Source organism: Actinacidiphila sp. bgisy167 (genome assembly GCF_057707665.1).
This window is the reverse complement of sequence record NZ_JBYIQP010000031.1, coordinates 1-57671: the sequence shown is the minus strand read 5'-3', so window position 1 is coordinate 57671 and position 57671 is coordinate 1. Positions and strand designations below refer to the sequence as shown.

Here is a 57671-nt window from a genome sequence, read left to right as displayed (position 1 = left end):
GGTGTGGAACCAGCCGTCCGGCTCCAGAACTTCGACCGTCTTGTCGGGCAGCCCGTGGTAGCCCTCCATGATGCCGGGGCCGCGCAGCAGGATCTCCCCGTCCTCGGCGATGCGGACTTCGGTGCCGGGCAGCGGCTTGCCGACCGTGCCGGTCCGGTAGGCCTCGCCGGGGTTGACGAAACTGGCGGCGCTGGACTCGGTCAGGCCGTAGCCCTCCAGGATGTGGATGCCGGCGCCCGAGAAGAAGTAGCCGATCTCCGGGGAGAGGGCGGCGGAGCCGGAGACACAGGCGCGCAGTCTGCCGCCGAAGGCGTCGCGGAGCTTGGCGTACACCAGGCGGTCGGCGACCGCGTGCTGGGCGGACAGGCCGAAGGGGGCGCTCGCCTTGCCGGTGCGACGGCGGTTGTCCTGGGTGACCTTGGCGTACTCGCGGGCGACCTCGGCGGCCCACTTGAAGATCCGGTACTTGGCCGCACCGCCGGCGCGGGCCTTGGCGGCGACGCCGTTGTAGACCTTCTCGAAGATGCGCGGGACGGCGGCCATGTAGGTGGGCTGCACGACCGGCAGATTCTCGATGATCTTGTCGACGCGGCCGTCGACCGCGGTCACATGGCCGATGGTGATGTGCCCGGCGAGGAGCACCTTGCCGAAGACGTGCGCCAGCGGCAGCCAGAGGTACTGGATGTCGTCGGCCTGCAGCAGGCCGTTCGCCTGGATCGCCCTGGCCATGTACGCCCAGCAGTCGTGCGGCAGCCGCACGCCCTTGGGGCGGCCGGTCGTGCCGGACGTGTAGATGAGGGTGGCGAGCTGGTCCTTGGTGATCTCGCCCACGGCCTTGCGGACGGCCTCGGAGTTCTTCTCCAGGTAGACCTTGCCGCGCTGCTCCAACTGGGTCAGCGTCAGCGCCCAGCCGTCGTCCCCGACGTCGGCGCCTTCGGCGTCGACGACCACGACGTGGGCCAGGTCGGGCAGTTCGGCGCGGCGCCCGGCGACCTTGGCCAGTTGAGCGGCGTTCTCGGCGATCAGCACCCGGCTGCCGGAGTCGGCCAGGATGAAGGCCGTCTCGTCGGCGTTGGTCGTCGGGTAGACGGTGGTGGTCGCCGCACCGGCGCAGAGCACCCCGAGGTCGGCCAGGATCCACTCGACCCGGGTGGTGGAGGCGATCGCCACCCGCTCCTCTGGGCGTACGCCGAGGTCCATCAGGCCCGCGGCGACGGCGTGCACCCGCTCCGCGGCCTGCCGCCAGGTGAGCGACCGCCATGACTCGGCGCCCCCGTCCGCCGACGCCACCGGGAAGCGGTAGGCCTCGGCATCCGGCGTCTGCTCGACGCGCTCCAGGAACAGGTTCGCCACGGAGGGCGGCCGGTTCTCGATCAAAGTCTGCGTGTCGGTCACGACAACCTCCGGAGGCCCGCCTCTTTGCTGGGTGACTCGTGAGTAACCACCGAGTGGTGATCAGGGTAGGGAATCGACGCCCGCTTGGTAAGAGGCCGTAGCCGCGCGATGCGACCGCCACCACCTCATGTATGGCGAATACACATAACGGCGGGCTCCCGGAATCCGGGGAGCCCGCCTTCCGGTTACGGCTCCGGTCACCCACCGGCGGCCCACCGGGAGCCCGACGCTCAACCGCCGATCGGCAGACCGCCGATCATGTTCTTGTTCCCCCCAGCCCTTCCCGCGCCGCCGAGCAGCTCGCCCGTCTTGCCGGTGACCGCCTTCAGTCCGGTCCTGGCGACCTCGTCCTTGGCGTCCAGGATCTTCATCGGCCCGTTGCCGAGCGGGAGGGCCTCCTTGGCGAAGGCGGGGGACGCGGCGGCCCCGGCGGCGCCCAGCGCGATCACGGAACCGGCGACGACGGCCGCGGCCTTCGAGTACTTCACTTCACATTCCCCTTCCGCAGCGGCGCCTTTCGCCGCTGTCACAAGGAGTAACGTCGTGGACTCCCCGACAGAAACCGCGCGGGGCGGGGTTTTTGCCAATCACCCGAATGCCGTACCGCCGATACGAAAGGGCGCTTGCCCGATGATCGGACAAGCGCCCTTTCCGCGCGCCGCGCCAGGCCGTGCCGCCGGCCCGCGCACCCCGGCTTCCTCTGCCGCTACTTCTTCTTGGCCGCGCTCTCGTCGCTGGAGAGCACCGCGATGAAGGCCTCCTGCGGCACCTCCACGGAGCCGACCATCTTCATCCGCTTCTTGCCTTCCTTCTGCTTCTCCAGCAGCTTCCGCTTGCGGGAGATGTCGCCGCCGTAGCACTTGGCGAGGACGTCCTTGCGGATGGCGCGGATGGTCTCGCGGGCGATGACCCGCGAACCGATGGCGGCCTGCACCGGCACCTCGAAGCTCTGCCGCGGGATCAGCTCACGCAGCTTCGCCACCAGGCGCACGCCGTAGGCGTAGGCGTTGTCCTTGTGCGTGATCGCGGAGAACGCGTCGACCTTGTCGCCGTGCAGCAGGATGTCCACCTTGACCAGGCTGGAGGACTGCTCGCCGGTGGGCTCGTAGTCCAGCGACGCGTAGCCGCGCGTCTTGGACTTCAGCTGGTCGAAGAAGTCGAAGACGATCTCGGCGAGCGGCAGGGTGTAGCGGATCTCCACCCGGTCCTCGGAGAGGTAGTCCATGCCGAGCAGGGAACCGCGCCGGGTCTGGCAGAGCTCCATGATCGCGCCGATGAACTCCGTGGGCGCCAGGATCGTCGCCCGGACCACCGGCTCGTATACCTCGTCGATCTTGCCCTCGGGGAACTCGCTGGGGTTGGTGACGACGTGCTCCTTGCCGTCCTCCATCACCACCCGGTAGACCACGTTCGGCGCGGTCGCGATCAGGTCCAGCCCGAACTCGCGCTCCAGCCGCTCGCGGATCACGTCCAGGTGCAGCAGGCCGAGGAAGCCGACGCGGAAGCCGAATCCGAGGGCCGCCGAGGTCTCCGGCTCGTAGACCAGGGCCGCGTCGTTGAGCTGCAGCTTGTCCAGCGCGTCCCGCAGCTCCGGGTAGTCGGAGCCGTCCAGCGGATACAGGCCCGAGAACACCATGGGCTTGGGGTCCTTGTAGCCGCCCAGCGGCTCGGTGGCGCCCTTGGCCTGCTGGGTGATCGTGTCACCCACCTTGGACTGGCGGACGTCCTTCACACCCGTGATCAGGTAGCCCACCTCACCCACGCCGAGGCCGTCGGCCGGCAGCATCTCGGGCGAGTTGGTGCCGATCTCCAGCAGCTCGTGGGTCGCGCCGGTGGACATCATCTTGATCCGCTCGCGCTTGCTGAGCTGGCCGTCGACGACCCGGACGTAGGTGACGACACCGCGGTAGGAGTCGTACACCGAGTCGAAGATCATCGCGCGGGCGGGCGCGTCGGCGACGCCGACCGGGGCCGGGACGGTCTCCACCACGCGGTCCAGCAGCGCCTCGACGCCGAGGCCGGTCTTGGCCGAGACCCTGAGGACGTCCGAGGGGTCGCAGCCGATGAGGTTGGCCAGCTCCTCGGAGAACTTCTCGGGCTGCGCCGCCGGCAGGTCGATCTTGTTCAGCACCGGGACGATGGTGAGGTCGTTCTCCATCGCCAGGTAGAGGTTGGCCAGGGTCTGCGCCTCGATGCCCTGGGCGGCGTCGACCAGCAGGATCGTGCCCTCGCAGGCCGCGAGCGAACGGGAGACCTCATAGGTGAAGTCCACGTGCCCCGGGGTGTCGATCATGTTCAGGATGTGGGTCCTCCCCTGGCCGGCGCCCTCGGTGGGCGCCCAGGGCAGCCTGACGGCCTGGGACTTGATCGTGATGCCGCGCTCGCGCTCGATGTCCATCCGGTCGAGGTATTGGGCGCGCATCTGCCGCTGATCCACCACACCGGTGAGCTGGAGCATCCGGTCGGCAAGGGTCGACTTGCCGTGGTCGATGTGCGCGATGATGCAGAAATTGCGGATCAGCGCCGGGTCGGTACGGCTGGGCTCCGGCACGTTCGAAGGGGTCGCGGGCACGCAGGGTCCTGTCTCTTGAGGCGCCTGTCGCCTCTGGTCGGATCGATACGTATGGCTCCCATAGTCCCATGGCCGCGGCCCACGGCCGTGCCGGGCGGTGCGGGACGGGCCAAGACACCCCCCGCCGGCCACCGGTTTGGGCGGCACGCGGGCCGACTGCTAGCCTGGGCAGTCGCGTCTCGTGCCCTCTACCCGAGGCGCGGACCCCATCAGTCAAACCTGAAAAGGCTCTTTCGTGGCGAACATCAAGTCCCAGATCAAGCGCAACAAGACCAACGAGAAGGCGCGCCTGCGCAACAAGGCCGTCAAGTCCGAGCTCAAGACCGCCATCCGTCGCACCCGTGAGGCCGTGGCCGCCGGCGACGTCGAGAAGGCGACCGAGGCCGCGCGCCTCGCCTCCAAGAAGCTCGACAAGGCCGTGAGCAAGGGCGTCATCCACAAGAACCAGGCCGCCAACAAGAAGTCGGCGCTGGCGCTCAAGGTGGCCGGCCTCCAGGGCTGAACCTTCCCGTAGCGGTACCCGTCGGCGAGGACACAGCGGTCCCTCTCACCCGCTCCTCTATCGACATCCTTGATCTTCCGGCCGCACGCGGCCTGCGTTCGCCACGCGGGTGCGGCCTTCGAAGGGCCCCGTACCTCCCGGTGCGGGGCCCTTCGGCGTCTTCCGTGTGGCGGCGGGAGCCGTGGCTCAGCGGGCGCGTGCGGCCCGCGCGACGGCGACGACCGCCTTCTCCAGGGCATAGGCCGGGTCCGCGCTGCCGCCCTTGACCGCGGCGTCGGCCTCGGCGACCGCGCGCAGCGCGGCGGAGACGCCGTCACCGGACCAGCCGCGCATCTGCTGGCGGACGCGGTCGATCTTCCACGGCGGCATGCCCAGCTCCCGGGCCAGATCCCCCGGCCGCGCTCCGCGCGGGGCCGAGGCCAGCTTGCCGATGGCCCGCACGCCGGAGGCCAGGGCGAAGGTGATGCCGGGCAGCGGCTGGCCGACCGCGATGGCCCAGCGCAGCCGCTCCAGTGCCTCGGCGGCGCGGCCGGTCACCGCCAGGTCCGCGACCTCGAAGCCGGTGGCCTCGGCCCGTCCCGTGTAGTAACGCGCGACCACGGCCGCGTCGATCGCGCCCTCCACATCGGCGACGAGCTGGGCGCAGGCGCTCGCCAGCTCCCGCAGGTCGCTGCCGATGGCGTCCACCAGGGCCTGGCATGCCTCAGGGGTCGCGGCCCGGCCCAGCGTGCGGAACTCCTGACGTACGAAGGCCAGCCGGTCGGCGGGCTTGGTCATCTTCGGGCAGGCCACCTCGCGTGCGCCGGCCTTTCGCGCCGCGTCCAGCAGGCCCTTGCCCTTGGCGCCGCCCGCGTGCAGCAGGACGAGCGTGATCTCCTCCGCGGGGGCGTCCAGGTAGCTCTTGACGTCCTTGACGGTGTCCGCGGACAGATCCTGCGCGTTCCGTACGACCAGGACCTTGCGCTCGGCGAAGAGCGAAGGGCTGGTGAGCTCCGCCAGGGTGCCCGGCTGGAGGGCGTCCGGCGTGAGATCGCGCACATCGGTGTCGGCGTCGGCGGCGCGCGCCGCCTGCACGATTTCCCGTACCGCGCGGTCGAGGAGCAGGTCCTCCTGGCCCACCGCGAGCGTCACGGGGGCGAGTGGGCTGTCTGTCGTACTGTTCCTGGCCATCGCGGTCCAGCATCCCACGCGGGTCCGACACAATGTCCCGGTGACCGACGTCAGACATGTGCTCGTCCTCCCCGATCGCGATGCCGCAGAGGAGGCCGCCGACGAAGCCGCCGAGCGCTTCGACCTGCCCCACCGTCCCCAACTCGTCCGTGACGCCCTCGCCGGCGAGGACGACGCCGACGACGCCCAGTGGCTCGTCGTCATCGACGACGAGGACGAGGAACTGGACCCCACCGCCCTGAACGCCTTGGCGGAGGAGTTCGAGGGCTGGCTGGAGGAGGACTAGGCCGTGCCGCTGCGCGTTCCCGCCCAGCGCCGCCGCCCGCAGGAGGGAGGGGCGGAGCTCCCCGGGACGGCCGGGGCGCTCCCGGCCGTCCCGTTCAACCAGCGAGTACGCCTGCTGGTCGAGGCCGTCGACCAGCCCGACGAGCTCGCCCTGGCCCAGGGGCTGATGGAGGCGCGGGGCTGGGCGGTGCGCCGGGCCGGCCGTGAAGACGCACCGGCCACGGCGCGCGGCGGCCGCGTCGCGCTCGTCGTCGAGGTGCGCCTCAACGGCTCCCCCCGCTGGCGGGCCGAGAGGGCGGCGTGCGGGGCCGTGGAACGGCTGGCCAGGACCCACCAGCTGGGCGTGTGGGTCCGCGACGCTGCGTTGCTGCTCCGGCCGCCGGACGACCCGCGGACCGAGTACCGCGTGATCCGACGGTCAGGCGCGGGCGGCGGACGGCGCGAGCGGCTCGCCCGGCTGCGGGCCGCCCTCGGCGGGCGCGGCGCTCACCGGCTGCTGCGGCTGCCGGCCGGGCTGACCCGGGAGGCCGTCGAGCGGGAGCTCTCGGAACGCCCGCTGGGCGGCTCCGCGTTCGCCGCCGAGGTCCACGAACTGCGGCCCGCGCCGCCCGAGACGGCCGAGGCGGCGGCCGGACCGCGCCGTACGCCGTCGCGGGTGCGCGCGCTGCCCGCCCTGGTCTTCGCCGCGGCTGCGCTGCCGGCCTGGGCGGCCACCGGGGCGGGGACCGGGCTGCTGTGGTGGTCGCTGACCGCGGCGGGCCTGATCTGCGCGCCGGGCGTGTACTACGCCCTGCGCGACTCGTGGTTCTCACGCAACGCGGTCTGGCTCGTGCCGCTCGCCCTGCCCCTCGGGTGGTCCCTGGTGACCTGGCTCGGCCGGCTGATGCAGTCCGCCTACCTCGAACGGTTCGGCATCCCCTCCGGTTCGGTCCGCTCCGCCGGAGGCCTGTGGCCGTACGCGGCCGCCGCCGAACCGCTGGGGCTCGCGCTGGGGTTCGTCCTGTTCGCCACGGCGGTCGCCGGGTGGCTGCGGCACGTGCACATCGCCAAGGGCGACAACCGCCTCGCCCTGGTCACCGTCACCGTGCTCCTGTCCGCTGCCTTCGCGGCCACCGCGCTCCTCGCCGGCGCACGCGACGCCGACCACGCCGCCCGGGACGCGGCGACCGCCGCTGCCCGGGGGCAGGCGCCGAAGGGGTACTTCGGGGTGCGCGGCGCCCTGATGTGCGTGGTGCCCGTCGGCGAGGTTCCCGTGCCCGTGGAGAACGGCCCGGTGCTGTCCTTCGGCGCCTCGGGGGACTGGATCTGGCTGTGGGACCCGGACCGTGCCCAGGCCCTGTCCGTGCGTCGGGACGACGTGCGGTTGCTGCCCGCGCCCGAGGTCAGCGGGAGTCGCCGAACAGGATGCGGTAGATGATCAGGAGGACGAGCGCCCCGCCTATGGCCGCGCCCCATGTGGGCAGGTCGTAGAAGTCCTTGCTGACGGGGTGGTCGAGGAACTTCGCCGAGATCCAGCCGCCGACCACCGCACCCGCGATGCCGATCAGCGTCGTCCCGAGCAGTCCGCCCGGGTCCCTCCCCGGCAGCAGCAGCTTCGCGACGGCGCCCGCGACCAGGCCCAGGACGATCCAGCCGATGATGGTCATGCCGTCACCCTGCCACGGCCACGGTCCCCTCATGCGCGCCGGGACGAAGCCATGGACAAGCCGTGACACGGCGGTTGCACTTCCCGGCGGACTGCCGGTGCCGGGCATGCGGAGGCCCGCGGCGCGAAAACGGGGTGCGTCCGCCTCGGCGGTTGCCCAGGACGTGCGCGTCACGGTCCGAACCAGGAGGCCCCGTGGTGCGCCGCGCGCTCGCCCCGGCCCTTTCCCGCCGCCCGGCTACACCGGTACGTCGGCGTCGCCGTCGCGGCCCTCGGCTCGCACCACGGCCGGCACGGGAGCGTGCGGCCTGGCGCATGCCGCTGTGGCCGGCGGCGCCGCTGCTGCTGATCGTCGTGCCGGCGTACGGACTGACCCAGCAGACGGCGAAGGACCTGGTGATCACCGGTGCGATCGTCGTGGCCTCGCTCGCCTGACGGCTCTGCTGCCTCCGGCCCCGGCGGAGCACCCACTGGGTGATCGCGGTGCAGGATGAGGACAAGGACCTCGGGAACGTCTGAGCCGCCCGCCCCGGCCTCCCCGGGTCCCGCTCCGGCTGTGTCCGACGCTGGTGGCGGCACGTGTTCTCCGCCGCCCCCGGACGGCCCGCTCCGTGGCGGGCGACGGACCCGCCACGGCGGCCCGCAGCCCCGCCTCGTCGCCCAGGACGGCCACGGGTCCGTCCCGGTCGGTGCGCAGGACGGTCGAGCCGTGGGCGCGCAGCGCGGCGAGGGTGCGCGGCGACGGATGGCCGTAAGGGTTGCCCGCACCACAGCTCACCAGCGCCAGCCGGGGACGGATCCGGTCCAGGAGCGCCGGCTCCTGGTAGGCGGAGCCGTGGTGGGCGACCTTCAGGACGTCGACCCGCGAAAGGTCGGGGGCGGCCGCGAGGAGGGCGCGCTGGGCCGCGGGCTCCAGGTCGCCGAGGAGGAGGACGGTGAGGCCTGCCGTGCGGACGAGCAGGGTGACACTGGCGTCGTTGGGGTTGGCGCCGTCCAGGGCGGCGCCGTCGGCACCCGCCGGAAGCGGGGGCGCCGCGGGCCACAGCACCCGCCAGTCCAGTGAGCCCAGGCGGCGGCGCTCCCCGGGCGCCGCGCGCAGCACGGGGACGCGGGCGGCCGCGGCCTGGCGGCGTACGAACGCGGCCTGGTCGGGGGGATCGTCGAGGGTGGTGGTCTCGATCGCGCCCACGGAGCGGCCCCGCAGCACCCCGGGCAGTCCGGCGACATGGTCGGCGTGGAAGTGGGTGAGGACGAGCAGGGGCACCGTGGTGATCCGGAGGGAGCGCAGGCAGCGGTCGACGAGGCGGGGCTCCGGGCCGGTGTCCACCACGACGGCGGCGCCGTCGCCCGCCGAGAGCACCAGCGCGTCGCCCTGGCCCACGTCGCAGGCCACCAGCCGCCAGGCTGGTGGCGGCCAGCCGGTCACCGAGCGGGGCAGCGGCGCCGGACGCACGACGGCCAGCACGAGCAGCAGTGCCGCGGCGGCGCACAGCAAGGGTCGACGCAAAAGGCGGCGCCCTGCCACTACCACCGCCACGGTGACGGCTGCCAGCAGCAGGGCGCCCGCCCATGTGCCGGGCCAGTCGATCGTCGCCCCGGGCAGGGCGGCACCGCGCCGGGCCACCGCCGCGATCCAGCCGGCCGGCCAGGCCGCGACCCAGGCCAGGGCCTTGGCGGCGGGCATCGCGAACGGCGCCGCGGCCAGGGCGGCGAAGCCGAGGACGGTGGCGGGGCCCACGGCGAGTTCCGCCAGCAGGTTGCAGGGGACCGCGACCAGGCTGACGTGGGCGGCCAGCACCGCCACCACGGGGGCGCACACCGCCTGTGCGGCGGCCGCCGCTGCGAGGACCTCCGCAAGACGCGGCGGCACCCGCCGGCGCCGCAAGGCGGCGCTCCAGCGCGGCGCGAGAACGAGCAGCGCGCCGGTGGCCAGCGCGGACAGCGCGAAGCCGTACGAGCGGGCCAGCCAGGGGTCGTAGAGGAGCAGCAGCAGGGCCGCCCCGCACAGCGCGGGCAGCAGGCTGCGGCGGCGGCCCGTGCCGATGGCCAGGAGGGTGATCAGCCCGCAGGCGGCCGCGCGCAGCACGCTGGGGTCGGGTCGGCACACCACGACGAAGGCCGCGGTGAGTGCTCCTCCGAGCACGGCCGTGACGCGCAGCGGGAGGGCCAGTCTCGGCGCCAGGCCGCCCCGCTCGGCCCGCAGGGCGAGACCGGGCGGGCCGATCAGCAGGATCAGCACCAGGGAGAGATTGGAACCGCTGACCGCGGTCAGATGGGTCAGGTCGGTGGCCTCGAACGCCTCGTGCAGATCGACCGGGATACGGGAGGTGTCCCCGACGACCAGACCGGGCAGCAGGGCCCGGGCGTCGGGCGGCAGGCCCGCGGTGGCCTCGCGGAGCCCCTCGCGGAGCCCGCCGGCCACCCGCTGCGCGCGGCCCGGCGGCCCGACGACGCGGGGAGGGCCCCGGACTGACAGCACCGCGGCGATCCGGTCGCCCGGGCCGGCCGCCGGGGCGAGCCGCGCCTGCGCGTCGACACGGGTGCCGGGCAGCAAGGCGAGCCAGCTGCGCGCGGGTTGGCGGGCGATGAGCAGGACCGGCGTACGGACGTGGGCCGTTGTGCCCATCGCCGCCACGCGCACGGCCTCGGCCTCCACCAGCACCGCCTCCGGGGCCGCGGCGGCCCCTCGTACCTGCGGGCGGATCAGCCGGGGATCGGCGGTCAGTCGCAACTCGACTCGGACGTCGGCGTGTTCAGCAGCCAGGGCGGGCAGGGGGCCGCGGTGCAGGTCCGCGGCATGCAGCCCCGCCACGGCCGCCGACGCCATCGCGCAGAACGCCACGGTGGCCGCTGTCGCCCACCGGCGTGCCAGCGCCGCCAGCGCCGCCGGAACGGCCGCCGTGCACGCCCACGCCACAGCTCCCCCCGGCGCGGCGAGGGCGACACCCGCGGCGAGCCAGGCGGCGAGGACCGGTACGACCAGACGCAGATCCGGTGGGCCTTCCTGGCGCGGGTTCGACGCGCCCCTGGGGGACAGGGCGGCCGCGTGCACCGCCGGACGCGCCGTGGACGGCGGCCCACTCACGGGGTGACCAGCGGCTTGAGATCGGAGAACCGGCGGTCCCCGATGCCGTTGACATCCCGCAGTTGCTCCACGGAGGTGAACCCGCCGTGCCGCCCGCGGTAGTCGATGATGTGCCGGGCGAGCACCGGTCCCACACCGGGCAGGGCGTCCAACTGCTCGGGGGTTGCGGAGTTGAGACTGACCGGACCGCTCGCGGCGGTGGTCCCCCCGGCCCCGGCGGCGGGCGGTGGGGCGGGGCGGCCGACGACGATCTGCTCCCCGTCGGCCAGCAGACGGGCCAGATTCAGGGTGCCGGTGTCCGTGCCGGGCAGCGCTCCCCCGGCGGCGTCCACCGCGTCCGCAACGCGGGATCCCGTGGGCAGTCGGCGCAGCCCCGGCTTCCGGACCTTGCCCGCGACGTCCACGACCAGCACTGCCGGGGCCCCCGGCGCGGGACTGGGCGTCCGCGGCTCGGCCGCGGCGGAGCTCGTGGCGGCGGGCACTTCGGCGGCGGCCGGCAGCGCCCCGGTGACAGGGGGCACGGCGATCGTCCGCGGCCGGCCGGTCCAGTAGTGGTGCACCGCGAACACCAGGGCGACGAGGAGCACGACCGCGAGGGCGACCGCGGTCTTCGCCTCGATACCGCAGCGGACCGAGAACCAGGTGGGAAGGCGTTCGGTGAGGGCGAGGCGCCAGGCACCCGCGACGCGGCGCGCCGGCGGATCCGGCACGGCCCGTCGCCCAGGAGCCACCGTCGCCGAAGCCACCGCTGTAGCCGTCGGAGCCGCCGCAGCCCTTGCAGCCGGTCGCTCCGGCACCCCGGAAGGTTCCGGCGCCTCCCGTCGCGGGCGCTGACCCGGCCGTCCCGGCGGCTCCGGACGCCCTGGTCGTTCCAGCGGCGCCGGTCGTCCCGGAGGCTCGGGAACACCCCCTCGCGCGGGACGCGTAGGCGGACGCTCGAAGAGCGCGGCGGCGCGTTCCCGGATCGCTACGGGGCCCGGTACGGGGGCGGTTGCGCCGACGGTGGCAGACGGATGCCTGCGGTGGCGCGGAGTTGCGGTCGTCGATCCCATGTCAGGGACGGTAGGAGGTTCGCCGTCCGCAAGATGATCTTGGCCAAGTCCTGTGGACTACTCGCCCGTTGTGGATATCTCCGTCACCCGAAAGACGTCAGAGCGGGGAGACGACCGCCCCCAGCAATCCAGGCCCCGTGTGGGCGCCGATCACCGCGCCGACCTCGCTGACGATGAGGGTCTTGAGCCCGGGGACCCGCGCGCGCAGACGCTCCGCGAGAGCGGAGGCGCGATCGGCGGCGGCCAGGTGGTGGACGGCGATGTCCACCTGCCGGGTACCCGCCCGCTCGACGACGATCTCCTCCAGCCGCGCCAGGGCCTTGGAGGCCGTGCGGACCTTCTCCAGCAGCTGGATCCGACCCTCGTCCAGCTGCAGCAGCGGCTTCACCGCGAGCGCCGAGCCGAGCAACGCCTGGGCGGCGCCGATGCGGCCGCCCCGGCGCAGGTAGTCGAGGGTGTCCACGTAGAAGTACGCCGACGTGTCCGACGCGCGCTTCTCCGCGGCCGCCACGATCTCGTCCGCGGAACCGCCCGCCTCCGCCGCCTCCGCGGCGCTGAGCACCGGGAACCCGAGGGCCATGGCGACCATGGCGGTGTCCACCACGCGCACCGGCACCGGCGCGTCCGCACCCGCGAGCAGCGCGGCGTCGTAGGTGCCGGAGAACTCCGCCGACAGGTGCAGGGAGACGATCTCGGTGGCGCCCGACTGGGCCACCGCCCGGTAGGCGGCGGCGAATTCCTCGGGGCTCGGCCGTGACGTGGTGACGGGCTTGCGTCGTTGCAGGGCGCGGGCCACCGCCGGCGCCGACACCTCGGTGCCCTCTTCCAGCGCCTCGTCGCCGATCACCACCGTCAGGGGCACCACGGTGATCCGGTGCCGGCTCAAAGCCTCCTGCGGCAGGTAGGCCGTGGAATCGGTGACGATAGCGACATGGGACGACATGTGCGGGAGGTTACCCGCGCCAAAGGCCCGGCGACAGTACGGCCCGGCCGAGCCCGACCCGGGGGTGCGTCCCCGCGCCCGTGGCGGCCGTGACGCGTCCCCGCCGCGCGCGACCCGTCACAACGACTTGGGCGGCTGCCCGGCACCGGGCTCCGAGGTCCGCCGGCGCCACGTCCCCGGCCGGATGTTCGGTTCCACTGCCGCGTCCGGGGCAGGCCCTGGGCCCGGACCCGGCTCCGGGAGCGACGCGGGCGCCCAGTGCCGCAAGGCCCCTGCCTCCAGGTCGATGTCACGGCCCAGGGCCGCGAGGTCGTCGTCGGCGAAGTGGCGGGCACGGTCCTGGGCGGCCCAGCGCAGCGAGTCCGCGGAGTGGGTGATGCGCCGCGTGCGCTCCTCGAGTTCGCCGATCCGGGCGGCGATGCGGGCGCGGTCGGGCTCGCGCTCGAGCAGCCTCAGCTCCGCGTCGAGCTCCTGGGCGTGGGCGCGCAGCCGTCCGAGCAGGGCGACGGCCTCACTCAACGACGGGTCGACGGCGGCCTGTCCCTCCAGCGCCTCCCCCGTGCTCGTGACGGACGTACGCAGCGCCAGGCGCAGCTCGGCGAGCTTGCCGGCCGGCCCGGGCCGGCTGTAGCGGCGGGCCTTCAGACCGGTCTCCTCGACGACGCGACGGGCCTCGATGCTGGTGCGCTCCACCCCCCGCTTGACCGCCCGGACGGTCTTGACCGTGGCGACGACACCGAGCGTCACGAGGGAGGCGAAGAGCAGAAGGATCACGGCGACGGCGACATCCACGGCGGCTCCTCTGACAGCTCGGTCCCGGTCCGTCCGACCGGCCCCATCTCATGGATCAGCTGTATGCCCACCGTAAACGGACGGGGGCGGGCGAGGGTTCCGGGAGAACCCCTGCCCGCCCCTGGACCGCCGTCGGCGACCGCGCCCGGGCCCGGCGGGCGGAGCGGCGTCAGGCCGTCACACGGTCCCGCAATCGGCCCACCGGGTAGCCGTCCGCCACGCCGCCTGCGCCAGGCCGCCGCACCGCGAGGCCGTCACACCGCCGCACCACCGCGCCGCCACACCGCCGCACCGTCACACCGCCGCACCGTCACACCGCCGCACCACCGCACCACCGCGCCGCCGCACCGTCACGCGGGAACGATGTTCACCAGCTTCGGCGCCCGCACGATCACCTTGCGGACCCCCGCGCCGCCCAGCGCCGCCACGACCGCCGGGTCGGCCAGGGCCTGGGCTTCCAGGTCGGCGTCGGAGATCGTCGGCGACACCTCCAGGCGAGCCTTGATCTTGCCCTTGATCTGGACGACGCATGTGACGGTCTCGTCCACCACGTACGCCGGGTCGGCCACCGGCAGGTCCTCGTGCGCCAGTGACTGCTCGTGCCCCAGCCGCCGCCACAGCTCTTCGGCGATGTGCGGGGCCAGCGGCGCGATCAGCAGGACCAGGGACTCGGCCACCGAGCGCGACACCGGGCCGCCCGCCTTGGTCAGGTGGTTGTTCAGCTCCGTGATCTTGGCGATCGCGGTGTTGAAACGCAGACCCTCCAAGTCCTGGCGGACACCGTCGATCGCCTTGTGCAGGGCGCGCAGGGTCTCCTCGTCCGGCGCGTCGTCGGTCACCGTGACCTCGCCGGTCGCCTCGTCCACGACATTGCGCCACAGCCGTTGCAGCAGCCGGTACTGGCCGACGACGGCGCGGGTGTCCCACGGGCGGGAGACGTCCAGCGGGCCCATCGCCATCTCGTACAGGCGCAGGGTGTCGGCGCCGTACTCGGCGGCGATCTCGTCCGGGGTGACGGCGTTCTTCAGGGACTTGCCCATCTTGCCCAGCTCGCGCTTGACCTGCTCGCCGCCGTACCAGAAGGCGCCGTCCCTCTCCTCGACCTCGGCCGCCGGGACGGGGAAGCCGCGGCTGTCCCGGTACACGTAGGCCTGGATCATGCCCTGGTTGAACAGCTTGTGGAACGGCTCCGCGGACGAAACGTGCCCCAGGTCGAACAGCACCTTGGACCAGAAGCGCGCGTACAGCAGGTGCAGCACCGCGTGCTCGGCACCGCCGACGTACAGGTCGACGCCGCCGTGCGGCTGCCCCTCGCGCGGGCCCATCCAGTACCGCTCGATCTCGGGGTCGACCAGCTTGCGGTCGTTGTGCGGGTCCAGGTAGCGCAGCTCGTACCAGCAGGAGCCAGCCCAGTTGGGCATGGTGTTGGTCTCGCGGCGGTAGCGGCGCACGCCCTGGCCGTCGCCCAGGTCCAGCTCGACGTGGACCCACTCGTCGTTGCGGGACAGCGGGGTCTCGGGCTCGGTGTCCGCGTCGTCCGGGTCGAAGGTGCGCGGGGAGTAGTCCTCGACCTCCGGCAGCTCCAGCGGCAGCATCGACTCGGGCAGGGGGTGAGCCACGCCGTCCTCGTCGTAGACGATCGGGAAGGGCTCGCCCCAGTACCGCTGGCGGCTGAACAGCCAGTCGCGCAGGCGGTAGTTGATGGTTCCCTCGCCGATGCCGCGCTGCTCCAGGTACGCGATGACCTTGCGCTTGGCGTCGGCGACCTCCAGGCCGTTCAGGTCGATCTCGTCGTTGGCGGAGTTGATCGCCGGGCCCTGGCCGGTGTAGGCCTCGCCCTCCCAGCCCTCGGGCGGCTGGACGGTGCGGACGATGGGCAGGTCGAAGACGGTGGCGAACTCCCAGTCGCGCTCGTCCTGGCCGGGGACGGCCATGATGGCGCCGGTGCCGTAACCCATCAGGACGTAGTCGGCGACGAAGACGGGGATGCGGGTCCCGGTCAGCGGGTTCACCGCGTACGCGCCGCTGAAGACGCCGGTCTTGTTCTTGCCCTCGGTCTGCCGCTCGACGTCCGACTTCGCCTGGGCCTGCTTGCGGTACTCCGCGACGGCCTCGGCCGGAGTGGCCGCGCCGCCGGTCCAGGCGTCCTTGGTGCCCTCCGGCCAGGTGGCCGGCACCATGGTGTCGACCAGCGGGTGCTCGGGGGCCAGCACCATGTAGGTGGCGCCGAACAGGGTGTCCGGGCGGGTGGTGAAGACGGTGATCGGGGTGGCCTCCCGGCCATCGTGGACCTCGACCGCGAAGTCGACCTTGGCGCCCTCGGAGCGGCCGATCCAGTTGCGCTGCTGCAGCTTGATCGCCTCGGGCCAGTCCAGCGCGTCCAGATCGGTCAGCAGGCGGTCCGCGTAGGCGGTGATGCGCATCATCCACTGGCGCAGCTTGGCCTTGAAGACGGGGAAGTTCCCGCGCTCGGAGCGGCCGTCGGCCGTGACCTCCTCGTTGGCCAGCACGGTGCCGAGGCCGGGGCACCAGTTGACCGGGGACTCCGAGGCGTACGCCAGGCGGTATCCGCCCAGCACGTCGTCGCACTCGGCCGGGGTCAGCTCGGCCCAGGGGCGGCCGTCCGGGGTCGCCCGCTCACCCTTCTCGAACTGCTCGACCAGCTCCGCGATCGGGCGGGCGCGGTCGGCCTGCTCGTCGTACCAGGAGTTGAAGATCTGCAGGAAGATCCACTGCGTCCACTTGTAGTAGTCCGGGTCGATCGTGGCGAAGGACCGGCGCGGGTCGTGGCCCAGACCCAGCCGGCGCAGCTGGGCCCGCATGTTCTCCATGTTGGCCTCGGTGGACACCCGCGGGTGGGTGCCGGTCTGCACCGCGTACTGCTCGGCGGGCAGGCCGAAGGCGTCGAAGCCCAGGGTGTGCAGCACGTTGTGCCCGGTCATCCGCTGGAAGCGCGCGAAGACGTCGGTGGCGATGTAGCCCAGGGGGTGGCCGACGTGCAGTCCCGCACCCGAGGGGTACGGGAACATGTCCATGATGAATTTCTTGGACTTGACCAGCTCGCCGTCCCCGGCCAGGTCACCCGTGGGATTGGGCGCGGCGAAGGTCTGCTCCTGCTCCCAGAAGTCCTGCCAGCGGCTCTCGATGTCCGCGGCCAGGGCGGCCGTGTAGCGGTGGGGCGCAGCCGCCTCCGCGGCGGGGGTGGTCTCGCTCATCGTCCTTCGTACTCCATCGCTGTCATGACGGCCTGCGGCCCGGCCGCCGTACGGACGTCTGCCTGTGGAACCGCGGAGCCGCGGAACTGGGGAACTGCGGAACTGCGGAAACGAAAAAGCCCCTCGCACAGGAGGGGCGCCGCGCTGACATCGAACCTGGTCAGCGCGGCTTGCTAAGCAGAAGGCGTACGGCACGCATGGGCTCAGGTTACCCCAGAGCGGGATGGACCCGCACCGAGGTTCTCCCGGCGCGGGCCCGCGCGTGGACACCCGCGACGACCGGCGCGGACGGGAGGCGCCGCCGATCCGGCGGTCCTCGTGGTACGCGAGGGTCCGGCCGCCCAGGAGTGCGATGGAGGCGACCTGGACGCAGCCCGAGCGAACCGACGCCAACGCCTGCTCACCCAGGGGATCCACCGCGGTCACGGTGGCGCCGGCCACCCCGACATCGCCGGCACGCCCGTCCCTCCGCACCTGGACCCGGCAGCGCGGCGCGCGGGGGCCCCCTGTCCCGCTCTCGCGCTGGGCGTCGAGGACGGGCGGCACCACTGACCCCGGCCGCGCGGGGCCCCACCATCGTGAGGACCGGGCCCACAGCACACGCCGCCCACGCACCCGATCCGCCGCGGCGCAACGCGAAAGAGCCCGTCCGATCGGACGGGCTCTCATCACACTGCGGAAGTGGAGCTACGGGGATTCGAACCCCGGACCTCTTGCATGCCATGCAAGCGCTCTACCAACTGAGCTATAGCCCCGCGGTGCCGTTCTCCCGGGTTCCCCCGGCGACCTGGGATACATTACACGGCCCCCGGGCCGGTTCGCCAAATCGCTTCCTGCAGGTGCGCGCAGGGGCGCCCGGTAGGGTCGGCTGACCCACGTGCCGGAAGACAGACTGGAGAAGCCGCAGTGACCGCGACGCAGCCGATCGCCGACACCATGGCGCGCGGCCCCCGGGTCCGGCGGGCCACTGTGACGGCCGCTCTGGTGTGCCTGGTGTCCTTCGCGGCGTTCTGGGCCGCCCAGCGCGCGGCGCACGTGTCGCTGATCGACCTCACCGTCTACCGGGCCGAGGGCTGGTCGGTGCGCAACGGGGGCGACCTGTACGCGATGCGGGTCACCCACGCTCAGCTGCCCAACACCTACCCGCCGTTCGCGGCGCTGCTCTTCACGTCCCTGACCCTGCTCGGCCCGGGTGCCGCCCGGATCGCGGCGACCGCCGCCAACCTGGGCCTGCTGGTCGTCCTGGCCCATCTGTCGCTCCGGCTGGCCGGGCTGCCGCGGCGGCTGCCCCCGGCGGCCGCCGCGTTGGGCGTCGCGGCGGCCGCGGTGTGGTGCGAGCCGGTCTGGACGACACTGCGGTACGGGCAGATCAATCTGCTGCTCGCGGTGCTCGTGCTGGGCGACCTCACCCGGCGCCGGAGCAGGGCCGCAGGTGTCGGCATCGGCGTCGCGGCGGGGATCAAGCTGACCCCGCTGCTCTTCGTGGTTTTCCTGGCGGTCGGCGGGGCGGTGGTCGCCTGGCGGCGGCGCGAGCGCTGGAACTCGTGGCTGCGGACGGCCGCTGTGGCCTCCGTCACCTTTGCCGCGACCATCGGCCTTTCCGCGCTCGTCCTGCCAAGCGACACCCGGCGCTTCTGGACGCAGGTCGTGGTCTCCGCCGACCGCGCCGGCAACGGCGAGGACACCGCCAACCAGTCGCTGCGCGGCGTCCTGGCCCGCGCCCTGCACACCGGCGACCCCGGCGCGTGGTGGCTCCTCGCGGCCGCCCTGGTGGCCGTCGCCGGCCTGGCCGTCGCCACCGCGCACCTGGCGGCCGGGGAGCCCGCCTGGGCCGTCCTGTCGTGCGCCGTCACGGCGCTGCTGGTCAGCCCCGTCTCGTGGTCGCACCACTGGGTCTGGGCGGTCCCCCTGGTCGTCCTGCTGGCCGGCCGGGCCCTGCGGGCGAGCCGCCCCGCGCGCTGGTGGGCGGGCGCGGCCGCGGCCGCCCTCCTCTTCTGCTCGTACGCCCTCTGGCTCACCCCGCACGGCGACGGCGTCGCACGACCCGAACTCCACCAGTCCGTGGGGCAGATGGCCCTCTCCGCGGTCTATCCGGCCGCCGGGGCCGCTTTCCTGTGCCTGTCGGCCGCCGTCGCCGTCACCCGGCGCGGCCCGCTCGCCGGGCGCGACACCTCCGAGGCGGCCGCCTGAGCGGCGTTCAGGCCGTCCGCCGCCGCATCGCGGCCACGAGCACGCCTGCCGCCGCGGTGGCCGCCAGCGCGGCGGAGGTGACCGCGACGGCGTGCGCGGAGGAGTGGCCGGCGGTCAGCCGGCCCAGGAACAGGGTGCCGAAGGTGGCGACCCCGATCAGCTGGCCGAGCTGGCTGACGGTGGCCAGCAGCCCGCTGGCGTCCGCGGCGTCCTCGGGGCGGACCTGGCCGAGGGCGAGCGTCAACGTAGGGCTGAAGGAGGCCCCCAGGCCGAGACCCACGCCGAACAGGGCTGCCAGGAGAGCCGCTTCATGCTGCTGTCCCCCGCCCAGCAGCATGCCGATCGCCGCCAAGGACACCCCGGCCACGGCGAGTCCGCCCGGCGCGAGCCACGGCAGGACGCGCGGGGGCAGCCGGCGCCAGGCGAGGCCGGTGCCGCCGAAGGAGACGGCCACCGCGCTGAAGGTGAGCCCGGTGTACAGGGCGCTGAGGCCGAGCCCGCTCTGCAGGTGGAGCGCGATGGCGAACAGCAGGCCGGCGATGAGGACCATGGAGACCCCGATGACGGCGACGGAACGGAGCATGCCGGGTGCCCGCAGGACCCGCGCGGAGACCAGCGGCGCACCACCGCGCCGGGTGAGCCGCGCCTCCAGCAGGGCGAAGACCGCGCACAGCACGGCGCTGAGGCCGAGGCAGACCCAGCCCCACAGCGGCCAGCCCTCCTCCTGCCCCAGCACCAAGGGCACGGTGAGCAGGGTCACGGCCGCGCCGAGGGTGACCAGCCCGGGCAGGTCGAGACCGCGGCGGCGCCCGGCGGCGGGCTCCGCGTCGCGTGGAACGGCCCGCGGGGCCAGGACGAGCAGGACGAGACCGATGGGGACGTTCACGAGGAAGGCCGGACGCCACCCCGTGCCGAAGAGGTCGGCGCTGACGATCAGCCCGCCCAGGCACTGCCCGGCCGCGGCGCCGGTGGCCTGGACCGCCGCGTAGACGCCGAGGGCGCGCACCCGCCGCTCACCGGTGAAGTTGCGCTGGATGAGGCTGAGCACCTGCGGGATCATCAGCGCGGACCCGGCCCCCTGGATCAGCCGGAACGCGGTCAACTGCCCCGTCGATCCCGCGAGTCCGCAGGCCAGGGAGGCGGCGGTGAAGACGGTGAGCCCGGCCAGGAAGGCCCTGCGGTGGCCCCACAGGTCGCCGGCCCGGGCACCGGTGATGAGCAGGACGGCATAGGAGATGGTGTAGCCGGCCACGACCATCTGCAGCCCGGCGCCGGACGCGTGCAGGTCGGTGCGGATGGTGGGTGCGGCCACATTGACGATGAAGACGTCGAGCAGGGCCATGAACTGACCGGTCAACAGGACGCCGAGCAGCTGTCCGGCCCGCGGTCCGCGCCGGCCCGGAGGGCCGGCCGGGGCGCGTCGTGCGGTAATGGTGGGATTCGCCATGGAACGAGGCTGCGGGCGGGCCGCTACCGGTAACGAGAGCCCCTGGATGCTGGTACTGACAGCACCTGGCAGCACTGCGCCGGCGGGCGCAGGATGGGGCGCATGGCCGTCGTCACGTCCCCGCGCCGCAACGAGCTCGCCGCCTTCCTGCGCAGCCGCCGCGCGCGCATCCGGCCGGAGGACGTCGGCATGCCGCCCGGGCCGCGCCGCCGTACGCCGGGCCTGCGGCGGGAGGAGGTCGCGCTGCTCGCCGGGGTGGGGGTGACCTGGTACACGTGGCTGGAGCAGGGCCGGCCCATCAACGCCAGTGTCCAGGTGCTGGACGCGGTGGCGCGCACCCTGCGGCTGGACGTGGCCGAACGCGGGCACCTGTACCGGCTGGCGGGCGTGCCCTTCGTCCAGGAGCCGGTCTGCGACGCCGAGGCGGTGGGCGACGAGGTGCGGGGCATCGTCGACTCCGTCGACCCGCTCGCGGCGGTGGTCTACAACGCCCGTTACGACGTGCTGGCCTACAACGCCGGTTACCGCCTGCTCTTCCCCCAGGTGCACGTCGCCTCCCGCGCCGACCGCAACGCGCTGCTGCACCTGTTCGCCGGACCGACGTGCTGCTCGGCCTTCGCCGACGGGGAGGACGAGCTGCCCAGGCTGGTCGCGCAACTGCGCGCCTCGTACGGCCGGCATGTGGGCGAGCCGGCCTGGGAGTCGTTCGTCGAGCGGCTGGCGCGGCGAAGCCCCCGGTTCGCGCGGATGTGGGCGAGCGGCGACGTGGCGGCTCCCCAGCAGCGGATCAAGGTGATCCGGCACGCCTCGGTCGGCAGCATCCGGGTGACGTCGACCTCACTGGGGATCGAATCGATGCCGGAGCACCGGATCGTGGTCTACACGCCGGCGGACGATCAGAGCCGGGAGCTGACGGCCCGGCTCCGGGAACTGGACGACCCGCTGGTGGGCTGCCCCCGGCACGCCCGCCCGCTGTCGGTGCTCGCCGCGGACCAGCGGGCGGGCGCCGTACGGAACGGGTGAAACGCGCGAATCCCGCCTCCCCTGGGAGGGAGACGGGATCCTGTGTCGCTGTGGAGCTACGGGGATTCGAACCCCGGACCTCTTGCATGCCATGCAAGCGCTCTACCAACTGAGCTATAGCCCCGCTGTCCTCGGGCTTTCCGCCCGGCGAACGAGAAGAAGCTTAGCCGGTCAGGGCCGGAATCCTGAAATCGGCTGCGGTTTCGGCCCCGACCCGGCCCCCCGGCCCCGTCAATCGTCGTCAGCCGTCGTCAGTCGTCGTCGCCGAGCACCGGCTCGGGAAGGGTCCCGGCGTTGTGCTCCAGCAGCCGCCAGCCTCGGGCGCCCTCGCCGAGGATCGACCAGCAGGTGTTGGACAGCCCGCCGAGCGCCTCCCAGCTGCGCGGATCCAGACCGAGCAGACGGCCGATGGTGGTGCGGATGGCGCCGCCGTGGCTGACGACCACCAGCACACCGCCGTCGGGCAGCTTGTCGGCCGCGGCGAGCACCACGGGGGCGGCCCGTTCAGCGACCTCGGTCTCCAGCTCGCCGCCGCCGCGCCGCACGGGCTCGCCCCGTTTCCAGGCCGCGTACTCCTCGCCGTACCGCTCGGTGATCTCCTCGTGGGTCAGGCCCTGCCAGACCCCCGCGTAGGTCTCCCGCAGCCCCTCGTCGTACGAGACGTCCAGGCCCGTGACCGCGGCCAGCTCGGCGGCGGTGTCGGCGGCGCGCTGCAGGTCGGAGGAGACGATCGCGTCCGGTCGCAGCGCGGCCAGCAGCCGTGCGGCACGCTTGGCCTGGGCGACACCGGTGGAGGTCAGGGGGATGTCCGTGGTGCCCTGGAAGCGGCCCTCGAGGTTCCAGGAGGTCTGGCCGTGCCGCCAGAAGACGACGCGGCGGCCGCGACCCCGTACGTGCCCGTTCAGTTCAGCCCGCCCTCGTCGGCGGCCTCGATGGCGCGCGCGTGCTCCTCGCCCTTGCCGCGGGTGGCGGCGGCGTCCTCGTGCAGCTCCAGTTCGGGGCAGTCCTTCCACAGCCGCTCCAGCGCGTAGAAGACCCGCTCCTCCGCGTGCTGGACGTGGACCACGATGTCGACGTAGTCGAGCAGGACCCAGCGGCCCTCACGTTCGCCCTCGCGGCGCACCGGCTTGACGCCGAGCTCCTTCTGCAGCCGCTCCTCGACCTCGTCGACGATGGCCTTCACCTGGCGGTCGTTGGGCGCGGAGGCCAGCAGGAACGCGTCGGTGATGGAGAGGACGTCGCTGACGTCATAGGCGATGATGTCGTGCGCGAGCTTGTCGGCTGCCGCCTGGGCGGCGGTCTGGATGAGCTCGATGGAGCGGTCCGTGGCGGTCACTGGTGCGGCTTTCCGGTCGGGGACGTCGTAGGTCCAGGGTCTCACGGACCGTCCTCGGTCCCCGACCGGTTATCCGCTGCCCTTGGTCAGCCCTTCGCGGGCGGGCTGTAGTCCTGGCCGAGGACGACCGTGATGTCGGCGTTGGCGGCCACCTGGCCCTTCTTGGCGGCAGTGGCGGAGAGGCCCAGCGTCTTGGCGAGTTCCTCCGCGTTCGCCTTCTGGGCGGCGTCGGCGTACAGGACCTGCGAGGTGGCGCGGGTGTCCGCGGTGGCGCCGGAGACGAAGGTGTAGCCGCCGCCGACGATCTGCGCCTGGGCCTCGCCGGCGTTGGAGGCGACGCCTGTGGCGTTGCGCAGGGTGACCCGGGGGATGCCGTCGGACTCGGCGTTGGTGACGGTGCCGCCGAGCACCTTCTTCACCACGTCCTCGGTGGCCTTCTCGCTCAGTGTGCCGTCCGGCTCCACGGGCAGCGTCGCGGTGGTGTAGTCGCCGCCCTTGGCCTCCTGGGACAGCGCCGCGAGGCTGCTGCCGAGGTCCTTCGCGGTCAGCGGGGGCTCGATGACCTGGTTGAGCCCCTCGACGGTCTTGGTCGCCAGGTCGGGGTCGCTGTACATCTTCTTCAGCACGGCCTGGACGACCTGCCCGAAGCGGGCGAGCTGCTTGTCCGGCCCCTCGCCGGCTCCGCGGTGGACGGCGTACGCGACGGCGGCCTGGCCGCCGAGCTCCTGCTGCTTGCCGGGCTTGACGAGGGTCTTGCCGCCCTCCTTCTTGCCCGCCTTCACCGTGGCGTCGGTGTCGACGATGATGCCGCCGAGGGACTCGACGAGGTTGTCCAGGTAAGGGGTGTCCAGCCGCCAGGTGCCGCTGATCTTGGTTCCGAGCAGCCCTTCGAGCGCCTCGCGCGTGGGGGCGGAACCGTTCTCCACGACGGACTTGCCGAGGGTGGTGCTGCCGCCGTCGTCGCTGCTGACGGCGAGCGAGTTCGGCAGCAGGACGGTGGTGCCCTTCTTGGTGGTCGAGTTGCTGACCAGCAGCGCGGTCGAGCTCTCGTCGCTGCCGACCGGGCGCAGGTGCAGCACGATGACGTCGCGCTTCTGGCCGCCCGCGGCCTGCTGCGCGGGCCCGGACCCTCCACCGAGGCCGGGGATCTTTCCGGCCTTCCACAGGTACCCGACGCCGCCGACGGCGACCAGCGCCAGGACGACGACGGCGGCGACCACCCGGTTGCGGCCGCGGCGCCTGGCCTCCTCGCGGCGCTCGGTGCGGGACTCGGTGAACTTCAGCCAGTCGATGACCTCTTCCGACTCCTCGCTCTCCTCGTCGACGAAGGAGAACTGGCCGGTGTGGTAGTCGGCTTCCCCGGAGGGGGCGCGGTTCGCGGCGGGCGGGGCCGGGGGCTCCCCGTGCGCGGGTTGCCGCGGGGACGGCGGGGCCTGCCCGGGCGCCTGCGGGGGCCGCTGGCCCTGCTGCTCGTATCGTTGTGGTTCCTGCGGGGGGTACGAGTCCTGGTACTGCGGCTGCTGCGGGATCCACCCCTGGTACTGCTGCGTCTGCTGCGCTTGCTGCGCCTGGGCGGGCTGCCCGTACTGCTGCTGCTCCCGCGGGGGGTACTGCGGCGCGGGGTAGCCCTGCTGGCTCGGGTGGCCCTGGTACGCGCCCTGCTCGGGATAGCCCTGCTGGCCCTGCTGGCTCGGGTAGCCCTGCTGCGGCTGGTAGGCCTGCTGCTGACCGGTGTGGTGCTGGGCGTACGGGTCGTGCTGGGCGTACGGGTCGTGCTGCCCGTACGTGGTGCCGTAGCCGTGCGCGTAGTCGCCCTGCTGTGCGTAGGAGTCCTCTCCGTAAGGGTCCTGACCGCCCTGCTCGGGTGTTCCCTCGGCGTATTGCCATCGGGGGTAGTCGTTCACTGGGGACCCCTCCAGTTGCCGATCAGCCGCTGATCACTTGCCGGTACAGCCTGCGTTTGTCGATGTAGCGCACGACGCCGTCGGGCACGAGATACCAGACCGGCTCGCCCTTGGCGACCCGTTGACGGCAGTCGGTCGAGGAGATGGCCAGGGCGGGCACCTCCACCAGGGAGACACCGCCGGCCGGGAAGCCCGGATCGGACAGGGTGTGTCCGGGGCGGGTGACACCGATGAAGTGCGCGAGAGCGAACAACTCCTCGGCCTTGCGCCAGGAGAAGATCTGGGCCAGCGCGTCCGCCCCGGTGATGAAGAACAGTTCCGCCTCGGGATGCTCGGCCCGGAGATCGCGCAGTGTGTCGATGGTGTAGGTGCGGCCGCCGCGGTCGATGTCACTGCGGCTGACCGAGAACTGCGGGTTCGACGCGGTGGCGATCACCGTCATCAGGTAGCGGTCCTCGGCCGCCGACACCTTCTGCGCGCTCTTCTGCCAGGGCTGGCCGGTGGGCACAAAGACCACCTCGTCCAGCCGGAAAAGGTGCGCCACCTCGCTGGCCGCGACGAGGTGGCCGTGGTGGACGGGATCGAACGTCCCACCCATCACACCGATTCGCTTCTTCATGCGGATAGACCCTACCCGCATCGCCTGAACGGGCTCAGCGGTCGCGGTTGAAGCGGGTGGTGATGAAGAGCAGGAGCAGCAGCGCGAACAGCGCGCCGCCGCCCGTCAGGTAGGGGCTGAGGCTCTCGTGGTTGCCGCCGCCCTCGCCCTCGGCGAGCGTGGTCAGAACGGCGGCGGTCGCGTAGGAGGTCATGCGGCGGTCCCTTGGTGGCTTCGGGGTCTGTCGACGGGCGGAAGACTCGGGCAACATCGTACGGGCGGTCCGGGCGGAACTTCGCGGTGGCTCCGCGCGTCCTCACTACGTACCCGACGGACGAGCAGGGGGGCGGGGGCATATGTCCGGTCCGAACGATTCGAGCGGTGCGAAGGGCGGCGGAGACCACGGACAGTGGCTGCCCGGACGCAACCGTCGGCGCTTCGAGGACATCTCCTCGCGCGCGTACGAGCACCCGGCGGACCGCTCCGCGCTGGTGGCCCTGCGCCGGCTGAGCGGTTTCGACACCGTCTTCAAGGCGCTCAGCGGCCTGCTGCCCGAGCGCTCGCTGCGGCTGCTGTTCCTCTCGGACTCGGTACGCGTCGGCGACCAGCAGTTCCCGCATCTCAACGACATGCTGCGGGACGCCTGCTACATCCTCGACCTGCCCAAGGTCCCGCCGATGTACGTCTCCCAGGACCCGCGGCCCAACGCGATGTGCATCGGCCTGGACGAGCCGATCATCGTCGTCACCACCGGGCTGGTGGAACTGCTGGACGAGGAGGAGATGCGGGCGGTCGTGGGCCACGAGGTCGGCCACGCGCTGTCCGGCCACAGCGTCTACCGCACGATCCTGCTCTTCCTGACCAGCCTGGCGCTGAAAGTCGCGTGATCCCGCTCGGCAATCTCGCGATCATGGCGATCGTCACCGCTCTGCGCGAGTGGTTCCGCAAGTCGGAGCTCTCCGCCGACCGGGCCGGGCTCCTGGTCGGCCAGGAACTGCAGGCCTCGATGCGCGGTCTGATGAAGATCGCCGGCGGCAACCACCTGCACGAGATGAACGTGGACGCCTTCCTGAAGCAGGCCGAGGAGTACGAGGAGGCCGGCGACCTCCGTGACTCCGTGCTGAAGATCCTCAACGTCATGCCTCGCAGCCACCCGTTCACGACGGTGCGGGCCGCGGAGCTCAAGCAGTGGGCCGCGAGCCGCGACTACCAGCGCATCATGGACGGCCACTACCCGCGGCGCGCCGAGGACGGGGACGCCTCGGTCTACGACGCGTTCAAGGAATCGGCGGGCCACTACGCCGAGACGGTGAGGACGAGCAAGGACCCGCTCATGAAGCTGCTCTCGGACATCGGGTCGGGGGCGGGCGACATCGGCGGCCGGCTGCGCGACCGCTTCACCGGGACGCCGGGTTCGGGCCCCCGCCCGTCGGGGCACCCGCCGAAGGACCCGCAGGACCCGCCGCGGGGCTGACCCCCGGTGCGGCCGCCGGGGCCGGGGCGAGCACCCCGCACACCGAGCTGATCTCGTGGCGGTGGTCGTGGGGGTCGACCCCGGGGTGCGGCGCAGGCCGCTGCCCGGCCAGCAGCGGCCGGAAGTGCTCCACGGGGGCGCCCGCGCAGGAGAGGGGCCCGGCCTCGATGGCGGCCTGCAGCAGCTCCACATGCTGGTCGCGCAGGTCCGCGCGGTCGAAGCGCATCCGCAGTTCGCGCCGCACGGTGAAGAGCGAGACCTGGCCGTCCCCGGCGGTGGCGGCCCGCACGGCGTAGACCAGCGTGTGGTCCGCGACGACCTCCAGGGCGTCCTCCGCCGCCTCCGCCACGGTCATGGTGCCGTGCACCCTGACCTCGTCGGCGGCGAGGGCGACACGGCCGGGTTCGAAGCGCACCAGCCAGCCGGTGGCCGCGTGGCGTCCGTCGTCGGCGGGACGCTCCAGGCTGCGGTCGAACTGGTCGAGCTGGCCGGGATCGAGCATGGTGCGCACCGTACGGACGTCTCCACCCGTCAGGGCGCCGGGATCGGCGGAGGAGGCGACGAGATACGCCTTGGCGAAGAGCAGTGCCCGCAGGACCTGGTTCGCGCTGAAGTGCGCGGTACTGCGCGCCGGCGGCAGCGCGTAACCGCGTCCGCCGACCGGGTAGCGCTCGGCGCGCTGCCCTGCGAAGGGCCGGGAGCGGTCCACGGCGGCCACCTCGGCCGTGGGGGCGAGCGGCAGCAGAGTGGTCCGCAGCGGCTCCGCCGCCGGAGGGGCCGGAGGGGCGTAGGGGGTTCGCAGGCCCAGGTAGAGGGCGGTGCCGAGGACCATGACCAGGACGAGGACAAGGGCGAGGCCCCGTCCGGGGGCGCCGCGGGACCACGGACGGCGGGTGCGCACCGAGCGGGCCGATCCGTCCAGCCGCTCCCGTGCGGAGAACTCCTGTATCCGGGCAGCCCGCACGAACGATTCGTCGAAGACGACGGATCGGTACTCGTCCTCACCGCCTCCCGGGAAGCCCTCGGGGTTCCCCTCCGGTGGGTCGCCAGGCCCGCCCATACAACAAGCGTAGGTCTGTGAGGGCCCTTCGAAACGTCCTGGCGGCGGACTGCGCCCCGCGCGCTGCCGTCCAGGGACTCTCCGGCCGTCCCAGGGGCTCTCGGCGTGCCTCAGAGGCTCTGCGGATGCCACTCAGGGGCGGTGGCTGACCGCCACCGGCGGAAGCGAGGGCGCGCCGATGCGGCCCGTCGGGGTGGGCGGTACGGAGGGCTGACGGGCGCCTCCGGCGCCCCGGTAGACCGCCGCGAACGTCAGTGCGACGACGCCTATGCCCATCACCACGGCGAGCACCCACGCCACCGTCCGGTGCCAGCGCCCGTGCCCCCGGTACGGGCTGCGCTGGGAGTAGAGGTCCTCGTACTCCTCGTCCTCCGCGGAGCGCTCGGATTCCTCGTCCTCGTACGGATCGGTGGCGTCCTCCCCGCGCAGTACACGGGTGCGCGACGCCTCGGCCTCGGCCTGTGCCGTGGCGGCGGCGAGCATGCGCTCATGGGCGCTGGGTTCATGGAAGGCGGCCGCCCGTATGAAGGCCTCGTCGAGCACCACGGACGCGAAGTCGTCATCCGCGCCACCGTGGTCCTCGCCGTCCGGGAACGGCTTGCCCCCCAGTTCGTCCGGCACCCGTCCAGAATAGGGCCGATGACGCGGATTGGGCAGGCCGCTCGGAAAGTCCGTCCCTCCGCCGGGCCGGGCGGTCAGCCGCGCACGTGGCCGTCCCCGGTGAAGACGTACTTGGTCGAGGTCAGCTCCGCGAGCCCCATCGGGCCGCGGGCGTGCAGCTTCTGCGTGGAGATGCCGATCTCGGCTCCGAAGCCGAACTGGCCGCCGTCGGTGAACCGGGTCGAGGCGTTGACGGCGACGGCCGCGGAATCCACCATCCGGGTGAACCGCCGGGCGGCCTGCTGCGAGGTGGTGACGATGGCCTCGGTGTGCCCGGAGGACCACAGGCGGATGTGCTGGACGGCGGCGTCCAACGAGTCCACCACGGCGGCGGCGATGTCGTGGCTCAGGTACTCGGTCTCCCAGTCCTCGGCCGTGGCCGGGACGACGGTGGCCTCGGTGCCGCTCTTCTCGGCCAGTTCCCGCACCCGGTCGTCGGCGTGCACGGTCACGCCGGCCCCGGCCAGCGCGTCAAGGGCCCGCGGCAGGAAGTCGGCGGCGATGTCGCGGTGCACCAGCAGCGTCTCGGCGGCGTTGCACACGCTCGGGCGCTGCGTCTTGGAGTTGAGCAGCACCGAGACGGCGGTGTCGAGGTCGGCCTGGGCGTCCACGTACACATGGCAGTTCCCGGTGCCGGTCTCGATCACCGGGACGATGGACTGCTCGACCACCGTCTTGATGAGGGAGGCGCCGCCGCGCGGGATGAGCACGTCGACCATGCCGCGGGCGCGCATCAGCTCGTGCACCGACTCCCGGCTCTCCCCCGGCACCAACTGGACGGCGTCGGCGGGCACTCCGGCGGCGCCGATCGCGTCGCGCACCACCGTCACCAGCGCCGAGTTGGAGTGCCGCGCGGAGGAGGAGCCGCGCAGCAGCACCGCGTTGCCGGACTTCAGGCACAGCGACGCCGCGTCCACGGTGACATTGGGCCGGGCTTCGTAGATGATGCCGACCACGCCCAGCGGCACGCGGATCTGGCGCAGGTCCAGGCCGTTGGGCAGCGTGGAGCCGCGCACCACCTCGCCGACGGGGTCGGGCAGGCCCGCCACGTCGCGCACGTCGGAGGCGATGGCGCGGACCCGCTCGGGGGTGAGGGTCAGACGGTCGACGATCGCCTGACTGGTGCCCGCCTCCCGGGCGCGTGCCACGTCCTTCGCGTTGGCCTCGACGATCTCCCGTGTGCGGACGACCAGGGCGTCGGCGACGGCCAGCAGCGCGTCGTCCTTCACCGCACGCGGCAGCGGCGCGAGGTCGTCGGCGGCCGCACGGGCGCGGTAGGCCGCCTGCATCACCGGGCTCTTCGGCCAGGGCGAGGGCAGGGCGGCGGCGAGGTCGTCGTTGCTGTGACTGCTGCTGCTCATGGCGGCCAGGGTACGGCGTGGACGCAGGCCGGCGGGGCGGCTTTCCGGCGGGTGAGACCGCGCCGCGCGACGACCAAGCCGACCGCGGCGGGGCTGACGCTCGCGGCGACCAAGCCGACCGCGGCGGGGCTGACGCTCGCGGCGGCCGCGGCGGATCAGTAGGGGTGCACGCCGACGGGCGCCGCCGGGGGCGGCCCGTAACCCTCCGCCAGGCGCTGGTGATAGGTGTCGCGGTCGACGACCTCCAGGCCGACCGTCTCCCACGGGGGCAGCTTGGCGGAGGAGCGGTGCTCGCCCCACAACCGCAGCGCTATGGCGGCGGCGTCATGCAGATCGCGGGCCTCCTCCCAGTACCTGATCTCGGCGTGGTCGGCCGCATAACGGCTGGTCAGCAGGAAGGGGTGGTCGTGGGCGAGCTGTTCCAGGGCGCGCCGCACCTCGGCGAGAGGGGCCTCGGGCCCGGAGACGCTGAGCGTCACGTGCCAGAGCCGGGAGAGGGGGCGCTCGCCGGCCGGCGGGGCGGAGTCGTCGCCCGTCACGCTCATCAGTGCCCGCTCCGCCGTCCCTCGGGACGACGATGCCCCCGGGCGCACTCGTCTCACCGGCGGCCTCCCTGTCGTCCCTGTCGTCCCTGTCGTCCCGGTCGTCCTGTCTTCACGTCCGTGGCCGGATTCCGTGTTCCGTCCCCAAAGTCCAGCAGCCCGGCAGCGGCGGTGGGGCGGTTTTCACGAAGTAACCACGAAGGAGTCCGGTCTCAGGGGTGCAGGAGTACGAGGTCGTCCCGGTGCACGACCTCGCGCTCGTAGGCGGGTCCCAGCTCCCGCGCCAGTTCGCGGGTGGAGCGCCCGAGCAGCCTCGGCAGCTCCTTGGCGTCGAAGTTCACCAGGCCGCGGGCGACGGCGCGACCGGAGGTGTCACGCAGTTCGACCGGGTCGCCCGCGCTGAAGTCGCCCTCCACCGCCGCGATCCCCGCCGGCAGCAGAGAGGTGCGGCGCTTGACGACCGCCTGCACGGCGCCGTCGTCCAGGACGAGCGCGCCGAGCGGCGCGGAGGCGTGGGCCAGCCACAGCAGCCGGTCGGCGGAGCGCTTGCCCGTGGCGTGGAAGAGGGTGCCCGTACGGCGTCCGGCCAGGGCGTCCGCGGCGTGCGAGGCGGAGGTGAGCACGACCGGTATGCCGGCGCCGGCGGCGATCCGGGCGGCCTCGACCTTGGTGACCATGCCACCGGTGCCGACGCCTGCCTTGCCCGCGCTGCCGATGGAGACGCCTTCCAGATCCTGCGGCCCGTGGACCTGCTCGATACGCGAGGTGCCGGGGAGGGCGGGGTCGCCGTCGTAGAGGCCGTCGACGTCGGAGAGCAGCACGAGCAAGTCGGCCCGTACGAGGTGGGCGACCAGGGCGGCGAGGCGGTCGTTGTCGCCGAAGCGGATCTCGTCGGTGGCGACCGTGTCGTTCTCGTTGACGATCGGCATGGCGCCCATCGCGAGCAGCTTGTCCAGCGTGCGGTAGGCGTTGCGGTAGTGCGCCCGGCGGCTCATGTCGTCGGAGGTGAGGAGCACCTGGCCGGCCCGTACGCCGTACCGGGCGAAGGATGCCGTGTAGCGCGCCACCAGCAGGCCCTGCCCGACGCTGGCGGCGGCCTGCTGCCGGGCCAGGTCCCTCGGCCGCCGGGTGAGTCCGAGCGGCGCCAGGCCCGCGGCGATGGCGCCCGAGGAGACCAGGACGATCTCTCTGGCCGGCGCGCCCTCCCGTGTCCCGCGTGCCGCGGCCAGCACGTCCACGAGGGCGTCCACCCGGTCGGCGTCGAGGCCGCCGGCCGCCGTCGTCAGCGAACTCGACCCGATCTTGACCACGACCCGCCGGGCCTCCGCCACGTGCTGCCTCGCGCTCGCCACGTCCGTCCCTTTCCTCTCCCGGCTTCGCAATCTACGGCAGAGGGGCGGTCCGGTGCCGCGGGCTTCCACCCTGCGGACGGGCCTCGGGGACCGGCGGTGCGGGGCCGAGGCCCCCGAGGTCCGGAGGGGAAGCCGATCAGCATGGAGTTCTCGCATCGAAGCGGTCAGACCACCCGCGTCTCTCCCATGCGGCCAAGGGGAAGGTTCTCCTGCGCCCTCCTCCAGCGCAAACGCCGGCATCCGGATTCCGTTTTCCGGCCACCCGGCTTCTCCCGCACGGTATTTGGACACCCGTTCGGGCCAAGTGGGCACGGGGATCCGGGTGGTAGGTTGCCCGCTGTGAAACGCACAAAAGGGACCAGACAGGAGACATTCCACTTCGCGTCACTGCTGCTGCAGGCCTGCGCGTTGATCGCCCAGGCCGTGGGGGTGGCACTCCCCGCCGCGGCACTATTGGTCGGCGCCACGGCAGTGGGCTACGCGGCCGACCTCGGCATGCACGCGGGCCGGACGGCCCCTCCCAAGATCCTCGGTCAACTTCAGGCCGAAGCGGTCACCCGTCAGGCGCTACGCGATCTGCTCCTGGTGGCAGGGCTGCTGCGCCTGGCGGACGGCCCGTCGACCGGGTTCCTGCTGCTCTCCCTCGCCGGCCTGCTGTTCGCGCACGGGGCGCACGTCCTGCTGCAGGCGGGCAGCGTCCTGGTGCAGCGCGGCCGGAAGCTGCCGGTCGTGACCCGCAACATCGACACCTCCGGCCTGAGGCTGCCGCCCGCGCCCCCGTTCGTGATCACCCGCCGGCCGGGGCTGCGGCTGCTGCTGGCCGAGCTCCCCGCCGTTGCCGGGCTGTCGGCCACCGCGGCGGGCGGGCACACCGGATGGGCGCTCGGCGGCGTCTGCCTGACCGTCGCTCTCTCCCTCGCCGGCCTGCTGGTGCTCGCGCTGGCCTTCCTGCCGGGGCGGCGCGCCCCGCGGCCGGAGGCGGTCATGGAGTGGTTCGACGAGTGGCTGCGCGACTACCGCCCGACCGTCGGCATGTACTTCTCCGGCGGCAGCAGCTCCGCGTACCAGGCGAACATGTGGCTGCCGGCGCTGGAGAGGCTCGAGGGCCGGCCGGTGATCGTGCTGCGCGAGCGCGCGATGGTGCCGCGCATCGGCCCCACCGACCTCCCCATCGTCTGCCTGCCGAAGGTCGCCGACCTCATGCGGCTCGGTGACACCAGCCTCAAGGTGCTGCTCCACCCGGCCAACGCTCCCAAGACCTCCCAGGTGCTGCGCATCCCGTCGATCATGCATGCCTTCGTCAACCACGGCGAGAGCGACAAGCTGTCCAGCTGCAACCCGTACGCCAAGGCCTACGACGAGGTCTGGGTCGCGGGACCCGCCGCCCGCGAGCGCTACGCCCTCGCCGCCGTCGGCGTGGCGGACGAGGACGTCGTGGAGGTCGGCCGTCCCCAACTGGCCGGCGTCGAGCGGGGTTCCGGTCCTGTGCCGGCCGGGACCCCGGTCACCGTGCTGTACGCGCCCACGTGGGAAGGGTGGACCGACGACCCGGGCAACACCTCCGTCATCCTGGCGGGCGAGACGATCGTCCGGCGGCTGCTCGCCGACCCCGGGGTGCGGCTGCTCTACCGCCCGCACCCCCTGACGGGCTCCGTCGACCCGCGGGCGGGGGCGGCCAACCGCCGCATCACGGAGCTCATCGAGGAGGCGCGGGGCGCCGGCCCGCGGCCCGGCGCCACACCCGAGCAGCGCGAGGCGCTGGAGCGGACCGAGCGCGAGCTGAACCGTCTCACCGCCGCCTGGTCGCTGACGTCCGCCGACGACCTGGAGCGCATGGCCGACAAGGGCCGGGACGGGGACGTCACCGTCGCGGAGGCGATGCGGCGCGCGGCAGACGAGTGGGAGGCGGTCCACTGGGCCGCGCTGCCCGCCACCGAGCACCAGGTGCTCGTCAAGGACAGGCCCGGCCTCTACTCCTGCTTCAACCACGCGGACGTCCTGATCACGGATGTGTCCAGTGTCATCTCCGAGTTCATGCCGAGCGGCAAGCCCTACGCGGTCACCAACACCACGGACCTGACGGAGGAGGCCTTCCGTGCGACCTTCCCCACCGTCCGCGCGGGGATCGTGCTGACCCCGACGGCGAAGGGGCTCGACGAACTGCTGGGCGTCGCACGCGGCACCCATGACGACACCCTTGTGACGGCTCGTGAGGAACTGCGGGCGCACCTGCTGGGCCCCGCCGTGCCGACCTCCGCGGAACGCTTCCAGGAGGCCGTCCACGCCCTCGCGGCCCGTGTGGACGAACGGCGGGCCAAGACGGCGGCAGACCCCGCCCAGGCCGTCCCCCGGCAGCGCGCGGAAGCCGTCTGACAGCGGCACACGGCGGCGGAGGAGGCCTCCGGAGGAACGACACCGTTCCTCCGGAGGCCTCCTGCTGTGCGCCCCGGGACTGCGGCCCTCGGACTGCGGCCCGCACCGCCCCTGAGCGGTGCGCCCCTGGACACGGACCGGTCCGGCTCGCGGCGACCCGAACGGAAGTCCCCCGTTCGGTAACTCTTCGTTCACTCTGCGTTTCCCCGTGCAACCATGAGGCGTTGCCCGGTGTCGTACCTGCCGTGGATGCGAGCCGTCCGTGCCCGTTCTGCCCTACCCGCCTGACGCGCCGTCCACCGTCCCCGCCGAACCCGGAAGCCGTTCGGCGCCCCCGTCCCGCCGAAAGGTCCTGTTCCATGGAAACACCACCGCTCGCGGAAGTACGGCGCCTCACCGAGAAGAAGCGGGACGCCTGGTGGACCGTCTTCCTGGTCGACCCGGTGGCGACTCCGCTGGTGCGCTGGACGGCCAGGTGGACCCGGGTCACCCCGAACCAGATCACCTGGGGTGCCCTGTTGCTCGGCCTCGGCGCCGCGGCGTGCTTCGCGACGGCCGACTGGAAGTGGCTGGTCGTCGGCGCCGCGCTGTACCACCTCAGCTTCATCCTCGACTGCATGGACGGGAAGCTGGCACGCCTCACCGGCAGGGGCTCGGAGTTCGGCGGATGGCTCGACTACATCTTCGACCGCGTCCGCGTGGTCTGCTGCGCCGCAGCCCTGATGGGCGGCCAGTTCTACCGCACCGACAGACCGGCCTACATGTGGCTCGCCCTCGCGGTGATCTTCCTGGACGCATTGCGCTACCTCGACGCCCTGCAGATCTTCAAGGTGCGGGCCGGAATGCGCAAGAAGATCCGGAAGCGGCTGCAGCAGCTCGACGCGGCCAGGCCGACCGCCTTCATGGAGGACCTGCTGCGCGAGCGCGCCGACGAGGACGAGACACAGGCCGACATCGACGCCCAGGCCGCTGCCGGCGTGTCCGGCGCCGAAGCGCCCGGCCCGAGGACCGTTCCCGCGCAGCGGACCGGCGAGGACACCTCACCGGCCGGCCTGACGGCCCCCTCCGGCGGCACGACCGGCACCACCGGCTCGCACGCAGCGGCCGGCGCGGCGCACACGGCGGATGCGCCCGGCGCGGCAGAGGCGGCCGGGATCCCCCTGCCGTGCGCGGAGGAGGCGCCCCAGCGCGTCATCGACCTCCAGCAGACCTTCAAGGAGCGCTTCGGTCCCTACGAGAGGTTCCGCGACTTCCTGATCAAGCACCGGGTGCGGCCGCACCTGATCAGCGGCATCGAGTTCCAGATGGCGGTCTTCATCGTCGCCCCTCTCACCGGGGCCATCGTCGGTGTCACGATCGGCGCCGGTGTGCTGCTGCTGGTCTTCGAGATCGCCATCATCTACAAGCTGCTGCTCTCCACCCGCGACTTCGAGGACGTCATGGCCCAACTCGACGCGGAGGTCCGCGCGCAGGAGCGGACCGAGACGGCCGGGGACGCCGCGGAGGGGGACGAATGCGCCCGCGACACGAGCGTCGCGGTTCCGCTCAGGACATCCGCGAACTGAACCGGGCCGCATGACACCGAGGCCGGTTCCCCCGCGGTCGCGGGGGAACCGGCCCTGGTCACCTGGGGCTGCGCCTCTAGGACTCGAAGGGGTCGAAGCCCTCGAACTGCTGCAGGGCGTCGTCCCGTTCGGCGTCGCGGTCCTTGCGGCGCTGGGCGGCGGGACGGGGCGCGTCAAAGCGGTGGTCCTCACCGCGGCGTCCGAGCATCTCGGCGCCGGCCGCCACCGACGGCTCCCAGTCGAAGACCACGGCGTCGTCCTCGTCGCCGATGACGACCTCGTCGCCCTCGCGGGCACCGGCCTTGACCAGCTCCTCCTCGACTCCGAGACGGGCCAGCCGGTCGGCGAGGTAGCCGACTGCCTCGTCGTTGGCGAAGTCCGTCTGGCGGACCCATCGCTCGGGCTTCTCACCGCGGACGCGGTAGAAGCCGTCCTCGGCGGTGACGGTGAAGCCGGAGTCGTCCACGGCCTTGGGCCGGATGACGATGCGGGTGGCCTCCTGGACGGGCTGGGCCGCCCGCGCCTCGGCGACGATCTGGGCGAGGGCGTAGGAGAGCTCGTTCAGGCCCTTGTGGGCCACCGCGGACACCTCGAAGACCCGGTAGCCGCGCGCCTCCAGGTCAGGACGGACCATGTCGGCGAGTTCCTGGCCGTCGGGAATGTCGATCTTGTTGAGCACGACGACGCGCGGACGGCCCTCGAGACCGCCGTACGCCCGCAGCTCCGCCTCGATGACGTCGAGATCGCTCAGCGGGTCGCGATCCGACTCGAGGGTGGCGGTGTCCAGGACGTGCACCAGGACGCTGCAGCGCTCCACGTGCCGCAGGAACTCCAGGCCCAGGCCACGCCCTTCGCTGGCGCCCGGGATGAGCCCGGGCACGTCGGCGACGGTGAAGACCGTCGAACCGGCCGTGACCACGCCGAGGTTGGGGACGAGGGTGGTGAAGGGGTAGTCCGCGATCTTCGGCTTGGCTGCCGAGAGCACCGAGATCAGCGAGGACTTGCCCGCACTCGGATACCCGACCAGTGCCACGTCGGCGACCGTCTTCAGCTCCAGGACGAGGTCCCGGCTCTGGCCGGGCTCGCCCAGCAGCGCGAAACCCGGCGCCTTGCGTCGCGCCGAGGCCAGCGCCGCGTTGCCGAGGCCGCCGCGACCACCCTGGCCGGCGATGTAGGTGGTGCCGTGGCCCACGAGGTCCGCGAGCACGTTGCCGCGGCTGTCCATGACGACGGTGCCGTCCGGGACGGGCAGGACGAGGTCCGTGCCCTCCTTGCCGGAGCGGTGGCCGCCCTCGCCGGGTTTGCCGTTGGTGGCCTTGCGGTGCGGGTGGTGGTGGTAGTCGATGAGCGTGGTGACCGACTGGTCGACGACCAGCTTCACATCGCCGCCACGGCCGCCGTTGCCGCCGTCGGGTCCGCCCAGCGGCTTGAACTTCTCCCGGTGCACGGAGGCGCAGCCATGGCCTCCGTTACCCGCGGCGACGTGCAACTCGACGCGGTCCACGAAGGTGGTCATGCGGATCTTCCTCCAGATACGTACGGGATGTCTCGGGGTTCAACGCGCCGAGGGCGGACCTGCTTCCCGCCCGGGAAGCAGCGTCCGCCCTCGGTGATGTCGTATCGCGGCCGATCAGGCGACCGGGACGACGTTCACGACCTTGCGACCACGGCTGGTGCCGAACTCGACCGCACCGGCGGCCAGGGCGAACAGCGTGTCGTCCTTGCCGCGGCCGACGCCCGCGCCGGGGTGGAAGTGGGTGCCGCGCTGGCGGATGATGATCTCACCGGCGTTCACGACCTGGCCGCCGAAGCGCTTGACGCCGAGCCGCTGGGCGTTGGAGTCGCGACCGTTCCGGGTGGACGATGCGCCCTTCTTGTGTGCCATCTCTCTTCAGTCCCTTACTTCGCAGCGGCGGGGATGCCGGTGATCTTCAGCGCCGTGTACTGCTGGCGGTGACCCTGACGACGGCGGTAGCCGGTCTTGTTCTTGTACCGCAGGATGTCGATCTTCTGGCCCTTGTGGTGGTCCACGATCTCGGCCTGAACCTTGATCCCGGCCAGCACCCACGGGTCGCTGGTGACGGCGTCGCCGTCGACGACGAGCAGCGTCGAGAGCTCGACCGTGTCGCCGACCTTGCCCGTGGAAATCTTGTCAACCTCGACGATGTCGCCGACGGCCACCTTGTGCTGGCGGCCACCGCTGCGCACGATTGCGTACACGCGGAACTCACTCTCTCGCTCGGATCGTCACTCCTGACGCCAGCCGCCCCTGCGGTGCGTGGGGGGCCTCTGCCGGACGGGCCGGTAGGAAGGTGCTCAGGAATGGGCGCCAAAACGCCGAAGGTCAAGGTTACGGGGCGCCCCCGACCGGGTCAAACCGGCGCGTGAGCCACCCCTGACGCACCGCGGGCCGCTCCCGGACAGGGAACGGCCCGCGGACGGTGACCCGAGGTCAGGAGGCCTCGGTGGGCGCCTCGGCGACGGCCTTGACGGCGGCCTTCTTCGCCGTCGTCTTCTTCGCCGCGGTCTTCTTCGCCACGGTCTTCTTGGCGGCCGTCTTCTTCGCGGCGGCCTTCTTCGCCGGCGCCTTCTTCGCGGCCGTCTTGCGGGCGGCCCGCTTCTTCGGCTCCGCCTCGACGGCCTCCGTCGCCTCCGGCTCCGCCACCGGGGTCGGCTGCGCCTCGACGCCGGGCACGACCACGACCGCGGTCTCCTCGCCCGAGGACGGCGCGCCCGCGGGGGCGGACACACGGCGGGTGGCCCTGCGGCGGACCGGCGGGGCCGGCTCCTGGACCTCCGTCACGGGCTCCGGCTCGGGCGCCGGCGCCGGGACGACCGGCTCCGCCGCGGGGACGACCACGGTGGCCGCCTCACCGGCCGGAGCGCTCGGCGCGGTGGCCTTGCGGGTCGCCCGACGGCGGCCGCGGACCGGCGCCGCGGGCTCCTCCGCCTCGGCGGCGTCCACCGCAGCGGGCGCCTCGACGGCGGTGGCCGACGCGGCCTCCGCGGCCTGCGGCTCGGTGACCGGGGCGACCGCGGCGACGACCGTGACGATCTCGGCCACGGCGTCCGGCGAGCTCACCGGAGCGGTCACCCGTCGCGAAGCGCGCCGCCTGGACCGCCGGCCGGCCGCCGCCTCGGCCTCCGCCGGGCTGCTGAACCACTCCTCGTCCCCGCCGACAGCAGGCACCAGCTCCGCCTCGGTGACCGCGACCGGCTCCAGCTCGAGAGCCTCCGGCTCAGCCGGCTCGACCTCCTCGGCCTCGGGCACGACGGCGCTCTCCGCGGCCGCCGGCTCCTCCGCCGCGCCGCCACGACGGCGCTTGCGCTTGCCGCCGCCACCGGCCGCCGCGGCCTGGTCCATGTGGACGATGACGCCGCGGCCGTTGCAGTGCACGCAGGTCTCGGAGAAGGACTCCAGCAGGCCCTGGCCGACCCGCTTGCGGGTCATCTGCACCAGGCCCAGCGAGGTCACCTCGGCCACCTGGTGCTTGGTGCGGTCACGGCCCAGGCACTCCAGCAGGCGGCGCATCACGAGGTCGCGGTTGGACTCCAGCACCATGTCGATGAAGTCGATCACGATGATGCCGCCCAGGTCGCGCAGCCGCAGCTGGCGCACGATCTCCTCGGCCGCCTCCAGGTTGTTCCTGGTGACCGTCTCCTCGAGGTTGCCGCCCTGACCGGTGAACTTGCCGGTGTTGACGTCGATGACGACCATCGCCTCGGTCCGGTCGATCACCAGCGAACCGCCGCTCGGCAGCCAGACCTTGCGGTCCAGCGCCTTCAGCAGCTGCTCGTCGATCCGGTAGGTGGCGAAGACGTCGACCTCGGAGGTCCAGCGGCTCAGCCGCTCGGCCAGGTCCGGTGCGACGTGCGAGACATAGCCGTGGATGGTCTCCCAGGCGGTGTCGCCGCTGACGATGACCTTGGTGAAGTCCTCGTTGAAGATGTCGCGGACGACCCGGACGGTCATGTCCGGCTCACCGTAGAGCAGCGACGGGGCGTTGCCGCTCCTGGCCTTCTTCTGGATCTCCTCCCACTGCGCCTGCAGCCGCTCGACGTCACGGCGCAGTTCGTCCTCGCTCGCGCCCTCGGCGGCGGTGCGCACGATGACGCCCGCGTCCTCGGGGACGATCTTCTTGAGGATCTGCTTCAGCCGGGCGCGCTCGGTGTCGGGCAGCTTGCGGCTGATGCCGGTCATCGAGCCCTCGGGCACGTAGACCAGGTAGCGACCCGGCAGCGAGACCTGGCTGGTCAGGCGGGCGCCCTTGTGGCCGATCGGGTCCTTGGTGACCTGGACCAGCACTGACTGGCCGGACTTGAGGGCCGCTTCGATGCGCCGCGGGCCGTTGCCCATGCCCAGCGCCTCGAAGTTGACCTCGCCGGCGTACAGGACGGCGTTGCGGCCCTTGCCGATGTCGACGAACGCGGCCTCCATGGACGGCAGCACGTTCTGGACCTTGCCCAGGTAGACGTTGCCGACGTACGAGGTGGCCTGCTCCTTGTTGACGTAGTGCTCGACGAGGACGCCGTCCTCCAGCACGCCGATCTGCGTCCGGTCGCCGTTCTCGCGGACGACCATGACGCGCTCGACCGCCTCGCGCCGGGCCAGGAACTCGGCCTCAGTGATGATCGGCACACGGCGGCGGCCCTGCTCACGGCCCTCACGGCGCCGCTGCTTCTTGGCCTCCAGACGCGTGGAGCCCTTGATGGACTGCACCTCGTCGACCGGCTCCGACGGCTTGCGCGGTTCGCGGATCTTGACGACCGTGCGCTCCGGGGCGTCCTCGCCCAGGCTGTCCTCGGCCTGCCCCTCGCCACCACGGCGGCGACGGCGGCGACGGCGACGGCTGGTGCTGCTGCTCTCGGCGTCCTGCTCCTCGTCCTCCTCGGACTCGTCCGCGGCGCCCTCGGCATCCTCGTCCTCGCCGGCGCTCTCCTCGCCGTCGGCGGCCTCGCCACGACGGCGGCGGCGGCCACCGCGACGACGGCGGCGGGAGATGCGCTCGCCGCCCTCGCCGTCGCCCTCGTCGGCCTCGGGCTCCTCGCCTTCCGCCTCGGCCTCGAGCTCCTGGACGGCCTCGTGACGCTCCTCGTCGGCGTGCTCGACGACGGCGCTCTGCGCCGTCTCCACGGCCTCGGCGGGCTCCCCACGGCGGCGGCGCCGACGACGGCGTCCGCCGGCGTACTCCTCGGCCTCGGGCTCCTCCTGCTCGGCGTGCTCCGCGGCCGGCTCGGCCTCGGCGGCCTGCGCCGGGGCAGGAGCAGGCGCCTGGAACACCGGCGCCTGGAACACCGCCACGGGCGGGCGCACGACCCGGCGGCGGCCCCGCGCGGGGGCGGCCTCGGGCTCGGGCTCGGACTCCGGCTGCGACTCGGCCTCGGGCTGCGACCCGGGCTCGGCGGCCTGCGTCTGCTGGACCTGGAGGACGATCGCGGCCGCGGACACGTCGAACGCCTCCGCGACAGCCGCGACAGCGGCGTCACGCGCCTCGTCGACGGTGTCGCCGTATCCGCGGATCTCGAAGGCGTCGTCGACCTCGACGGCCCAGCCGGAACCGTCCGGGAACGCCTTGGCGGTGTAAGTGCGCTGCTCCGGCACGGCGGTCGCGGCGGCACGGGTGCCGGCCTCGGCCTCTTCGTCCTCACGCGGCGCGAGCGCGCCCGGCTTCAGACGGCGCGAGCCGTCGTCCGCTGCAAGGAAAGAGGCGGCCGGGGCGGTACGGCGGCGCGAACGGGTGGTCTTGGGCTTCTCGGCCTTGGGCTTGTCGGCCTTGGGCTTCTCGGCCTCCGGCTCCTCGGCCCTCCCGCGCTTCGGCTTCTGCGCGGGCTCCTCCTGCAGCGCCTTGGCAGGCGCGTCGGCGGCGGCCAGGGCCACGTCCTTGACCGCGGCCGACTCGGGGCTGGCCGCCTTGCGCGTGGCACGACGCCGGCCACGCGCCGGAGCCGCCGGCTCGGCCTGCTCCGCCCCGGAGGCGGCCTCGGCGTGCAGCGGCAGGTCGGCCTGGAGTTCCTCGGCCTGCGTGTCGACGGCGGCCGGGGGGCCGGCCGTCTCCTCGGCGACCGCGGTCGGCTCGGGGCTGGCCACCTTGCGCGTGGCACGACGCCGGCCACGCGCCGGAGCCGCCGGCTCGGCCTGCTCCGCCCCGGAGGGCTCAGTGGCAAGGGCCTCCCCGACGGGAGTCTCCACGGCGCGAGCCTCGGCGGCAGGGGCCGTTGCGGCAGGGGCCTCGGGGGCAGCCGCCGAAGCCGCCGCCTTCCGCGTCGCGCGGCGGCGGGCCGGGGCCGGGGCGGCCTCGGCCGTCTCCTCGGCGGACCCGGTCTGCTGCGGCTCGGGGGCGGAGACCTTGCGCGTCGCCCGGCGGCGGGTGCGCGCCGGGGCTGCCTCCGCCGCCGGCTCGGCGGAAGTGGCCTCAGCCGGTATGGCCGGAGTCTCCGCCGCCGCCGCGGCCCCGGAGGTCACGTCCTGGGCGGCCTCGCCGACCGCCGGCGGCCCCGCGGGGCGGCTTGCCGCGCGGCGACGGCGGCGCGGAGCAGCAGTCGCCTGGGTGTCGGTGCCGCCGGAGGCGGCTTCGGGGGCGCCGCTCTCGGGCGCCTCGTTGTTCTCGAGCATGCGGGCATTTCTCCCGTCACGCTCCCGGGCGCCGCGTCCTGGTCCGGTCCACGGCGGTCCGCCTCCTCGCGGTTCCGCCGCCCGGGGGCGCGGGCGCCACACGGGAGCTGTCGTTTCGCTCGTCGGCACCGTCCTGACGGGCCGACGAAAGTCTCGTCTGATGCGTACTGCCGGACCCGGGTCTCCCCAGATGCGTCGGCCGCACTACGACGACGGTCCTAGGCGGATCCCACCGGCACCGTCGCGGCATCGCGGTCAGGCGCGAGCGGATCGGTCACCGTGCCGGTCTCCTCGTCGAGCGGCCCCTGCGCCAGCCTGGTCACCGCAGCGGGGACCGGCGGCGCGAGGTCAGCCACCGCACGGAGGCCGGACAGGACGTCGTCGGGTCGTACGGCAGGTGTCACATGCCGAACAACCAGCCGCAGTATCGCACAAGCTCCTGGTGTCGGCCTATCGGCATCCTGTTCGAAAACACCGTTCCGAGCCTCGGCGACCTGCGGATCCACCGATTCGAGGCGGGTGACGGCCCCGCGCGCGTCGAAAGTCCGCAGGCCGTTCTTCGTCATGCGCTGGACCTCGACGGTCCCGGCGGCGAGGAACGCGGCCACGGCCCTCTCGGCCGCGTCCGCTTCCACACCGTCCAGCCGCAGCTGCCACACGGACGCATCCAGCCGTTCGGCGAGCCCCGAAGTACGGGCCTCGACGGCCTCGACCACATCGAGTCCGGCCGGCAGCGACTCGTCGAGCAGCAAACGCAGCTTCTCCGGCTCACGGGCCTCGGTGAGCGCGATCTCCAGGTACTCGGCCTCGCTCGCGACGCCGGTGGGTGCGGCGTTGGCGTACGACACCTTGGGGTGCGGGGTGAAGCCCGCCGAGTACGCCATGGGCACCTCGGCGCGCCGCAGCGCCCGCTCGAATGCGCGCTGGAAGTCGCGGTGGCTGGTGAACCGGAGGCGGCCGCGCTTGGTGTAGCGCAGTCGGATGCGCTGCACCGCGGGTGCGGGCGGCGGGCCTTCGGGCTGTCGCTTGCCCAGTGTCGTTCAGTCCCTCGTGCGTCTGGTCACCCCGGGTGGGGTTGCTTGCTTCCAGATTACTGGGGGTTCCGACCTTCCGGTTCCCCACGGCGCCCACCGCGCTCCACGGGTCGCGGCGCGCCCGGCAGCGCGGCACGCAGATCGGCCCTCACCCGGCGCACGGTCTCCCGCACCGCAGCCACGGCATCGCGCACCGCCCGGCCCGCCTCGACCGCCACCCGCCGCACCGGTCGCCACACGGGCAGCAGCAGGGTGCGCCACGCCCAGGCCACCGGCATCACAAGGACCACGGTGACCAGCCATTTCAGGCCCCGCCCCACGGCCCGCGAGACGTATCCCGACACGCGCCAGGCCACCAGCAGGGCGTCCTGAACCTCCCGGGCCACCGGCACGATCACGCGGCGCCACAGCCAGAGCACCGGGGCCACGACCGCCCACCGCACCACCCACGCCGCCCCCGCCGCCAATGGCACCAGGACGTACCGCCACAGCGCCAGCGCCGGAACCACCGCGAACGCCCGGACCGCCCACCGCACCAGCCACGCCGCCCCCGCCGCCAATGGCACCAGGACGTACCGCCACAGCGCCGCCAGAGGCCTGACCAGAAGCGCCCGGACCACCCACACCGCCCCCGCGCCCGCCACCCGCCCCACCGGCGCCAGCACATAGCGCCACAGCGCCACAGCGGGAACGACCACCAGGCACCGGACCAGCCACACAAGGCCCGCACCGACAGCCCGCCCCAACGGCACCAGCACATACCGCCACAGCGCCAGCGCCGGCACCACGACCAGCACCCGGACCGTCCACACGACGGCCACACCCACAGCCCGCCCCAACGGCACCAGCACATACCGCCACAGCGCCAGCGCCGGCACCACGACGAGCACCCGGAGCAGCCACTTCCCGGACCGTCCCACGACCCGGCCCAGCGTCGTCAGGGCGTCCCACGCCATGCGCAGCGGAAGCACCACCACCAGCGCGACGATCCGCGCCGGAATCCTGATCGCCACCGTCAGGCAGCCGTCCCCGTCCCCGTCCCCGTGCCCGCCGTACCCGCCGGCGCTCCCCCGCTCCTCCATGCCCGAACAGTACGCCCGGAAGCGCGCCTTCCCCCTTCGTTCCCGGATCAACCAGCGGTTGGCGAGACAGGGCTGACGCGTCGTCTGACCACCCGGGAGCGCGAAGGCCCCCGCCGACGGCGGGGGCACTCTCCGCCGTCGACACCCCGTCGCCCGACGGCCGCCTGTTCATCCAGATCATCGCGGCCACGGCAGAGTTCGAGCGGTCGCTGATCAAGGACCGCACACGGGCGGGACTGGAAGCAGCCAAAGCCCAGGGCCGTACCGGCGGCCGGCCGTCCGTGGTGAACGAGAACGTACTCACCGTGGCCCGCGCCAGGAAGGCCAAGGGCGCGAGCGTCAGCGCCGTCGCCAAGGCCCTCGGCGTCTCCCGCGCCACGCTGTACCGCTGCACCGACACCTGGGAGAGAGCGCCTGAGACAGGCTCTCAGCGGTTCAGACGGACAGTGCCCCACGAACGCCGAGAGGCGCCCGGACGGGACCGTCCGAACGCCTCTCCGCGTCTACACCCACTCGACCGCCGAGACGATGCCCGAGTCCTGCCGAGGGGCGGGGAGCGGCGTACGCCGCGTGGGGCGGGATGCCTGCTCGCGCTCCTGCACACCGAGCCCTCGAAGGGCTTCGGCGCGGTCCGCCTCGGGTGCCCCGGCAAGCGCCTCAGCCATCCACTGGATGGCATCGCCGCTGGTCACGGCTACTTCTTGACCGTGAGCGGGAGCAACTTCTTGCCGGTGGGACCGATTTGGATGGCCGTGGCCATCTGCGGACACACTCCGCAATCGAAGCACGGGGTCCAGCGGCAGTCCTCGACCTCGGTCTCGTCCAGGGCGTCCTGCCAGTCCTCCCAGAGCCAGTCCTTGTCGAGCCCGGAGTCCAGGTGGTCCCAGGGCAGGACCTCCTCGTAGGTGCGCTCGCGCGTGGTGTACCAGGCGAGGTCGACGCCCAGTTCCGGGAGCGCCTTCTCGCACATGCGGATCCAGCGGTCGTAGCTGAAGTGCTCGCGCCAGCCGTCGAAGCGGCCGCCGTCCTCGTAGACAGCGCGGATGACGGCGCCCACACGGCGGTCACCGCGGGAGAGCAGGCCCTCGATGATGCCCGGCTTGCCGTCGTGGTAGCGGAAGCCGATGTTGCGGCCGTACTTCCGGTCGCCGCGGATGGCCTCGCGCAGCTTCTCCAGGCGGGCGTCGGTCTCCTCGACGCCGAGCTGCGGTGCCCACTGGAACGGGGTGTGCGGCTTGGGCACGAACCCGCCGATCGACACCGTGCAGCGGATGTCGTTCTGACCGGTGACCTCGCGGCCCTTGGCGATGACGTTCTTCGCCATGTCGGCGATCTGCAGCACGTCCTCGTCGGTCTCCGTCGGCAGACCGCACATGAAGTACAGCTTCACCTGGCGCCAGCCGTTGCCGTAGGCGGTGGCGACGGTGCGGATCAGGTCCTCCTCCGAGACCATCTTGTTGATGACCTTGCGGATGCGCTCGGAGCCGCCCTCGGGGGCGAAAGTGAGGCCTGAGCGGCGGCCGTTGCGGGTCAGCTCGTTGGCCAGGTCGATGTTGAAGGCGTCGACGCGGGTGGAGGGGAGGGACAGGCCGATCTTGTCCTCCTCGTACCGGTCGGCGAGGCCCTTGGCGACGTCGGCGATCTCGGTGTGGTCGGCGGAGGACAGCGAGAGCAGGCCGACCTCCTCGAACCCGGTGGCCTTCAGGCCCCTGTCGACCATCTCGCCGATGCCGGTGATGCTGCGCTCACGCACCGGGCGGGTGATCATGCCGGCCTGGCAGAAGCGGCAGCCGCGGGTGCAGCCGCGGAAGATCTCCACGGACATGCGCTCGTGCACCGTCTCGGCGAGCGGAACCAGCGGCTGCTTCGGGTAGGGCCATTCGTCGAGGTCCATGACGGTGTGCTTGGACACGCGCCACGGCACGCCGGAGCGGTTGGGGACGACGCGGGCGATCCGGCCGTCGGCCAGGTACTCCACGTCGTAGAACTTCGGCACGTACACCCCGCCGGTGCGGGCCAGCCGAAACAGCAGCTCGTCGCGGCCGCCGGGGCGGCCCTCGGCCTTCCAGGCCCGGATCACGTCGGTGATCTCCAGGACGGCCTGCTCCCCGTCGCCGATCACGGCGGCGTCCAGGAAGTCCGCGATGGGCTCCGGGTTGAAGGCCGCGTGGCCGCCGGCGAGCACGATCGGGTCGTCCTCGGTACGGTCCCGTGCCTCCAGCGGGATGCCCGCGAGGTCCAGGGCCGTGAGCATGTTGGTGTAGCCGAGCTCCGTGGAGAAGCTGAGGCCGAAGACGTCGAATGCCTTGACCGGGCGGTGCGCGTCCACGGTGAACTGCGGCACGCCGTGCTCGCGCATCAGCGCCTCGAGGTCCGGCCACACGCTGTACGTGCGCTCCGCGAGGACCCCTTCGCGCTCGTTGAGCACCTCGTAGAGGATCATCACGCCCTGGTTGGGCAGCCCGACCTCGTAGGCGTCCGGGTACATCAGGGACCAACGGACGTCGCACTCGTCCCAGGGCTTGACGGTGGAGTTCAGTTCCCCGCCGACGTACTGGATCGGCTTCTGCACATGCGGCAGCAGGGCCTCGAGCTGGGGGAAGACCGACTCGACAGGCATCAGAGGTGTCTTTCGTGAGCGGGCAAGGGTGACCATTCAGCGTAACGCGTCACGAGGGCCTTCCCGGCCGCGCTCCCCACGGCGCCGGGTGCCTCCGCCCGGCCGTCCCCGGCCGGTTCAGCCGGCCAGCCTGCCGCGGTCCGCCGCGGGCCACTCTTTCGGCAGCTGCCGCTCGACGGTGTCGGCGCGTTCGCGTTCGAGCTGGTAGAGCACCCCGTACGGGAAGGTGTCCTCGCCGGCCGCGCGGGCGTCGTCGGCGAGGCGCAGGAGGGCTTCGCGGCAGATGACGCTGTCCTGGTGCTCGCCGAGCAACTGCTGGACGGCCTTCATGCGCTTGGTGTGCTTCTTGGCGGCCTTGCGCAGCGCCGGGACGGCCTGGGACGCCTCGCTGCTGTAGCGGGCCCGCTTGGCGGCCTTGCGGGCTTCGTGGAGGGCGAGGTCGCGCTCGTGGCCGGGTTCCATCCGCAGCGCGGGTTCGACGCGTCGGCGCAGCCGCCGGTGGTCGCGCCGCACGGCCTTGGCGACGGCGTCGGCCGCGGGGGCCGCGGCGGCGTCGAGCAGCGGAGGGTCGGCGAGCAGGGACTCCAGGGTGTCCAGGAGCCGGAAGTAGCGCCCGCTGCCGAGTTCGCGCAGGAGCTGCTTGCGGGCCCCCTCGTGGACGGGGGCGTCGCCGCCGATGCGCGCCGCGAGGGTCTTCGTGGCGAGTTCCGGCGGCAGTTCGGCCAGGCGGTCGCGCAGCCGGTCGGCGAGCACCTCGCGGTCGCGCTCCAGACCCAGCACTCCGGCGAGCCACTTGAGTTCGTCGCCGATGGGGTCGGTCACCGCGCGGTCGAGTTCGCGGCGGAAGGTCTTGAGGGCGCTGCGCAGCCGGCGGGTGGAGACCCGCATCTGGTGGACGGAGTCCGGCTCGTCGCGGCGGACCTCCGGATCCCAGGCGGTGATCGCGGCGACCTGCTCGTGCACATAGGTGAGCGCGACGTCTGCGGCGGTGCGGGCCCTGGTCGGTGGCTGCGGCGGCCGGGGAGCTGCTTCCAGGCGGTGGCCGAGGGCGCGAGCGAGCTTCGAGGGGGATGTAGAGCGCCGCAGCCCGGCCGCATGCAGTCGCTTCTCGACGGCGTCCAGCAGGTCGGTGCCGCCGTCGAGGAGCTCGGTCTCGACCTCGGTCCAGGCGCTCTCCGCCCCGTCGCCGTGGTCGAGGAGGGTGGCGCGGACGTCGTCGTGGGCGATCTCCAGCAGGGGTGAGCCCGCGGCGTCGACGAGGTGGATCCGCCGGCGGGCGTTTCGCAGCCGGACGACGGGGACGAGCTCCCGGTCGCGGAGGATGGCGGCCACCTCGGCGAGCAGGGATTCCGGCACCCGGGGGCCGCCTTTGCGGCCCTGTTTGCCGAGGGGGGCCTGCACCTCGGTGCGGGTGTCGGCCAGCGAGCTCGGCAGTTTGAGGTGCCAGCCGGCGTCGTCGCCGCCGGTGCGGCGGCGCAGAGTGATCTTGCGGGTGGCCAGCCGCAGGTCGGGGGTGTCGACGTAGACGGCGTCCAGTTCGGCCGGCTCCAGCACACGCACCGCCGCGACCCCGGGCAGGCCTTCGAGGTCGGGCTCGCCGGTCCGCCCGGCGGCCTCGTACTTGCGCTCGGTCTCCGCGACACGCTTCCCCATGTCAGGAACGTAGTCGCGGGCGGGTGCCGCCGCAATGGCGCGTCCCCCGCAGGACGCCCCTCGCGGACATCCCGCCGGGGACGCCGCGAGGGGGACGGGGTCAGGCCGACATGGGCCGCTTCATGTGGATGGCCTGCAGCAGCCCGATCGCGATCCAGACCGCGAACATCGACGATCCGCCGTAGGAGACGAACGGCAGTGGCAGACCCGCCACGGGCATGATGCCGAGGGTCATGCCGATGTTCTCGAAGGACTGGAAGGCGAACCAGGAGACGATGCCCGCCGCGATGATCGTGCCGTACAGGTCGGTGGCGTTGCGGGCGATGCCGCAGGCACGCCACATGATCAGGCCCAGCAGGGCGATGATCAGGGCCGCTCCGACAAAGCCGAGCTCCTCGCCCGCCACGGTGAAGACGAAGTCGGTCTGCTGTTCGGGGACGAACTGCCCCGTGGTCTGGCTGCCCTGGAACAGGCCCTTGCCGAGCGCTCCGCCGGAGCCGATGGCGATACGGGCCTGGTTGGTGTTGTAGCCGACGCCGGCGGGGTCGAGGGCGGGGTTCGCGAAGGCGGCGAAGCGGTCGATCTGGTACTGGTCCAGGACGCCGAGCTGCCAGACCGCGATCGCGCCGCCGGCGCCCGCCGCGATCAGGCCGAGGACCCAGCGGTTGGAGGCGCCCGAGGCCAGCAGCACACCCAGCACGATGACCGCCATCACCATGACCGACCCGAGGTCGGGCATCAGCATGACGATCGCCATCGGCAGTATGGCGAAGCCGAGCGACTGGGCGACCGTCCGGTGGTCGGGGAAGAGCCGGTCGCCGGCGTCGACCCGCGCGGACAGCATCATCGCCATGCCCAGGATGATGGTGATCTTGGTGAACTCGGACGGCTGCAGCGAGAAGCCGCCGCCGAGCACGATCCACGCGTGGGCGCCGTTGACGGTGGAGCCCAGCGGGGTGAGCACGGCGGTCACCAGCAGCACCGAGACGGCGTAGAGCACCGGCACCGCGCCGCGCAGCCGGCGGTGGCCCAGCGCCACGGTGCCGGCGGCGAGGGCGAAGCCGATGGCGGTGTTGAGCATGTGCCGCAGCAGGAAGTAGTACGGGTCCCCGTGGGTGAGCTCCGTGCGGTTGCGCGTCGCGGAGTACACCAGCGCCATGCCGATCAGGGACAGCGCGAGGGCGGCGCCGAGCAGCACCCAGTCCATCCGACGCAGTATCGAGTCGCGGGCCAGGAGCTTGCCCAGGGCACCCCGTTCGGGGGTGAGGCGCCGTGCCGGGTACCCGTCGGCGCTCATGACCGGAACCTCCGTCCCGGCGCGGGCCTCCCGTCGCGGTCCGGGGGCAGTGCGGCGGCCGCCAGCACGGTGCCCTGCGGCGCGGTGGGCGCCTGCGGCACGTCGGCCCAGGACGCCTTGGTGACCCGGATGGTGCCGTCGGAGTCGATCGTCGGCAGCTTGCTCAGGGGGCGCGGGAGCAGCGCCTTCTTCGTGTCGATCGACCCGTCCTCCTGGACGCCGTACATCGCCTCGTAGATCTTGCGGACGGCCGGGCCCGAACCACCGGAGCCGGTACCGCCCTGGGAGATCGTCATGACGATCGCGTAGTCCTTGCTGTACGTCGTGAACCACGAGGTGGTCTGCTTGCCGGCGACCTCCGCGGTACCGGTCTTGGCGTGCAGCGGGATCTTGTCCTGCGGCCAGCCGCCGAAGCGCCAGGCGGCCGTGCCGTGGGTGACGACGCCCTCCAGGGCCTCGTTGATGTACTTCAGCGTCTTCTTGGTCGCCGGGGCGTGGCCGTTCACCTTGGGCTTGATCCGGGCGACCTTCTTGCCGTCGGCGCTGATGATCGCCTTGCCGATGGTGGGCTGGTAGAGGGTGCCGCCGTTGGCGAGGGCCGCGTAGATGTTGGCCATCTGGATCGGGGTGACGAGGGTGTCGCCCTGGCCGATGGCGTAGTTGACCGAGTCACCGGCGCGCATCACATAGCCGTCGACGCAGTTCTCGCGCGCGATCTGGCTCGCGTAGTCCTGCTTGTCGGTCTTGGCGACCTTGCACCAGTAGTCCTTGTTGGCCTCGTAGTAGTCCCGCTTCCACTGCCGGTCCGGGATACGGCCGGGCACCTCGGAGGGCAGGTCGATGCCCGTCAGCGAGCTGAGGCCGTACTCCTTGGCGGTCTTGTAGAACCAGTCGTTGGGATTCTTCTTGGGCTTGGTGCCGCCGTCCTTGAGCCACTGGTCGTACGACAGGCCGTAGAAGACGGTGTCGCAGGAGATCTCCAGGGCGTGGGCGAGGGTGATGGAGCCCGCGCTCTCCCCTTCGAAGTTGTTGAAGACCCGGCCGCCGATGGTCATCGACGAGGGGCAGGGGTAGCGGCCGTTGATGTCGTAACCGGCCCGCACCGCCGCCGAGGTGGAGATCGGCTTGAAGGTGGAGCCTGGGGCCGACTGGCCCTGTATGGCCCTGTTGAGCAGAGGGAAGTTGGAGTTCTTGCCCGTCAGCTCGGCGTAGTCCTTGGCGGAGATGCCGCCGACCCAGGCGTTCGGGTCGTACGTGGGCGCGCTGGCCATCGCGATGACCTGGCCGGTGTGCACGTCCATGACGACGACCGCGCCGGAGTCCGCCTTGTAGAGGCTGCCGGTGACCTTGTCGAAGGTCTTCCGGGCCTCCTTCATGGCCTCGTCCAGCTCCTTCTCGGCGACCGCCTGGACGCGGGCGTCGATGCTGGTGACCAGGTGGCTGCCGGGCTCGGCGGCGGTCTCGCCCGCCTTGCCGATGACCCGGCCGAGGTTGTCCACCTCGTAGCGGGTCACGCCCGCCTTGCCGCGCAGCTCGCTGTCGTAGGTGCGCTCCAGGCCGGAACGGCCGATCTGGTCCGAGCGCAGCAGCGGCCGGCCCTTCTTCTCCGCGGCGGTCAGCTCCTCGTCCGTCACGGGCGAGAGGTAGCCGAGGACCTGGGCGGTGTTGGCTCCGTAGGGGGAGGTGTAGCGGCGCACCGCGGTGGGCTCGGCGGTGATGCCGGGGAAGTCCTCGCGGCGCTCCATGATCTGCAGGGCCTGCTGGGTGGTGGCCTCGTCGGTGATGGGGATCGGCTGGTAGGGCGAACCGTTCCAGCAGGGCCTGGGGGTCTGCGAGTCGCAGAGCCGGACCTTGCCCAGTACCTCTTCGGGCTTCATGTGCAGGACGTCGGCGAGCCGCGTCAGCACCGCCTTGCCGTCGTCCTTCTGCTTCAGCAGGTCGGTGCGGCTCGCGGAGACCACCAGCCGGGTCTCGTTGTCGGCGAGCGCCACGCCCCGGTCGTCGAGGATCGAGCCGCGGACGGCGGGCGCGACGACCTCCTGGACGTTGTTGCTGTTGGCCTGGGCCGAGTACTCGTGGCCGTCGCGGATCTGCAGGAACCACAGCCGTCCGCCGAGGGTGAACAGCAGGGACAGGACGAGGATCTGGAGGACGACCAGCCGGATCGTGACCCTCGGCGTCCGCCCCGTCTCGGGGATGTTGCTCACGCCGCTCCTCCCGCTTCCGCGCCCACGCGGCAGGGCCGCGCGCGCTTCGCCGCCGGCTGCGGGAGTGCGGCCCCGCGCCGGGGGAGGGCACGCGGCGCCTTCGTCACGCTCACAGCCGCCGCCCTCCCTTGGCGAGGCTCCCCACCCGGCCCAGGAGGCCGGCGCGCTGGCCGCCGATGCGGGCGCCGATGCGGGCGCCGAAGCCGGGGCCGGAGGCGTCCTCCGCGAGGGGGTCGCTCTGGGTCCGGCGGGCCAGGGCCATGATCCACGGCACGGTGAACGGCGCCAGCAGCAGGTCGTACAGGGCGGCGGTGAACAGCAACTTCCCCAGGCCCACGTGCTGGGCCGCGGTGTCCCCGACGAGGGCGCCCACGGCCGCGTACAGCACCGTGGAGCCGATGGCGGCGCCGACCACGACGAGCATCGGGCGCGTGGCCGAGCGCATCTGGCCGCCCTCGGGCTTGAGCAGGCCGGCGATGTAGCCGACGACGCACAGCACGAGGGCATAGCGGCCCGCGGCGTGGTCGGCGGGCGGGGCGAGGTCGGCAAGCAGTCCGGCGCCGAAGCCGATGAGGCAGCCGGCCACGTGACCGTACGTCAGTGCGAGGGCGAGGACGACGAGCAGCAGCAGGTCGGGAACGGCGCCGGGCAGATGGAGGCGGGCCAGGACGCACACCTGGAGGACCATGCCGGCGACCACGAGGCCGGTGGAAAGCACAGCGCGCTTCATCGGACCTGCTCCTGTCCGTTGCCCGAGGACTGCGAGGGGTCCACGCTCGGCGTCGCGGTGACCGTGACCGTCGGGACCGGCTTCGGGCCGGCGGGCAGCACCGAGTCGCGCGGGTCCTTGCGCGGGCCCTGGACGACGACGCCGACGATGTCGAGCTTGGTGAAGCCGACGAACGGGGTGACCTCCACCGTACGGGTGAGACCACCGCCGGCCCGGTCGACCTTGGCGACGGTGCCGACCGGCACGCCGGGGACGAAGGGCTTGTCGGCCTGCGAGCCGAAGGTGACCAGCCGGGCGCCCTTCTTCACGTGCGCCTTGCCGTTGAGCAGCTGCACCCGGATCGGCCGGTTGCCCTGGCCGGTGGCGAAGCCGAGTTCGGAGGACTTCTCCAGCCGGGTGCCGACGGTGAAGTCCGGGTCGCAGGCGAGCAGGACGGTCGAGGTGGAGGGGCCGACGGTGGTGACCCGGCCGACCAGTCCGTCCCCGTTGACCACCGTCATGTCGCGCTGGATGCCGTCGTTGGCCCCGGAGTCGATGGTGACCGTCCAGGAGAAGCCCTGGGCGGCCCCTATGGCGATGACCTGCGCGCCCTTGACCCGGTACTGGCCGGCGCCGGCGAGCTTGAGCAGCTTGTCGAGTTCGCGGGCCCGCTCGCGCGTGACGTCCTTACTGCCGAGCTGCTGCTTCAGCTCGGCGTTCTCCCGCTCCAGTCGGCTGATGCGGCTGCTGCGGTCGCCGGAGTCGCGTACCGCGTCCACGGCGCCTTCCACCGGGTCGACCACGGCTGCGACCCCGTTCTCGACGGGGCCGAAGACGGTGGCCGCGGTGGACCGGGCGCCGTCCAGCGGTGAGTCCTCACCGCCGCGGATGTCGACGGTGATCAGCGCGAATGCGATCGCCACCAGCAGCACCAGCAGAAGCCGGCTCTCTCGTGTGTCCCTCACGGGGGCCAGTCCGTGCCTTCCTCGTCAGAGCGTGTGAGCCCGTGGGCCCGATGGGCCGTTCCGGGAGGTAGAACGATCCTGCGTAAGGGCGGGACTTCACCCGTACGAAGGACCGTGGGGACTCATCTGCGCGGCTGCGCGTCCAGGACCTGCTGCAGCGCCTCGAACTCCTCGACGCACTTGCCGGCGCCGAGGGCCACGCAGTCCAGCGGGGACTCGGCGATGTGGATCGGCATGCCCGTCTCGTTGCGCAGCCGCTCGTCCAGGCCGCGCAGCAGCGCGCCGCCGCCGGCCAGCACGATGCCGCGGTCCATGATGTCGCCGGACAGCTCGGGCGGGCACTTGTCGAGGGTCGTCTTGACCGCGTCGACAATGGCGTTGACCGGCTCCTCGATCGCCTTGCGCACCTCGGCGGCCGAGACGACCACCGTCTTGGGCAGGCCGGATACCAGGTCGCGGCCGCGGATCTCGGTGTGCTCCTCGGTGTCGACCGCGAAGGCCGAGCCGATGGTGAGCTTGATCGCCTCCGCGGTGCGCTCGCCCAGCAGAAGGCTGTACTCCTTCTTGATGTGCTGGATGATCGCGTTGTCCAGCTCGTCGCCGGCCACCCGGATGGACTGCGCGGTGACGATGCCGCCGAGCGAGATGACGGCGACCTCGGTGGTGCCGCCGCCGATGTCGACGACCATGTTGCCGGTGGCCTCGTGGACGGGGAGCCCGGCGCCGATCGCGGCGGCCATGGGCTCCTCGATGATGTGCACCTGGCGCGCACCGGCCTGGGTGGCGGCCTCGATGACGGCGCGGCGCTCGACTCCGGTGATGCCGGAGGGGACGCAGACCACGACGCGCGGGCGTGCCAGGTAGCGGCGCTTGTGGATCTTGAGGATGAAGTAGCGCAGCATGCGCTCGGTGATCTCGAAGTCCGCGATCACCCCGTCCTTGAGAGGACGGACCGCGACGATGTTGCCGGGGGTCCGGCCGATCATCTTCTTCGCTTCGGAGCCGACCGCCAGGATGCCGCCCGTGTTGGTGTTGATGGCGACGACGGACGGCTCGTTGAGGACGATCCCGCGACCCCTGACGTACACCAGCGTGTTGGCGGTGCCGAGGTCGACAGCCATGTCACGGCCGATGAACGACATGTTGTTCGCCATGAGGATACGTCTGGCCTTCCCGAGCTGGAGCGTGTGGGGGTGAGCACGGCGGGGTGCGCTGCTGTGCGCCGAGCCGGAGGTGCGGAGATTCCATCGTAGTCGCGCCCGCCAGGGCACGGGGTCAGGGTTCCGCCGCCATTGTCATCAGAACACACAGCTGTCCTCTGCAATGGTGACGCCGTGTCGGCGGAATTGGTTCCCGAAAGGCCCGGCCGCGGCTGCGGGCGGCCGGGAAAATTCCGACCGCCCGTTGAGCTGATCGGGCGTCAACGGCCCCTTCGGCGCCGCGCCGCCGCGTCGCCCGTCGCCGCGGAGATCAGACCAGGCCGGGGAAGAAGATCTTGATCTCGCGCTCGGCGGACTCCACGGAGTCGGAAGCGTGGATCAGGTTCTCCCGGACGATGGTGCCGAAGTCGCCGCGGATCGAGCCGGGGGCCGCCGCGATCGGGTCGGTCGGGCCGGCCAGCGCGCGCAGACCCTCGATGACCCGCTCCCCCTCGACGACCAGGGCGACGGCAGGACCAGAGGACATGAACTCCACCAGCGGCTCGTAGAACGGCCGGCCGACGTGCTCGGCGTAGTGCTGCTCGAGGATCGCGCGGTCGAGCGTGCACAGCTCCAGCGCGGTGATGCTCCAGCCAGCCTTGCGCTCGATGCGGCCGAGGATCTCGCCGACCAGGCCGCGACGTACGGCGTCCGGCTTGAGAAGGACGAGGGTGCGCTGGGACACGGTGTGACTCCTAGGTACGGGGTGCGGGTACGACGACATTACCGGGGGGTTCACCAGCGCTCACGGCACCCCCTGGTCATGGGCTCGGCGGTGCGGTCAGGCGGGCTGGGCGGCCCGCGCGGCCTTGGCCTCGTCGACCTTGCGGCCGAAGTGGACGGCGGCCCACCACAGCGCGGCGAAGACCGCGCCGAGGAAGAACATCACCGGGACGGCGAGACCGCTCGCGATCAGCCCGGCCTGCAGCAGCCAGCCGACGGCCAGAGCGCCGCGCCGCCCCAGCATGCCGCACAGCAGTACGCACAGGGCCATGGCGACGCCGCTGACCGCCCATACCGTGCCGGCCGTCAGCTCCGGCTGCTTCATCGCCACCAGACCGGCGAAGCCGATCACGAAGAACTCACCGATCAGGGTGCTCGCGCACAGGGTCCGCATCCGCTTGGCTTCGCTTCCCGCTCGTCACTTGCGGCCCAGCAGCAGCCGGGCCTCTCCCACGGTGATCACCGAACCGGTGACCAGCACCCCGGCGCCGGAGAACTCCCCCTGCTCCTCGGCGAGCGTCACGGCCGCCTCGATGGCGTCGTCCAGCCGCGGCTCGACCTGGACGCGCTCGTCGCCGAAGACCTCCACCGCCAGCGCGGCCAGTTCGTCCACGTCCATGGCGCGGTGGGTGGAGTTCTGCGTCACCACGATCTCGGCGAAGACCGGCTCGAAGGCCTCCAGCAGGCCCCGTACGTCCTTGTCGGCGCTCGTGCCGACCACACCCACCAGATGGGTGAAGCCGAAGGCCTCGCCCAGTGCGCCTGCCGCGGCCCGGGCACCCGCCGGGTTGTGCGCCGCGTCCAGCACCACGGTGGGGCTGCGGCGCACGACCTCCAGCCGGCCCGGCGAAGTGACGTTCGCGAAGGCGGCGCGAACGGTGTCGACGTCGAGGGTGCGGGCGTGCAGGGTGCCGACGCCGAAGAACGCCTCCACCGCGGCGAGCGCCACGGCCGCGTTGTGCGCCTGGTGCTCGCCGTGCAGCGGCAGGAAGACCTGCTCGTACTCCCCGCCCAGGCCGCGCAGGGTCAGCATCTGCCCGCCGACGGCCACCTCGCGGTGCACGACGCCGAACTCCATGCCCTCCCGGGCGACCGTCGCGTCCACCTCGACGGCGCGCTTCAGCAGCACCTGGGCCGCCTCCACGGGCTGCTGGGCCAGCACGGCGGTGGCGTCCTTCTTGACGATCCCGCTCTTCTCCACCGCGATCTCGCCGGCCGTCTCGCCCAGGCGGTCGGTGTGGTCCAGGTCGATCGGGGTGACGACGGCGACCGTGCCGTCCACCACGTTGGTCGCGTCCCAGCTGCCGCCCATGCCGACCTCGACGACGGCCACGTCCACCGGGGCGTCGGCGAAAGCGGCGTACGCCATGCCGGTCAGCACCTCGAAGAAGGACATCCGGTACGGCTGGGCGCCGTCGACCATCTGCACATACGGCGCCAGGTCGCGGTAGGTCTCGATGAACTTCTCCGCCGTGATCGGCCGGCCGTCGAGGCTGATCCGCTCGGTGACGGACTGCACGTGCGGGCTGGTGTAGCGGCCGGTGCGCAGGTCGAAGGCGAGCAGGAGCTGCTCGATCATGCGGGCGGTGCTGGTCTTGCCGTTGGTGCCGGTGATGTGGATCGAGGGGTAGGTCCGCTGCGGCTCGCCGAGGATGTCCATCAGCGCGGTCATGCGGTCCAGCGACGGTTCCAGCTTCGTCTCCGGCCAGCGGCCCGCCAGTTCCGCCTCGACCTCGCGGAGGGCCCTGTCGACCTCCGGGTCGGTCGGGCGCGCGGGAATGCCGTCGTCCTGCGGGACCGGGCCCCCGGCCCGGAGAGTACGGCTGCCCGCCTCGATCACCGCCAGGTCGGCCTCGCGGCCGGGGTCGATGGCGGCGTCGTCCTCGTCGCCGCCCAGGCCCATGGCGGCCAGTGGGTCGGAAAGGGGCTCGTCGTTCTCGGGGCGCGGATTGGTCACGACCACATTGTACGAAGCGCCCAGGTGGGTCCGGGGTGTGGGGGGGGGGGGGGGTGCTTTCCCCCCCCCCC

The 57671-nt window shown here is 72.6% G+C and carries 45 protein-coding genes, 2 tRNA genes and 2 pseudogenes (1 of these 49 running past the window's edge); 9 read left to right on the top strand and 40 right to left on the bottom strand.

Annotated elements, in window-relative coordinates; all coding sequences use genetic code 11:
* From AC3ET4_RS14975 to lepA, 3 genes are all read right to left on the bottom strand, one after another.
* Positions 1–1395, bottom strand: the 5' portion of a protein-coding gene (locus AC3ET4_RS14975; RefSeq protein WP_431949316.1) for an AMP-dependent synthetase/ligase. Its footprint begins 483 nt before the window's first position; the window shows 1395 of its 1878 coding nt (coding positions 1–1395); the start codon lies at positions 1393–1395; the stop codon falls past the left edge of the window.
* A 230-nt stretch (positions 1396–1625) separates the two neighbouring features.
* Positions 1626–1883 carry a hypothetical protein gene (locus AC3ET4_RS14970; protein ID WP_431949314.1) on the bottom strand — a complete coding sequence of 86 codons (258 nt, stop codon included), beginning with the start codon at positions 1881–1883 and terminating at the stop codon, positions 1626–1628.
* A gap of 218 nt (positions 1884–2101) precedes the next feature.
* Positions 2102–3967, bottom strand: a complete 1866-nt coding sequence (gene lepA, locus AC3ET4_RS14965; protein ID WP_431949312.1) for a translation elongation factor 4 — start codon at positions 3965–3967, stop codon at positions 2102–2104.
* A gap of 235 nt (positions 3968–4202) precedes the next feature.
* On the opposite strand from lepA, the gene rpsT reads away from it, so the two are divergent.
* Entirely contained in the window at positions 4203–4469 is a 267-nt protein-coding gene (rpsT, locus tag AC3ET4_RS14960; RefSeq protein ID WP_319133817.1) for a 30S ribosomal protein S20, read from the top strand.
* Positions 4470–4655: 186 nt separating this feature from the next.
* Here rpsT and holA read toward each other — a convergent pair whose 3' ends face one another.
* Positions 4656–5639: a DNA polymerase III subunit delta gene (holA, locus tag AC3ET4_RS14955; RefSeq protein ID WP_431949309.1), complete on the bottom strand. Its 984-nt coding sequence runs from the start codon at positions 5637–5639 to the stop codon at positions 4656–4658.
* Positions 5640–5679: 40 nt separating this feature from the next.
* On the opposite strand from holA, the gene AC3ET4_RS14950 reads away from it, so the two are divergent.
* Positions 5680–5925: a hypothetical protein gene (locus AC3ET4_RS14950; protein ID WP_431949307.1), complete on the top strand. Its 246-nt coding sequence runs from the start codon at positions 5680–5682 to the stop codon at positions 5923–5925.
* 3 nt (positions 5926–5928) lie between these two features.
* On the top strand, positions 5929–7341 hold the full coding sequence (locus tag AC3ET4_RS14945) for a hypothetical protein (RefSeq protein WP_431949305.1): 1413 nt from the start codon (positions 5929–5931) through the stop codon (positions 7339–7341).
* On the opposite strand, the gene AC3ET4_RS14940 is transcribed toward AC3ET4_RS14945, so the two are convergent.
* From AC3ET4_RS14940 to AC3ET4_RS14910, 7 genes are all read right to left on the bottom strand, one after another.
* On the bottom strand, positions 7307–7570 hold the full coding sequence (locus AC3ET4_RS14940; protein ID WP_431949303.1) for a GlsB/YeaQ/YmgE family stress response membrane protein: 264 nt from the start codon (positions 7568–7570) through the stop codon (positions 7307–7309). The two genes, AC3ET4_RS14945 and AC3ET4_RS14940, sit on opposite strands and share 35 nt — an antisense overlap.
* Before the next feature lie 399 nt (positions 7571–7969).
* The gene (locus tag AC3ET4_RS14935) at positions 7970–10654 is read right to left on the bottom strand and encodes a ComEC/Rec2 family competence protein (protein WP_431949301.1); all 2685 of its coding nucleotides are present in this window, start codon (positions 10652–10654) and stop codon (positions 7970–7972) included.
* On the bottom strand, positions 10651–11364 hold the full coding sequence (locus AC3ET4_RS14930) for a ComEA family DNA-binding protein (RefSeq protein WP_431949299.1): 714 nt from the start codon (positions 11362–11364) through the stop codon (positions 10651–10653). The genes AC3ET4_RS14935 and AC3ET4_RS14930 overlap by 4 nt, the downstream gene beginning before the upstream one ends.
* Before the next feature lie 439 nt (positions 11365–11803).
* Positions 11804–12649, bottom strand: coding sequence for a DegV family protein (locus AC3ET4_RS14925; protein ID WP_431949297.1), 846 nt, complete (start codon positions 12647–12649; stop codon positions 11804–11806).
* Between the two features lie 117 nt (positions 12650–12766).
* Positions 12767–13441 (bottom strand): hypothetical protein, encoded by a 675-nt coding sequence (locus tag AC3ET4_RS14920; protein WP_431949295.1) that lies wholly within the window; start codon positions 13439–13441, stop codon positions 12767–12769.
* 350 nt (positions 13442–13791) lie between these two features.
* Positions 13792–16656 carry a leucine--tRNA ligase gene (gene leuS, locus AC3ET4_RS14915; protein WP_431949293.1) on the bottom strand — a complete coding sequence of 955 codons (2865 nt, stop codon included), beginning with the start codon at positions 16654–16656 and terminating at the stop codon, positions 13792–13794.
* Between the two features lie 682 nt (positions 16657–17338).
* A tRNA-Ala gene (locus AC3ET4_RS14910) sits at positions 17339–17411 on the bottom strand.
* Between the two features lie 151 nt (positions 17412–17562).
* Between AC3ET4_RS14910 and AC3ET4_RS14905 the strand changes: the two genes are divergently transcribed.
* Positions 17563–18846, top strand: coding sequence for a glycosyltransferase 87 family protein (locus tag AC3ET4_RS14905; protein ID WP_431949291.1), 1284 nt, complete (start codon positions 17563–17565; stop codon positions 18844–18846).
* A gap of 7 nt (positions 18847–18853) precedes the next feature.
* Here AC3ET4_RS14905 and AC3ET4_RS14900 read toward each other — a convergent pair whose 3' ends face one another.
* Positions 18854–20293, bottom strand: a complete 1440-nt coding sequence (locus tag AC3ET4_RS14900) for an MFS transporter (protein WP_431949290.1) — start codon at positions 20291–20293, stop codon at positions 18854–18856.
* Positions 20294–20395: 102 nt separating this feature from the next.
* Between AC3ET4_RS14900 and AC3ET4_RS14895 the strand changes: the two genes are divergently transcribed.
* Positions 20396–21316 (top strand): helix-turn-helix transcriptional regulator, encoded by a 921-nt coding sequence (locus AC3ET4_RS14895; RefSeq protein WP_431949288.1) that lies wholly within the window; start codon positions 20396–20398, stop codon positions 21314–21316.
* Between the two features lie 51 nt (positions 21317–21367).
* Here AC3ET4_RS14895 and AC3ET4_RS14890 read toward each other — a convergent pair.
* The 6 genes from AC3ET4_RS14890 to AC3ET4_RS14865 all read right to left on the bottom strand — a co-directional run bounded on the left by AC3ET4_RS14890 (position 21368) and on the right by AC3ET4_RS14865 (position 25368).
* A tRNA-Ala gene (locus AC3ET4_RS14890) sits at positions 21368–21440 on the bottom strand.
* Between the two features lie 127 nt (positions 21441–21567).
* Positions 21568–22221, bottom strand: coding sequence for a histidine phosphatase family protein (locus AC3ET4_RS14885; protein ID WP_431949345.1), 654 nt, complete (start codon positions 22219–22221; stop codon positions 21568–21570).
* A complete protein-coding gene (gene rsfS, locus AC3ET4_RS14880; RefSeq protein WP_431949344.1) occupies positions 22218–22652 on the bottom strand; it encodes a ribosome silencing factor in 435 nt (144 codons plus the stop codon). Before rsfS ends, AC3ET4_RS14885 begins: the two co-directional genes overlap by 4 nt.
* 86 nt (positions 22653–22738) lie before the next feature.
* A complete protein-coding gene (locus AC3ET4_RS14875) occupies positions 22739–24556 on the bottom strand; it encodes an LCP family protein (protein ID WP_431949286.1) in 1818 nt (605 codons plus the stop codon).
* Between the two features lie 22 nt (positions 24557–24578).
* Positions 24579–25175 carry a nicotinate-nucleotide adenylyltransferase gene (gene nadD / locus AC3ET4_RS14870; protein ID WP_431949284.1) on the bottom strand — a complete coding sequence of 199 codons (597 nt, stop codon included), beginning with the start codon at positions 25173–25175 and terminating at the stop codon, positions 24579–24581.
* Between the two features lie 34 nt (positions 25176–25209).
* Positions 25210–25368, bottom strand: a complete 159-nt coding sequence (locus AC3ET4_RS14865) for a hypothetical protein (protein WP_018556595.1) — start codon at positions 25366–25368, stop codon at positions 25210–25212.
* A 142-nt stretch (positions 25369–25510) separates the two neighbouring features.
* On the opposite strand from AC3ET4_RS14865, the pseudogene AC3ET4_RS14860 reads away from it, so the two are divergent.
* Positions 25511–26628 (top strand): annotated as a pseudogene (locus AC3ET4_RS14860) (M48 family metallopeptidase).
* Here AC3ET4_RS14860 and AC3ET4_RS14855 read toward each other — a convergent pair.
* From AC3ET4_RS14855 to proB, 5 genes are all read right to left on the bottom strand, one after another.
* A complete protein-coding gene (locus AC3ET4_RS14855) occupies positions 26552–27688 on the bottom strand; it encodes an SCO2583 family membrane protein (protein WP_431949281.1) in 1137 nt (378 codons plus the stop codon). The pseudogene AC3ET4_RS14860 and the gene AC3ET4_RS14855 overlap by 77 nt on opposite strands.
* Before the next feature lie 132 nt (positions 27689–27820).
* The gene (locus AC3ET4_RS14850; protein WP_431949279.1) at positions 27821–28309 is read right to left on the bottom strand and encodes an SCO2584 family spore wall biosynthesis protein; all 489 of its coding nucleotides are present in this window, start codon (positions 28307–28309) and stop codon (positions 27821–27823) included.
* Between the two features lie 74 nt (positions 28310–28383).
* Entirely contained in the window at positions 28384–29637 is a 1254-nt protein-coding gene (locus tag AC3ET4_RS14845) for a glutamate-5-semialdehyde dehydrogenase (RefSeq protein ID WP_431949342.1), read from the bottom strand.
* Positions 29638–29864: 227 nt separating this feature from the next.
* A complete protein-coding gene (locus tag AC3ET4_RS14840; RefSeq protein WP_431949277.1) occupies positions 29865–30311 on the bottom strand; it encodes a hypothetical protein in 447 nt (148 codons plus the stop codon).
* 152 nt (positions 30312–30463) lie between these two features.
* Positions 30464–31603, bottom strand: coding sequence for a glutamate 5-kinase (gene proB, locus AC3ET4_RS14835; protein ID WP_431949275.1), 1140 nt, complete (start codon positions 31601–31603; stop codon positions 30464–30466).
* Between the two features lie 339 nt (positions 31604–31942).
* On the opposite strand from proB, the gene AC3ET4_RS14830 reads away from it, so the two are divergent.
* Together AC3ET4_RS14830 and AC3ET4_RS14825 are read left to right on the top strand one after the other, a co-directional pair.
* Positions 31943–33976 carry a hypothetical protein gene (locus tag AC3ET4_RS14830; protein WP_431949273.1) on the top strand — a complete coding sequence of 678 codons (2034 nt, stop codon included), beginning with the start codon at positions 31943–31945 and terminating at the stop codon, positions 33974–33976.
* Positions 33977–34335: 359 nt separating this feature from the next.
* On the top strand, positions 34336–35541 hold the full coding sequence (locus AC3ET4_RS14825; protein WP_431949271.1) for a CDP-alcohol phosphatidyltransferase family protein: 1206 nt from the start codon (positions 34336–34338) through the stop codon (positions 35539–35541).
* 76 nt (positions 35542–35617) lie between these two features.
* Here the strand turns inward: AC3ET4_RS14825 and obgE are convergent, their stop codons facing one another.
* The 6 genes from obgE to AC3ET4_RS14795 all read right to left on the bottom strand — a co-directional run bounded on the left by obgE (position 35618) and on the right by AC3ET4_RS14795 (position 44270).
* Entirely contained in the window at positions 35618–37057 is a 1440-nt protein-coding gene (gene obgE / locus AC3ET4_RS14820; RefSeq protein WP_431949269.1) for a GTPase ObgE, read from the bottom strand.
* A gap of 114 nt (positions 37058–37171) precedes the next feature.
* Positions 37172–37426 carry a 50S ribosomal protein L27 gene (gene rpmA / locus AC3ET4_RS14815; RefSeq protein ID WP_319664657.1) on the bottom strand — a complete coding sequence of 85 codons (255 nt, stop codon included), beginning with the start codon at positions 37424–37426 and terminating at the stop codon, positions 37172–37174.
* Positions 37427–37440: 14 nt separating this feature from the next.
* A complete protein-coding gene (gene rplU / locus AC3ET4_RS14810) occupies positions 37441–37761 on the bottom strand; it encodes a 50S ribosomal protein L21 (RefSeq protein WP_431949267.1) in 321 nt (106 codons plus the stop codon).
* A 232-nt stretch (positions 37762–37993) separates the two neighbouring features.
* A complete protein-coding gene (locus AC3ET4_RS14805; protein WP_431949265.1) occupies positions 37994–42154 on the bottom strand; it encodes an Rne/Rng family ribonuclease in 4161 nt (1386 codons plus the stop codon).
* A gap of 218 nt (positions 42155–42372) precedes the next feature.
* On the bottom strand, positions 42373–43146 hold the full coding sequence (locus AC3ET4_RS14800; protein ID WP_431949263.1) for a TIGR03936 family radical SAM-associated protein: 774 nt from the start codon (positions 43144–43146) through the stop codon (positions 42373–42375).
* A gap of 98 nt (positions 43147–43244) precedes the next feature.
* Positions 43245–44270 carry a hypothetical protein gene (locus tag AC3ET4_RS14795; RefSeq protein WP_431949261.1) on the bottom strand — a complete coding sequence of 342 codons (1026 nt, stop codon included), beginning with the start codon at positions 44268–44270 and terminating at the stop codon, positions 43245–43247.
* Between the two features lie 149 nt (positions 44271–44419).
* Between AC3ET4_RS14795 and AC3ET4_RS14790 the strand changes: the two are divergent.
* Positions 44420–44656: pseudogene (locus AC3ET4_RS14790) on the top strand (recombinase family protein); the annotation flags it as partial.
* Between the two features lie 117 nt (positions 44657–44773).
* On the opposite strand, the gene AC3ET4_RS14785 reads toward AC3ET4_RS14790, so the two are convergent.
* The 11 genes from AC3ET4_RS14785 to folC all read right to left on the bottom strand — a co-directional run bounded on the left by AC3ET4_RS14785 (position 44774) and on the right by folC (position 57546).
* Positions 44774–44962 (bottom strand): hypothetical protein, encoded by a 189-nt coding sequence (locus tag AC3ET4_RS14785; RefSeq protein ID WP_431949259.1) that lies wholly within the window; start codon positions 44960–44962, stop codon positions 44774–44776.
* Between the two features lie 2 nt (positions 44963–44964).
* Positions 44965–46890 carry a TIGR03960 family B12-binding radical SAM protein gene (locus tag AC3ET4_RS14780; protein ID WP_431949257.1) on the bottom strand — a complete coding sequence of 642 codons (1926 nt, stop codon included), beginning with the start codon at positions 46888–46890 and terminating at the stop codon, positions 44965–44967.
* Between the two features lie 117 nt (positions 46891–47007).
* Complete coding sequence (locus AC3ET4_RS14775) at positions 47008–48543, bottom strand: CYTH and CHAD domain-containing protein (protein WP_431949256.1); 1536 nt, start codon at positions 48541–48543, stop codon at positions 47008–47010.
* Positions 48544–48643: 100 nt separating this feature from the next.
* A complete protein-coding gene (gene rodA / locus AC3ET4_RS14770) occupies positions 48644–49840 on the bottom strand; it encodes a rod shape-determining protein RodA (protein WP_431949254.1) in 1197 nt (398 codons plus the stop codon).
* Positions 49837–52047, bottom strand: a complete 2211-nt coding sequence (mrdA, locus tag AC3ET4_RS14765) for a penicillin-binding protein 2 (RefSeq protein WP_431949252.1) — start codon at positions 52045–52047, stop codon at positions 49837–49839. Before mrdA ends, rodA begins: the two co-directional genes overlap by 4 nt.
* Positions 52048–52156: 109 nt before the next feature.
* Positions 52157–52777: a rod shape-determining protein MreD gene (gene mreD, locus AC3ET4_RS14760; RefSeq protein ID WP_431949250.1), complete on the bottom strand. Its 621-nt coding sequence runs from the start codon at positions 52775–52777 to the stop codon at positions 52157–52159.
* The gene (gene mreC / locus AC3ET4_RS14755; protein WP_431949248.1) at positions 52774–53721 is read right to left on the bottom strand and encodes a rod shape-determining protein MreC; all 948 of its coding nucleotides are present in this window, start codon (positions 53719–53721) and stop codon (positions 52774–52776) included. Before mreC ends, mreD begins: the two co-directional genes overlap by 4 nt.
* A 122-nt stretch (positions 53722–53843) precedes the next feature.
* The gene (locus tag AC3ET4_RS14750; RefSeq protein WP_431949340.1) at positions 53844–54863 is read right to left on the bottom strand and encodes a rod shape-determining protein; all 1020 of its coding nucleotides are present in this window, start codon (positions 54861–54863) and stop codon (positions 53844–53846) included.
* Between the two features lie 328 nt (positions 54864–55191).
* Entirely contained in the window at positions 55192–55605 is a 414-nt protein-coding gene (gene ndk, locus AC3ET4_RS14745) for a nucleoside-diphosphate kinase (RefSeq protein ID WP_431949246.1), read from the bottom strand.
* Positions 55606–55701: 96 nt separating this feature from the next.
* Complete coding sequence (locus tag AC3ET4_RS14740) at positions 55702–56037, bottom strand: DUF4233 domain-containing protein (protein WP_431949245.1); 336 nt, start codon at positions 56035–56037, stop codon at positions 55702–55704.
* Positions 56038–56061: 24 nt separating this feature from the next.
* Positions 56062–57546 (bottom strand): bifunctional tetrahydrofolate synthase/dihydrofolate synthase, encoded by a 1485-nt coding sequence (gene folC, locus AC3ET4_RS14735; RefSeq protein WP_431949338.1) that lies wholly within the window; start codon positions 57544–57546, stop codon positions 56062–56064.
* Between the last annotated feature and the right edge of the window lie 125 nt (positions 57547–57671).

Bases quoted from the DNA above. Each gene is read 5' to 3' on its own strand.
- nadD (WP_431949284.1), bottom strand. From the start codon at position 25,175: ATGAAGAAGCGAATCGGTGTGATGGGTGGGACGTTCGATCCCGTCCAC.
- mreD (WP_431949250.1), bottom strand. From the start codon at position 52,777: ATGAAGCGCGCTGTGCTTTCCACCGGCCTCGTGGTCGCCGGCATGGTC.
- AC3ET4_RS14750 (WP_431949340.1), bottom strand. From the start codon at position 54,863: ATGTCGTTCATCGGCCGTGACATGGCTGTCGACCTCGGCACCGCCAAC.
- holA (WP_431949309.1), bottom strand. From the start codon at position 5,639: ATGGCCAGGAACAGTACGACAGACAGCCCACTCGCCCCCGTGACGCTC.
- rpmA (WP_319664657.1), bottom strand. From the start codon at position 37,426: ATGGCACACAAGAAGGGCGCATCGTCCACCCGGAACGGTCGCGACTCC.
- obgE (WP_431949269.1), bottom strand. From the start codon at position 37,057: ATGACCACCTTCGTGGACCGCGTCGAGTTGCACGTCGCCGCGGGTAAC.
- AC3ET4_RS14925 (WP_431949297.1), bottom strand. From the start codon at position 12,649: ATGTCGTCCCATGTCGCTATCGTCACCGATTCCACGGCCTACCTGCCG.
- AC3ET4_RS14900 (WP_431949290.1), bottom strand. From the start codon at position 20,293: ATGGCGAATCCCACCATTACCGCACGACGCGCCCCGGCCGGCCCTCCG.
- AC3ET4_RS14825 (WP_431949271.1), top strand. From the start codon at position 34,336: ATGGAAACACCACCGCTCGCGGAAGTACGGCGCCTCACCGAGAAGAAG.
- rodA (WP_431949254.1), bottom strand. From the start codon at position 49,840: ATGAGCGCCGACGGGTACCCGGCACGGCGCCTCACCCCCGAACGGGGT.
- AC3ET4_RS14895 (WP_431949288.1), top strand. From the start codon at position 20,396: ATGGCCGTCGTCACGTCCCCGCGCCGCAACGAGCTCGCCGCCTTCCTG.
- AC3ET4_RS14845 (WP_431949342.1), bottom strand. From the start codon at position 29,637: ATGCAGGCGGCCTACCGCGCCCGTGCGGCCGCCGACGACCTCGCGCCG.
- AC3ET4_RS14780 (WP_431949257.1), bottom strand. From the start codon at position 46,890: ATGCCTGTCGAGTCGGTCTTCCCCCAGCTCGAGGCCCTGCTGCCGCAT.
- AC3ET4_RS14795 (WP_431949261.1), bottom strand. From the start codon at position 44,270: ATGGAGGAGCGGGGGAGCGCCGGCGGGTACGGCGGGCACGGGGACGGG.
- AC3ET4_RS14865 (WP_018556595.1), bottom strand. From the start codon at position 25,368: ATGACCTCCTACGCGACCGCCGCCGTTCTGACCACGCTCGCCGAGGGC.
- AC3ET4_RS14855 (WP_431949281.1), bottom strand. From the start codon at position 27,688: ATGGGCGGGCCTGGCGACCCACCGGAGGGGAACCCCGAGGGCTTCCCG.
- AC3ET4_RS14775 (WP_431949256.1), bottom strand. From the start codon at position 48,543: ATGGGGAAGCGTGTCGCGGAGACCGAGCGCAAGTACGAGGCCGCCGGG.
- AC3ET4_RS14940 (WP_431949303.1), bottom strand. From the start codon at position 7,570: ATGACCATCATCGGCTGGATCGTCCTGGGCCTGGTCGCGGGCGCCGTC.
- AC3ET4_RS14740 (WP_431949245.1), bottom strand. From the start codon at position 56,037: ATGCGGACCCTGTGCGCGAGCACCCTGATCGGTGAGTTCTTCGTGATC.
- folC (WP_431949338.1), bottom strand. From the start codon at position 57,546: ATGGGCCTGGGCGGCGACGAGGACGACGCCGCCATCGACCCCGGCCGC.
- AC3ET4_RS14805 (WP_431949265.1), bottom strand. From the start codon at position 42,154: ATGCTCGAGAACAACGAGGCGCCCGAGAGCGGCGCCCCCGAAGCCGCC.
- leuS (WP_431949293.1), bottom strand. From the start codon at position 16,656: ATGAGCGAGACCACCCCCGCCGCGGAGGCGGCTGCGCCCCACCGCTAC.